Below are 49,396 nucleotides of genomic sequence, written 5' to 3'. Positions count from 1 at the left end.
ATCGGCCTGAACGGCCTCGTCCTCAAACGCCGGACGGGCTGAAATGCCCCGGCCGGCGCTGAAGACGTACCGCCTGTGCCGCGGAAGCGGCGGGGGCGGGTGGGGCAAAGGGTGAGCTGAGCACGGTCTTTCAGCACCGGCCCGCGCCCCCACTCAGCCCGTCCGGCGTTTGAGGACAAGGCCCGTTCAGGGCCGACAGCGGGGGTCTGGGGGCGCAGCCCCCAGGGATGGGAACGGGTAGGGGCGGCGGGGGCGAGATCACTCCCCTGACCACCCCTTTACCCGCACCTGGCACACTGTCCGGACCCAATCAAGGAGCACCCGCATGTCGATGGTCGGCAGCCTGCGTAAAGTGGCCCGCCTGGCTCGGCGTGCGCGGCGGCGGGTGGACCTCAGTCATCCCGCCCGTTCGCCGCTCGGCTCGGCCGTCGTCAACTGTGTGATCTACCGGGACGGTGTGCGCCAGGACACCGCCCCGACCGTCGAGGAGTCCGTCGCCCGCGTCCGCAAGCACAACCGCGGCTTCGTCTGGCTCGGTCTGCACGAACCCTCCCAGACGGAGTTCGCCCGCGTCGCCGAGCTGTTCGGCCTGCATCCGCTCGCCGTCGAGGACGCCGTCCAGGCCCATCAGCGCCCCAAGGTGGAGCGGTACGGCGACATCCTGTTCGCCGTGTTCAAGACGGTCTGCTACGTCGAGCACGAGGAACTCACCGCGACCAGCGAGGTCGTCACCACCGGCGAGATCATGGTCTTCGCCGGCCCCGACTTCGTCGTCACCGTCCGCCACGGCAGGCACGGCTCCCTCGGCCCCCTGCGCGAGGACCTGGAGGCCGACCCGGAGCAGCTCGGCCAGGGCCCGGCCGCCGTGCTGCACGCCGTCGCCGACCATGTCGTGGACGACTATCTGCAGGTCACGGACGCCGTCCAGGACGACATCGACCAGGTCGAGTCGGACGTCTTCTCCCCACAGAGCCCGCGCACCGCCGACGCCGGCCGTATCTACCAGCTCAAGCGCGAACTCCTCGAACTGAAGCGGGCGGTGGTCCCCCTCGCCCGCCCCCTCCAGACACTGGCCACCGAGCCGATGCCCTCCATCGAGCCGGCGATACAGGCCTACTTCCGGGACGTCGCCGACCACCTCATCCGCGCCACCGAGCAGATCCACGCCTTCGACGCCCTGCTCGACTCGATCCTCCAGGCCCACCTCGCCCAGGTCACCGTCGGCCAGAACGAGGACATGCGGAAGATCACGGCCTGGGCCGCGATCATCGCCGTACCGACGATGGTCTGCGGTGTCTACGGCATGAACTTCGAGCACATGCCCGAACTGCACTGGCGCTTCGGCTACCCGCTCGTCCTCGGCGTCATCGCCACCGCCTGCTTCTTCGTCCACCGCGGCTTCAAACGCAACGGCTGGCTGTGAACGCGGTCCGCCGCCCGTCCGTATCTCCTGTCGAGTAGTACGTCCGCCGTACCACCCGACCTGGAGAGGCGCAGTGTCCCAGCAGCAAACCCGGCGACCGTTCCCCCGCAGGGCCGTCGCGCTCGCCGCGCTTCTGACGGCCGTCGTCCTCCCTCTGACCACGGCCTGCACCTCGGACACGAGCAAGACGGATAAGGCGGGCAAGGCGGACAAGAAGGCGGCGGAGTCCATGACTCCCGCCCCCGTCGCCGCCGTGGTCGCGCCCGCCAAGGTCGAGGTGATCGCCCAGCTGACGGGCTGCACGGTGAAGATCCGCACCGACGCGGACGAACTGCGCGAGGGCGTCTGCCACACCACCCCGGGCGACTATCTGATCACCACGTTCCCCGAGGAGAAGTACAAGCTGACCTGGCTGGACAGCGCCGCCATGTACGGCGGCAAGTACCTGGTCGGCACCAAGTGGGTCATCAGCGCGGCCCCGAAGCTCCTGGAACCGCTGCGCCAGAAGGTGGGCGGCACGATCGAGGACCTGAGCGTGCAGGGCAGCCAGGGCAGCTCCGGTCAGGGCGGCGCCGCCAGCCAGGGGCCCACCCCCGAGAGCACCGCCGGTCAGGGCTGAGTCGCCGAAGCACTTGAAGCCCCGGTGGTCTCCGGGGCTCCCGTGGCCTTCTTGTTCCCGGCCGGCTCGTAGTCGCTGATCACGTACGACTCCTCGTCGTCGATCGCGTCCTTCAGCGGGTCCAGGGTGATGCGTTCGGGGTGTCCGTCGGGCGCGTACGCCGCCTCCGCCGTGTCCGCGCCCTCCTTGTGGGCCCGGGCCAGCCGGTCCAACAGGCCGCCGATAGTGGGCACTTCCTCGGGTGCCCGCTGTACGGCGGCCCGCCCGCTCTCGTCGAGCCCGACCGCCTTGGTCACCTTCCCGTCCCGGACCGTCACCCGGAACGTGCCGATGAGGCTGCGCTCCCCCTCGCTCGACGTCAACGTGTAGGCGTACGCGGCGGGTTCCTCCCAGGACTCGGCGAACGACGAGAACGAGGACGACGGGGACGACGGCGCCGGTGCGGACACCGAGGCCCCGGAGTTCCCGCCACAGCCGACGGCCGCGCACACCAGCCCCCCGACCAGCACGACGGACGACAGCCGGAATCGCGTCGATCGGACCGAAGCCATGGTGATCCCCCTGTACAAGTGAACGCGCCTACCGCCCAGCGACCTGCCCCTATGACTACGACGCGATTCCGCCGGAAACCGTTCATCCGAGAAGCGGAGGGTCTCAGGCCGCATGCCCCCGCGCGCCGCAACTCCCCCAACCGCACTATTGGTTGAGTTTTCATCACGGTGACACCTGCCAACGATCAGACTGTCGGGCGACGGGGCAACTTTGATCCGGGCACGCCAACCGGACCGTTGCCTTCCCCCCGCCACCCCCACGGTCATCAGGAGCACGCAGTGAAGATCACCTCGCGCGTCCGCAGAGCCTCGCTGGTCCTCGGCAGCGCCGTCGCGCTGGTCGTCGCCGTTCCCGGGAGCGCCTTCGCCGCCCCGCCGGCGGCCCTGCCCGCCAACGCGGACACCCTGGAGAACACCTGGCAGCCGGCCTACGACTACGACACCGACGGCTGCTACCCCACGCCGGCCATCGGTCCCACCGGAACGGTCAACGGCGGTCTCAACCCGTCCGGTTCGGTCAGCGGCGAGTGCCACGACACCTCGGACCTCGACAACACCAACGGCTACTCGCGCGAGAAGTGCAACAACGGCTGGTGCGCGATCATGTACGCCCTCTACTTCGAGAAGGACCAGGCGACGGTCGGCGGCCACCGGCACGACTGGGAGCACGTCGTGGTGTGGGTGCAGGACGGTCAGGCCAAGTACGTCTCCACGTCCGCGCACGGTGACTTCGTGGTCCAGGCCGCCAGCGCGGTCCGCTGGGACGGCAACCACCCCAAGATCGTCTACCACAAGGACGGGGTGAGCACCCACACCTTCCGGATCGCCGGTTCGAACGACGAGCCGCCGGAGAACGCCTACGGCACCTGGCAGTACCCGGACCTGGTCGGCTGGAACGGCTACCCGGCCGGTCTGCGCGACAAGTTGAGCGCGTACGACTTCGGCAGCGCCAACTTCGGCCTCAAGGACGCCAACTTCGCCGCCCACCTCACCAAGGCCCTGCCGTCGGGCATCTCGTTCGACCCGAACGCCTGACGGAGCCGACGAGGCCCGGCTGCCGCGGCTAGGCGGCCGGGCAGCCGCACGACGTGCGGACGACCAGGCGGGACGGGAAGCGCCGGGTGCGGTCCGTCCCGGCGCCGGGCGTGACCGTGTCCAGGTCCGCGTCGAGTGCCATGTCCACCGCCGTACGGGCCATCGCCTGGCGGTCGGAGGCGACCGTCGTCAGCGGCGGGTCGGTCATCGCCGCCTCCTTGACGTCGTCGAAGCCCGCCACCGCCAGCTCGCCCGGTACGTCCACGCCCAGTTCACGGGCCGCCCGCAGCAGGCCGATCGCCTGGTCGTCCGTCGAGCAGAACACGGCGGTCGGCCTGCCGGGGGCGGCGAGCAGGCGCAGCGCGATCTCGTAGGTGCCGTACCGGTTGTAGGGGGCGCGGAAGAGGAGCCCCTCGGTGGAACGGCCGGCGTCGGCCATCGCCTTGCGCCAGCCCTCGACATGGTCGGCGACGGGATCGCCGGCCCGGGGCGCCGACTCGGGCCCGCCGAGGCAGGCCACGGCGGTGTGACCGTGCTGGAGGAGATGCCGGGTGGCGAGCCGGGCACCCTCGATGTCGTCCGTGACCACGGCGAACTTCCGTACGGACGCGGACCGTTCGTGCATCAGCACGACCCGGGTGTCCATGGTGTCGATCTCGGCGGCGGCCCGGTCGCCGAGGCCGAGACTGACCAGGATCAGCGCCGACACCCGCATCCCCAAAAAGGCGTGCAGGTAATGGATTTCGCGCTCCTCCTGGTAATCGGAGTTGCCGACGAGGACCATTTTTCCCCGGTCGGCGGCGGCGCGTTCCAACGCGTGGGTGATTTCCCCGAAAAATGGCTGACGGGCGTCCGGAACGATCAGTCCCAGGAGGTCCGTACGACGGCTGGCCATGGCCTGGGCCACCCGGTCGGGCCGGTATCCGAGCTCTTTGACCGCTTCGAGAACGCGTCTGCGTTTCTCCGCGGATACGGGCCGTGGGCCATTGTTGACGACGTAACTGACAACCGCGCTGGAAGTTCCCGCGAGTCTGGCGACGTCGTCCCGTGTCACCTTTGTCACCGGGTGAGTGTACGGGCGCCAAATACCCTGCCGGAAAGGAACGTTGGCTTTCGGCCAGGGCGGTGCGCCGGGTTCGCGGACGGCCGCGGCCGGGCATCGTGAAGGGGAGGAGGACAGGGCGGGACGGCGGCGTCGCCGGCCCGTCGGGTCGCGTACCGGCCAGGGGTCGTCGACGGGCGCGGCGGAAGGCCGATCTTCGGCTTCTCCCCCGGCACCGTGGCCCCTACCATTCACCTGCCCCGCGGCGGTCGCACACGCACCGCCGGGAGAACGTATCCGGCCGTGCCGGACGCCGGGCGGGGCCGGAGCGGAGGGGGGAAGAGGCCATGCGGGCATCCCTGCGCACCCGTTTACGACAGCTGCCGGTACGACGCCTCCCCGAGGTGGTCCCCGGCATCGTGCTCGGCGGTGCCGGCCTCCTGGTCCTGGGAGTACTGGCCGGTCTTGCGGTGGACGTCTCGGCGCTGACGGGTTCCGGTGCCTATGTGTTCGGGGCGGCGCTGCTGCTCGCGGTCGGCCTGTACGGGAGCACGTACTCGATCGATCTCAAGGCGCTGCGTGCCGATCTGCGCGGTGTGGTCGCCGCGGTCACCCTGGGAGTGGTCCTCAAGGCCGGTCTGATCGCCGGCACGATGATGCTGGTGTTCGGGCGGCCGGAGTATCTGGTGCTGGGCATCGCCGTCGCGCAGATCGACCCGCTGTCGGTCGCCGCCCTGACCGGCAGGGGCCGGATGTCGCCGCGCGCCCAGTCGCTGCTGACGGCGTGGGCCTCGTTCGACGACCCGATGACGGTCCTGCTGACCCTGTATCTGGCGGGGTACGCCTATACGGCCGCCGGACACGAGGGCGCCCCCGAGATCAGCCGGGGCGCGGGCGGCGACTACGCGACCGGGCTCCTCTTCAACGCCGTACTCCTGGTCGCCGTGGTGCTGTTGTGGTGGGCCGGGCGGCGTGCGGTGTCTCGGTTGCCGGACGTGCCGGCGGTCCGGCGCACGAAGGCCGGCGGCGCCGTACTGCTCGTCGGGGCGATGCTGGTGCTCGCGGCGCTGAACCAGCTGATGCTCGGGGTGGCGCTGGCCGGGCTCGTCCTGCGGGCCGGGGTGCTCGACAGGGCGGTCGGCCGGGCGGTCGGCGGCGCCTTCCTCGCCGCGTTCCTGACGCTCGGGCTGCTGCTCTCGCACGGGGTGGAGCTGTGGCCGGGCTTCGTGCTCGGCGTGGCGGCGTTCGCGGCGCAGGCGGTGGTGGCGTTCGGCGTGATGCCGTTGTTCGTACGGGGGTTGGAGCGCGGCGACCGGATCGCGCTGGGCCTCGGGCAGCAGAACGGCATCACGGCCGTACTGATCGCCCTGACCCTGGAGCGCGACTTCCCGGGCACCGCCGCGATCGTCGGCCCGGCCGTGATCACCGTCAACCTGCTGCACGCCACCTCACAGGCGCTGCTGGCGCGTCGGCCCCGGCGGGAACTCTCCTCCGAAGGTGAGCGTCACTCTCCGTACGAGCAGGATGCCGAGGACGAACAGTCGGTCGCGTAGCCGGAGTTCGGCTGCCGGAAATGTGGGACAGGCAGCGGCCGTGGGGAATGCAAGACGTACGAGACCTAATGGCGTACGAAGTGCCGGTACCGGACGGGGGAGACGCTGATGAGGCAGGCGAGGAGATCAGGTGTGCGAGGGGTGCCACGCGGTGGCACCCGCCCGCTGAACCGGAGTGCCCGGGGCTGCGCTCCCCCGGGCCGCCGACGGCACGCGGTGACCGGGGCCACCCTCCTGCTGCTGGCCGCCGGTGCCGGGCCGGCCTTCGCCGTGTCCGCCGGGGACGCCAACTCACCTGAGCGGGACGCCCAGTTGGTGTACTGTCTCGCGCCGGTCCACCGCACCGACCTGCTCACGGCGGCCGTCCGGCTGGGGCTGCTGAAGGCCGACGCGCAGGTGACGCCGGAGCAGTGGGCCAAGGACCACGACGACGACTTCGGGCGGGCCTGCACCGCGCTGATGGCCGCCGAGTCGGACTCGCCGGGGACGGCCGCGCAGGCCAGGAAGGCGGACGAGGACAGCTGGCTCATGACCGCCCTCAAGCAGCTGCCCCTGCTTCTGCTGGGTGCGCTGCTCACCCTGGTCGGCCAGTCCTACGAGCGCGGCTCGGCCGAACGCCGTTCGCTGCGGCTGGAGTTGAGGACGACGGAGAACGCGTACCGGGATGCCGTACGGGAGTACCTCGCCACGTACGGAGTGTCCTACGACCGAGCGGACCACTCAGCGGTGCGGTCCGCGCGGGAGGCGTTGACCACCGCGCTCTCCCGGGTGCCAGGACCCGCCGCCCGGCTCGCGGCGGCGGAGCGGATCGCCGACGGGCTGCCGCTGGCCGAGCCGTTGCCGAGGAGCGGCACCTACCTGTTCGACGACGAGACCCGCACCCGTATCGCGAACGAGGAACACGCGTCCGTGGCGAGCTGTCTGCGCGCCCTGCCCGAACTCAACCGCGCCTTCCCATACTGGAGTTGGCGCACCCGGCGGCCCGGCTCGGCACAATCCGGGACGACAGGGGGCGCCGAATGATCGGGCCGCTCGACGAGACGGAGAACGCGAACCCCTTCGGTGTGTATGTGCCGGAGAGCCGGGACCGGCTGCCCGCGACGCACGTGCGGCCGAAGGCCGACCATCCGCTGGTGCCCTGGAAGGACGAGAGCCATGTCCACCAGTGGGTGGACGTCGACCACGCACGGGAGCAGCTGGACCTGTTCGAGGAGTGCCTCCAGGAGGAGTTGCCCGGGCTGCTCGACCCGGAGGCGCGCCGGGGGCATCTGGTCGTGGTGACCGGGCCGGTGGGCATGGGCAAGACCACGCTCATCCACCGGTGTGTGCACTGGGCGCAGGAGTACATCGAGGGCCTGGTGCGGCCGGTGGTGGCGATGGCCGGGGGGTACGAGAACCTCGGGGACAAGGTCAGCTGGGACCGGCGGGGCGACTTCGCGCAGACCCCGGAGATCAACACGGCGATCCGCGACCGGATCGTCGAGACGCTGGAGCGGGAGTTCCCCGGGGTGTCGCTCGACCCGACGTTCACCGGTGACGACGTCCCCAAGGCGTTCAGCGCCATCAGCAAGCTGCTCGCCGTGCAGAACGGTCTGCTGTTCGCGATCGTCCCGCACATCGACTGGCGGGACGCCGGGGGCGAGGTGCGGACGAACTTCCTCAAGACGTGGCTGAGCCACGCGGAGAGCCGGATCGTACTGTTCGTCGAGATCAGTCACCAGAATCCGCGAACGGCGGGTGAGGTGATCGCGGGCCTGCCGCCGAACACGGCTCTCACCCATCTCTCGCTCGGATCGCTCGCCACGGAGGACACCGTGAAGTTCACCGAGACCGCTCGCGGCGGCCATCCCGACCCGGAGGACACCGTGCCGTCGCTGGTCGCGATCCCGAGCCAGGGGCAGGGTGCGGAGCCGGCCCCCGATCCGTGGAGCCTCGCCGACGTACGGCATCTGCGCCGGGAGTGTTTCCGGGTCGCCGAGCGGCAGAGACTCGCGGGCGGCCGGGTGCGGGTGACCGCAGCCGACCTCGCCGCACCCACCCTCGATCCCGCGGACCTGGGCCGTACGCCGCCTGCGGGCCGCGCGCCCCGCAGACCCGCCTAGCCGCGGGACTCCCGCTTTCCGGGGGATTCCCGACGCACCCGTTCCACCCGTACACAGGAACCGAACAGATGTCCTCGCCAGACTCGCTGTACCGGCAGTACCCGCTCCACTCGCCGCACCCGCTCGCCGCTCCCAAGGCCGACACCGGACACACGAGGAGTGCCATCGTGACGCCGACCAGTGGACACACCTGGCACCGCAACCCCTTCCCACTGAGCCCTGTCGTGCGCCTGGGGCCCTCGTCCGACCTGGGGGACGCGCGGGTCCGGGCTGCCGACTCGGGCAACGCCCATATCGACACCCCGCTCATCGAGGACGTCGAGTCGCTCGTCGACGACTACTTCGCGCCGCCCGCCGCCGGTGGCCGGCGCGGCCGGGCGATCGCCCTGGTCGGCGAGTTCGGCCTGGGCAAGAGCCATGCCCTGCGCCGGAGTTACCAGACGATCCGGGCCCGGCACCCCGAGACGGCGACCTGGATCGTGGACGAACCGGCGCAGGACATGGGGCGGCTCTACCGCGACCGGCTGCGCGGGCCCGGCGACACCGAGCAGGGCAAACGGGCCTTCGAGGAGCTGGTGCGGGACTACTACGCCTATGTGACGGCCGGCTGGGTCGGCGGCGAGGACGACGACCCGCGCCGCGGCACCCTGCGGGAGATCGCGACCGGGCTGCGCGACCGCGTCCTCGACCCGGACAAGGTGGTGTCGGCGCTGCGCTACGACCCCGAGGTGATCCACGCCGATCTGCGCGGCACCCTGGGCGAGGTCACCGAACACCGCAGGTTCTCCAGCGCGCTCGCGCTGCTCCTGGAGCCGCCGTTCAACCGGATGGTGTGGAACTGGCTGAACGGCGCGGAGCCCGCCGAGCCGCTGCGCGAGCGTGGCATCACGGAGGCGATCGGCCCGTCGGAGGGGCGCCCGGACAACGCGGCCGGCATCGACCGGGTCTTCGACGCGCTGACCGTGCAGGGCTTTCTGCACGGCCGGGTCGGACGGCCGTACGTCCTGCTCCTGGACTCGCTGGAGAAGGTCCTGGACTGGCCGGACGACAGCAGGCGCGCGTTCATCGACGCCTTCGAACGCCTCATCAACATCTATACGAGCCACGGCGGTCTGCTGGTCTTCTGCTCCTCGCCCGACGGACTGCGGGCGCTGCGCCAGAGCGTGCACGAGCGGGTGGTGCAGTTGTGGCCGACGGGGCTCGACCAGGACCGTACCGGGGAGTTGGTGGCCCGGTATCTGGCCTCGGGTGAGGAGGGCGACGACGACTCGGGTGATGCGGTGGCCGAGGAAGCGGTGCCGTCCACGGGCCCCTTCGACGACGAAGCGCTGCGGCTGCTGCACGAGTTGACCGAGGGCGTGCCGCGCGAGGTGCTCAAGACGTGCCGGGAGGCCTGGCAGCTCAGCGAGGACCGCGACGGCGCGGTGAGCCGGGTACCCGGTGCGACGGTCCTGCGGGCGGTACGGGCGCTGCACGAACGCGTTTCGTACCAGCGGGTGTTGGGCGATGTGCACGACGCCCTCGACCTGGGCCAGTGGCGGATCGCCTCCCGTGATCCGGTGCCGGCCAGGCTCGCGCGCTCGGCCGGCGGCCGGGAGGAGGTCCTGTACTGGCTGTCGCCGGCGCCGAACGCCTACATCGCGGTGATCTACGCCCGCTCGCTGCTCCTCGCCGACGACGTCGAACGGATCGTCACCCAGGTGAACGGGTTGCGCAGCGCGGTGCGCCCGGGCCGGTTCGAGGCGCTGCTCGTGGTCAACGGACTGGTGTCGCACGCGATGCAGGACCGGCTCGGCCGGTCGATCGGCTCCCGCCCGCTGGTGTACCGGCAGGGCCGGTTCCCGCAGAGCGTGCACGAGGCGCTGCTGCAGCTGGAGCGGCGGCTCGTGGAGGAGGGGCGGGAGGAGGATCTCGCCGAGCTGGGCGAGCGGATGCGGCGGAATCTGGAGCAGCAGACCGCCCATCTCGACGAGATGCGGCGCAACTTGGCGGCGATGACGCTGGAGGCGGCGGCGCGGCCGGCCGCCGTACCGGCGGTGACGGGTGGGCGGGCGGCTCCTGAGCCGGAGCCGCCGGAGGAGTTGCCGGGGGCGGTGTGGCGGCGGTTCCGGGATGCGTTGGCGATGCTGGAGTCGGTGACGCGGCGGGCTGCGGCCGGATCGGCGGAGTTGCGTGTTCTGGGGTGTGCGACGTTGGTGCGGGCGTTGACGGAGGAGTTTCGGGGGGCGGTGGCGGCTTGGGCCCGGGGGGCCGCGCCGGGTGTGCCGACCGAGGTTCAGTTGAGGGAGCTTCGGCGGATCTGTCGGGAGTACGAGAACGCGGTGGAGGTGTTGCCGGTGCATTTGCTTGGCGGCGCCGAGCATCCGAATCCGCTTACTCCGGCTCGTACGGTGGAGGTGCTTGCGGAGGAGGTTTGGGGGACTTTGAGTGCGCCGGTTGTTTCTTAGGGCGGCAATGGGGGTGCCTCGACAGGTGGTCGGCCGACTGCGGCGCCATCGTGGCTTGTCGCGCAGTTCCCCGCGCCCCTAGGGGGTTGCAGGGACCGTCAGTTCGCCTGTGACCTCTGCCAGGGCTGCCAGCCTTCTCTCCGCGTTGCCTACCTGCCTCTGGTCCAGGGTGACGCCTAGGAGGAAGGCTCGGGGTGAGGTCCAGTGGACGTAGACCGCGCCCTCCTGGACGTCCAGGACCAGGCGGTCGACCGAGGGGCCGCCGCCTGGGGGTGGGGCGATCAGGTCCAGGGCGTCCTTGAGGCGGACGAGGTGGCCGCGGAGGCTTCGGGAGAGGTCGCGGTAGGCCGTGCGGCGGGTGCGGACGCTGACGTCCATGAAGCGGGGGCCCAGTTCCTGGCTGTCGAAGACGTCGCCGACGCAGACCAGCGTCCAGTCCCGATAGTAGCCGGCGTACTGGAGGTCCGTGGTGTTCACGTGGGTGCGCCACAGGTCACGCAGTCGCTGCTCGTACACGGTGTCCGGGGCGGCGGCCGTCCCGAAGTCGACCTGGGGGCCCGCGGGTGCTTCGCCGGTCTGGAGATGGGCCTTCGCCTGTGCGTCACCGCCGAGCAACTCGTCGGGCAGGCCGTGCACTTCGGTCCGTATGCGGGCCGTGAGCCGGTTCATCGCCTCGTCCATCTCGGGCACGCCGCCGGGTACGTCCGTCACCGCGGCCAGGAACTCGTCGGGGCGGGCCCGGCCGCCCCACAGGCCGGCGCGTTCACCCGCGAGGACCGTGCGCATCAACTGGCCCGTCTTCAGCGGGCGCAGGACGGCGCCGAGGTCCTGGGCGCACAGCAGGAGTCTGCTGCCGGGCAGCGACTCGTTGTGCGCGTCGTCGCCGTTCTCGGTGATCAGGCTGGAGAGCGGGGCGCGGTCGGTGCGCAGGACGGCGAAGTCGAGGATGCCGTTGCTGTAGTGGGCCAGGGAGCGGATCGCGGACGTCCGTGCGACGGTCTCCTCGCACAGCGCGGTTATCAGGCCGTGGCGCTTGGGAGTCCAGTGGGACTCCTTCAGCGTGGTGCTCGCGTGCGGTGCGGGGGCTGCCACGGGTGCTCGCCTTTCGCTATACGTCATCAGTCATACGTCTTCGGGCAATTGCAGTTGATTACAGTCAATTACCGTTATACGTCGGGCAGTTCCAGGTCGATGTCGTAGCCCGAGGGCGGGACCGGCCTGGTGGGGTCGGTGCCGGTGAGGTGTTCCAGGTGGGCGCGGACCCGGCGGCCGCCGAGGCGGTGGGCGATGCCCAGGTCGCCGAGGCGGGCCAGGGCCGTGCTCGCGAGTTCGACGGCCTCCTCGGCGCGGCCCGCCGAGGCGAACGTGGCGGCCAGGGAGTTCTCCGCGACGGCGACCCAGGGGTGCGCGCGGCCCAGCTTGTGGGTGAGGAGGTTGAGCGCGCCCCGGCCGACCTCCTCGGCCAGCCGTACGTCGCCGGTGGCCCGCAGATAGACGCCGTGGCGCACCTCGCCGAGGCCGGTGTAGGGGTGCCCGGCGCCGAACCACCGGCCGAGCGTCTCCACGCACTGCCGGGCCTGGTGTTCGGCCTCGTCGGCCTTGCCGAGGGCGTGCAGGTCGGCGGCGTAGCTGAACCGGCAGCGCACGGTGTCGAAGCGGTCGGGGCCGAACCGGTCGACGTACAGGCCGAGGGCGCGCAGGTCGCGTTCGTGGGCGAGTTCGTAGCTGTAGAGGGGGTCCTTGAGGGCGGGGAAGCCGTCGGCGAGCCGGCGTTCGCTGATCGCGAGGCCGACCTCGGTACGGAGCCGGACGAGGTCCCAGGTGTCGCCGTGCCGGCGCAGCTTCTGGCGCAGCAGGTCGCGGGCCTCGCCGTCGCGTCCGGCGGCGCGGTACAGGTAGGCGAGGAGTTCGGCGGCTTCCCAGGCGACGGGGTCGTCCTTGCCGCCGACTGCCTGCCGGTAGCGGAAGCGGTCCTGGATCGCGGCCAGGGCGGGGGCGATCCGGCCGGTGAGCGCCTCGGTGAGGGCGAGGTTGTGCTCGGCCTGGATGGTCGCCGGGTGCTGCGGGCCGAGCAGCAGGGTGAGGCCGTCCAGGACGGGCCGCAGTTGCAGCAGGGCGTCGTCGAAGCGGCCGAGGGCGCGCAGGGTGGCGGCGTAGGAGTCGGCGGAGAGCAGGGTGCGCGGGTGGGTGATGCCGAGGAGCCTGCGGTGGCCGCGCAGCGCGTCCTGGGCGATCTGCCGGGAGAGGTCGTAGTCGCCGCGCAGCCGGTGGGCGCGGGCGACGAAGTTGAGCAACCGCAGGTATTCCGGGGACTGTTCGTCGCCCGCGTCGCTGTCGTCGGCTCGCCACTGCTCACGGGCGCGCCCGGCGATGTCGAGGAGGCGGTCGAGGTCGGCGGCCTCGGCGCGCTGGCCGAGGGCGTTGAGGTGGCGCAGCAGCGAGCGGCGCACCCGGGGCCTGGGGTCCTCCCACAGGCGCAGCGAGAACACCTCGCGGGCCCAGTCGGCGGGCAGGTCGGGGCCCTGCGGGGCGTGTTCGGACAGGACGCTGCGCAACACGGACTCGATGTGCGCGCGTTCGTCGGGGTCCATGCCGGCGCGGATCAGGTCGCGCAGTCCGTGGTGCTGGACGAGGGGCTGGCGGGTGCGGTCGAAGTCGACGTCGAGCAGGCCGACTTGGGCCAGCGCCCACAGGGCGACGCTGACCATGTGCTCGTCGGGCAGCAGGATCTCGGTGCCGGCGGGGGCGGGCGTCGCCGACTCGTCGTCGTGGGCCAGTTCGGACAGGATGCGGCGCGAGCGCAGCAGTTCCAGGCCCATGCCGCGTCCGGTGAGCAGGGAGGCGGCGCCCAGCAGCCAGCCCACGGCGTCGCGTTCGGGGCTCTCGGCACTCCAGGCGAGCGCGCCGGGCGTGGTCCGTACGACACGCCGGGCGACCTGCACCATCACCTCGACGGGGCTCACCGCGTCGCGGGTGCGCAGCAGGTCGGTCTTGCCGGCGCGGTACTCGGCGAGCAGGTCGCCGACGGCGGCGCGGACGGCGGCGTCCTGGTTCATGTGGTCGTCGCGGCGGTGCGCGGCGGTCCGTTCGGCCAGGCAGTGGCCGGCGATGTGCAGGGCCTGCGGTACGGAGTCGACGACGCTGCCGATCTGCCGGGCCTGCCGTTCGGTGATCTCCGGGACCTTCTCGGCGAGCAGCGCGCGGCTCTCCTCGGCGTCCATCGGGGTGACGGCGAGGGCCCGCAGATGCGGCGGCCGGACGTCGGCTGGGTCGCCGACGGGCGGTGCGGTCCGGCTGGTGACGAGGACGTGCCCGCGCTCGTGCGGCACGGGCAGCAGGCCGTGCAGTTCGACGGGGTCGGTGACACCGTCGTACACGATGAGCCAGCTGTCGGCCTCGGCGTCGGTGCGGGAGAGCCGGGACAGCAGCCGGGAGATGCCGTCCTCGTCGGTGCCGACGCGGTCCTCGGGCGCGCCGAGGCGTCCGGCGAGCCGGCCGAGGCCGCGTTCGACGCGGGTGCGTTCCCAGGCGCGCACCCACCACACGACGTCGTACGAGGCTCCGTAGCGGTGGCACAGTTCGTGCACGGTGTCGCTCTTGCCCCAGCCGCTGGGGCCGTGCAGCACCAGGCAGGCGCCGTCGCGGGCGGCGCCGCGCAGCTCCTCGTGGAGCGTGCCGAGGAGTCCCGGACGGTCCACGAAGGCGGCGTTGCGCGGCCCCACGTTGGTGGTCTCCGGCAGCCGCGGGAACCCGGCCCCGCCGCCGCTGTTGTCGCCGGGTTCGGGCGCGCCGAGGCCGAGGCCGGTGTAGAGCGCCCGCAGGGCCCCTTCCTCGGTGGTGTCGCGCAGGTCGATCCGCTCGTGGTGGGCGGCCTGGGTGTGCGGGAACGGCTCGTCGACGAGCAGGATCCGGACGTCGGTGTGGGAGAGGGCGCCGATCTGTTCGAGGAGCGTGTCGTCGGCGTCGTCGGGCGACAGGAACAGCAACGCCGAGCCGGGGTCCGGGCGTTCACCGGCGTACGTGTCGGCGCGGCGCAGTTCGGTACGCACTCCCTTGACGGCGAGCCGGTCGCGCAGCCAGGCGGCCCACAGGGCGTGCCGGGTCGAGTGGACGACGGTGACGTCGGTGAGGCGGGCGGTGCGGCGGGCGCGCAGCCAGTCGGCGAGCTGCTCGTAGTAGGGGCGCAGTCCGCTGATCGTGCCGGCGTCCTCGGCGTCGACGGCGAGGCTGCGGCTGTCCTGGTAGAGCGGGTTGTACGGGATCTCCAGGAACGGGATGTCGGTCGCGCCGAGCGCGGCGGCGACCGGGGCGAACTTCCGGCGTACCCGCTGGCGTGCGTCGCGCAGCCGGTCGTGGACACCGACGTCGCTCTTGAGGCCGAGGGTGAGCAGCCGTACGGGCCGGTCGCCCCGGCGGGTCATCAGGTCCTCGGCGAGTGCGGCGGCCCCGTCGATGGACCAGGCGGTCATCGCGAAGCAGACGACGAGCGTGTCGGCGTACGCGGCGAAGCGCGCCGGTTCCGTCGTCTCGGAGGTGTCCGGTACCGGGGCCTCGACGAGGAGATGGTCGTACTCGGCGGCGACGGGGGCCTCGGCGAGGTCGGCGAGCCCGGGTCCGCCGGGGGCGCTCGCGGTGTGCACCCGGCCGGGTTCGGGGTCGGGCAGGGGTGCGCGCTCGCCGGGTTCGCCGTGGCGGCCGTCGACGAGGAGGACGCTGCGGTTGGTGTCGGCGAGGATGTCGGCGACGTTGCGCAGGGTCGTACTCAGGCCGAGGTTCTCGGAGGTGGCGAGGAAGACCGCGAACGGCCCCGGCCGGTCAGGGGTGTTGGCGTCTGGCATGACTTCTCCGCTCGGCGCGGCGGTGAACAAGGGAAATAAAGGGGATGAGCGGAGCAAAGCGAACAAAGGGCGCATTCAGGGAGCGCCAGTATAGGACTCCGCACACCTGACTGACGGCGTCCGCCCCCCTCCCGCGTGCCACGACGCGCGCCCCGCGTCTCATACGCTCTCGCTGTGCCCGGTGACGAAGGGGTTGCCCTCGGCACAGCTGTCGTACACCCGGCGCAGCAGGGCGCCGAGCACCGAGTCGGGCAGGGCCTCGATGTCCTCGGGCGGCAGGGCGGCGAGGTCGAGAACGACCGACTCGACCTCGGGCTCCGGGCTTTCGCCCGCTCCCGCTCCTGTACCCGCCCCGGTGGGGGCGGTGCCGTCGGCGACTGCCATGCAGGTCACTCCATGGGGTGTCGGAGGATCTCGGGACGGTCTTCCAGCGTAGCGCCGCCAACTGCCCCTACGGCAGGCGCCGGAGACCATGAGCGTCCCTCAACTTCCGTCCAGTCGACCTTGGTTGGCTCATTCATGATGTTGACGCTGAAGTTTCCCCGCGCGAATACTGACCGAAATACTGGTCGAACGCCGAACAGAGTGCGCCGGGGGAAGCGGATGAGCCGACCGCCACCGCACCGCGCCGAACCGCCCTGGCCGAGGGCTGCCGACGTGGCGGCGCGCCGGGCGGCGGGCTGGGTGCCGTCTCCGCTGCACTCCTTCGTCCTCAAGGTGCACAGCCGCTGCGACCTGGCCTGCGACTACTGCTACATGTACCGCTCGCACGACCAGAGTTGGCGCTCCCAGCCACGCACGATGACCCCGGCGACCCTGACCCGCACGGCCGAACGCATCGCGGAGCACCTGTCCGCGCACGGGACGACCGAGGCGGGCGTGGTCCTGCACGGCGGCGAACCGCTCCTGATGGGCGACGAGGCACTGACCCGGACGGTACGCACCCTGCGCACGACGGCAGGCGACGGAGTACGCCTGCACATGACCCTGCAGACCAACGGCCTCCGCCTGACCGAGCAACGCCTGGACCTGCTGGGCGAGTTGGGCGTACGGATCGGCGTGAGCACGGACGGCACCCGCGCGGCCCACGACCGCCACCGCCGGAGCGCCGACGGCCGGGGCAGCCACGCCCGGGTGGAGGCAGCCCTGCGCCGCCTTTCGACCGAGCGCCACCGCCCCTTGTTCGGCGCCCTGTTGTGCACGATCGACCTGCGCAACGACCCGATACGCACGTACGAGGCCTTGCTGGCGCACCACCCCCCGGCGGTCGACTTCCTTCTCCCGCTGGGCAATTGGCGAACCCCGCCGCCTGGCCTGGACCCGACCGGCCGACGCACTCCGTACGCGGACTGGCTGTGGGCGGTCTTCGAACGCTGGTACGGCGCACGGACCAAGGAGACCTCGGTCCGCCTCCTGGACAACCTCCTGGCCCTGCTCGTCGGCGCGACCCCGCAGACGGAGGCACTGGGCCTGTCCCCGGTCCGCTACGCCGTGGTGGACACGGACGGCTCCCTCACCCAGGACGACACCCTGCGCACCGCATACGACGGCGCCGCCCGCACCGGCCTGGACATCCACCACCACTCCTTCGACACCCTGCTCCTCCACCCCGGCATAGCGGCCCGCCAATGGGGCGCGGCCGCCCTGCCCACCACCTGCCGAGCCTGCCCCCTCCACCGGGTCTGCGGCGGCGGCCACTACGCCACCCGCTACGCCCCAGCCACAGGCTTCGCCAACCCGAGCGTGTACTGCGCGGACCTGACGGAGCTGATCGGGCGCGTGCGGGGGCGCCTTGACGCGGACTTGGGGGCACGAGGGCGAAGGGTGCCAGAAGGGGCCGGGCACAGGGGCCCCAGTTCATCGGACGCCAGGGCAGACGCGCCCCAAAGGGGCGCGGGGAACTGCGCGACAAGCCACGACGAACCCGCACCCGCCAACGCACAGAACCCCCCGAGCTCAATGGCGCCCCGATGACCCCACCCCCGCACCGGATCCCGGCCGCCCTGTTCGACGCGATCGCCACAGGCGCCGGCGGCGCACAAGCCCTGCACCTACTGACCCGCACCGAACACAGCAGACGCCTCGCCTGCGCGTACGCCGTGACCGTGGCGGCACGGAAAACCGGCGGCGAGATCGCCGAAACGACCGAACACGCCTGGACCCTGTTCACAGACGCCACCCGCACCGCCCCCGACGCGGCGACGGCAGTCCTGACCCACCCCTCGGCAGGCCCCGCCCTGTTCGGCCTGCTGGCCCACCTGCGCAACCCGGACGGCCAACTCCCGCCCCCCGTCCACTGGTTCACCGCCCTCGCCGTATCGGCGGCGGCCCGCGCGGGCCTACCGACCACCCGGACCGAACTACCGCTCACCGGCCCCTGGCTGGCCCTGCCGTCCCTGGGCCGGGCCCACTTCCCCGACGCACACCCCGGCGACCGCGCAGAGGTGCACATCGACGGGGCAGACCACTGCCGCGTCACGGGCCCGGGCGGCACGGTGACGGTACCCGGACTCCCGCACACCGAAGCCCCATTGCCCAACTCCCCTGGCACCACCGCCTGTTGGCACGGCCCCCACCTCCTCACCACCCTCGACGGCGGCGCCCCGCTCCTCCTCGACACCCTCGACCCACCCTGCTTCCCCCACTCGGCACCCCACCCGGAAGGTCTCGGCGCCACCGAGGCACGCCGCTGGGCCGCGCACGCCCAGGACGCGTGCCGGCTACTCCGGGCGGACCATCCCGGGGTGTACGCCGAACTGGCCGCCGGACCACACCTGTTGGTGCCGTTGACCCGCCCCGGCCACGGCAACAGAAGCGGCAGCAGTGCCGAGACCTTCGGCTGCATGGCCCTGTCCCCGCCGACCTCGGCGACGGGCCTCGCGGTGACGCTCACGCACGAGTTGCAGCACAACAAGCTGGCGGCGCTGCTCCACCTCTTCGACCTGTTCGAACCGGGCGGCCCCGAGCGGTTCTACGCCCCCTGGCGCCCCGACCCGCGCCCCCTGCCCGGCCTGTTCCACGGTGCGTACGCGCATCTGGGCGTCGCCCTCTTCTGGGAGCGCCGCCGGGAGACAGAACCCGACCCGGCGCTGCGCGCCACCGCGCACGCCCAGTTCGCCCGCTGGCGCCTGGCCGCCCACGAGGCGACCACCGTCACCCTGTCCTCCGGCCGCCTCACACCCCTCGGCCACCGCTTCGCCGAGCACATGCTGACCACCCTGGACACCCTGTGCGCCCTGCCGGTCCCCGCCCCGGCCCTGCACCACGCCGAATCAGCGGCCCACGCCCACCGCACGGCCTGGCGGAACAGGAACGGAAACGCGGCCCGAAGGCTGTCGGCGTGAGGCCGGTGTCTCGTACGACAACTGCCGCGCGCCCTGTCACCCATCGCTCACCAGCACGTCCAGCACAAGCGTGCTCACCACCTCCCCCCGAACCCGTACCTCTCCCCTGAACCTGATCCCGTGTTCCCGGAACTCCCCGATCCCGCCGAGCACCGCCCACTCCCCCGCCCCCGCCATCCGGTCGGCCCGCACGGACATCGCCCGTGGCGCCCAGCGCTGTGCGTACCCCCCGGTCATGCCGTCGACGACATGGTCCACGAGCGCGGTCAGCCCCGCCGCGGCCACGGTCAGCGGAAGCACCGGCCGACCGTCGAAATGGCCCGCGCACAGCTCAGGGGTGATCAACATCCCGGCGGACACACGGCAGTTGTCGTACGAGACACCGGCCAGGGCGGGCGACGGAGGCCCGGACGTACGGGAACCCACAACCGAGGCCGGAGTCGGGGCCCGGGCCGGAATCGGCTGGGTCGGGACCATCCGCTCGAAGACCGCGGCGGGCAGTACGTCGTACTCGACCCGCGCGGACACATAGGTGTCGTCGCTGAACTCGCCGGTCAGCCGGGCGTCGGCAAAGGCGCGACGGCAGCCGTGGAAGCCCGCGCCGGCCTCGGCGACCAGGGTCATCGCGTCCTCCGGCCAAGCGGAGAGGGGTGCGTACTCCGCGTACAGGGAACGCGCGAGGTAGTACGACGACACCTCCTCCCCCGACGCCTCCGATGCCCGCAACGACTCCGCCGCGCACATCCCCAGCACGGCCAGCCGACGCCCCGCATCGGCGGCGGAGATCGACAACTCCTGCTGCCCGGTGGGGCGTTGGCAGGGAACGAGGGCCTCGGCGTACCCGGGAGCCAGAACGCGCAGATCGTCGAGCGCGTAGTACGGCGCCGAGACACACACCCGCGTGGAGTCGAACAGATCCAGCACTTCGCCCGCACCTCTCTTTCCGCATTCCGGAAGGAGATTGATCCACATCCCCTGAGCCGACGGGAAAACCGGTGAGCCGAACGGGTGACACAGGCACACGCGTTACACGTCGGAAACCTTGACGATCTCTGTGCCGGGTGCCACGATTCCGGCGCCGCGATGTTTACGTAAACATCGCCCCCCTCGGTCCTCTGACCGGCATGCGAAAGGGCTAGTTGATGCGCAATATCCTCGGCGGCATCCGCCCCTCCTCCCCCCGACTGCGCGCCGCACTCGTAGCACTCGCCATCGCCGCGACCAGCGGCACGGCGGTCGCCGCGGCCCCCGCCTCCGCCTCCGCCCCCTCCGCCTCCGCCTCCGACGGCCTGGCCAGAGACACGACCCAGTTCAAGGGCGTCAACTGGGCGGACCCGCGCGACAACTTCGCCGACGACCTGCTCCAGCTGTCGGGTCTGTCGACCTCCGACACCTACGCCCAGACGTACGCCAAGTCGAGCCGGATCATCTCGGCGTTCCGCGCGAACCTCGGCGCCAACACGGTGCGGCTGCCGATCAACCCGTACACGGTCAACGGCGCCTACTGGAAGTCGTACCGAGGGGTCATCGACGCGGCGTCGGACAAGGGTTTCAAGGTGATCGTCTCCTACTGGGAGGGCACCGGCGCCCAGAAGGACGGCTTCATCGACGACACGGCCACCTACTGGCCCATGTGGGACAGGGTCGTCAAGGCGTACAAGAACGACAGGCACGTCTACTTCGAGCCGATGAACGAGCCGCACGGCTACACCGAGACCGAGTGGGCGGACATCGCGGCGAAGTGGCTCGCGACGTACAAGTCCGTTCCGCGCAACCAGGTGTTCGTCAGCGGCGCCGGCTACAACGACCACGTCACGTCCGTCTGCGCCGACCCGCGCCTGAAGGGCACCTACCTCTCGCTGCACCACTACGGCTTCTGGAAGGAGTACGCGACCTACGACCAGTGGGTGGCCGACCTGAAGGAGCGCATCGGCAGCTGCGCGAACCGGACGGTGGCCGACGAGTTCGGGGCCTTCATGACGACGGGCCTCGACTACAACAAGAAGACCCCCGACAACAACTTCATCAACTTCATGCAGGCCGTCACCGACACCTTCCGCGAGCTGAAGATGGGCTCCGTCTACTGGCCCGGCCTGCGCACGGACGACATGTACTCGATCCAGACCCTGACGGGCACCACCGACCGCCCCTGGCTGGCCACCACCAACCAGTCCGGCGCCGACCGTCTCGCCTGGGGCTGGGGCCGGGGCAAGCCCGTCCAGGACTGAATACCTCGTTGATCCGCACCGGCCGGGACCATAGGTTCGGGAAATGACGAGCCCGACGAACCTCCGGATCGGTGTGATGTACGACCGCGACTGGGCCCCGGAAGGGCTGCCCGGATTCGCGCGGCGGGCCGAGGCCCTCGGTGTGGACGACCTGTGGGTGGTCGAGGACCTCGGCTGGAACGGCGGTGTGTCGGCGGCCGCCGTGGCGCTCGGCGCGACGGAGCGGCTGCGGGTGGGCATCGGGATCGCCCCCGCTCCGCTGCGCAGCCCGGCACTCCTCGCCATGGAACTGGCCACGCTGGCCCGGGTGTTCCCGGGCCGGCTCGTCGCCGGGATCGGCCACGGGATACGGGAGTGGATGACCTCGGTCGGCGTCGCACCCCGTTCGCCGCTGGCCCTGCTGGAGGAGACGATCACCTCCGTACGCGCCCTGCTGCGCGGGGAGCGCGTGGAACTGACGGGTCGTGAAGTGCGCCTGGACGGCGTCCACTTGGTGCACCCGCCCACCGAACCGCCCCCGGTGGTCGCCGGGGTGGTGCGACCCCGTTCGCTGGAGCTGTCCGGCCGGGTCGCGGACGGCACCCTGATCGCCGAGGGCCACGGACCGAGCGACCTGGAGAACACCCGGGCACTGACCGCGAAGGGCGGCGCGGGCCCCGAACACACCCTGACGGTACTGGCGTTCTGCTACGTCGGCGACGACCCCGACGACGTGGCACGCACCCTGCACCCGCACACCGAGGGCCACGGCGACTGGCTGGGCCGCCCGCAGGAGGACGTGTTCACCGTCTCCGGCACCGCCTCGGAGGCCGCCGAGGACATCGGCGCACTGTCGACGGCCGGCGCTGACACGGTCGTACTCCGGATCGTCGGCGCGGAACCGCTGAGCCAACTGGAGTCCGTACTGCGGGCGTTGGGCCGCTGAGCAACTGCCGGTGCCGGGTCAGTGGGCGGCGAACTGGACGCGGGTCGGCTGCACGACATCGGGCCGTACCGCGATCCCGTCGAGCGTCAGCTGCTCCCCGTAGATGTCACTGATCCTGATCGCGCCACCGCATCCGCTGCCCTGCTCGGAGAGGAAGTAGTTGTACTCGGTACGCGCCAGCCGGACCCAACTGCCGCCGCTGGTACGGACTTCGAGGCGCGCCAGCGGATTGCGGTGGCCGATGACCTGGATACCGCACCAGTACTGGCTGGACCCCGTCTTGTAGCGGACGGAGAGGGTGTCGGCGTTCGCGGGGCTCAGCAGGCTCCAGGTGATCGGGATCCGGCCGGCCACGGGATCGGCGATCTTGGCGAAGGCCTGGGCGCTGAGGTCGACGTGGCCGGGTGCGCAGTCCCCCGGGCACTCGTTGGTGATCCGGACGGTGACGGACGCGCCGCTCGCCGCACGGACGAGGATGTACGCCCCGCACGCCATGGACGTCTCGTAGTCGGTGGTGTTCATCGCGGCGGTCATGACGTCGGCGCTCGGCCCGTACGAGCAGGCGTGGCCGTCGCCGTTCCCGGCACCGTAGAAGGTGGCGACGCCCGTGTAGTCGACGCCGGGCTTGATCCGCCCCGCCAGGGGGGCCGCACCGGAGGCCGGCTTGGGAGCGGCGGCGGCACGGGTGGCGGCGGCCGACGGCTTCGGGGCCGCGGCGGCGGTCCGAGTGGCCGCCGGGGTGGCCTTCGTCGTGGCTTTCGGGGACGCGGACCGCGTGGCGGAGGGCGTCGGGGACGGTGTCGGCTTCGGCGAAGCGGTGGGCGGCGCGATCACCCGGGCGCCGGCGGCGGACGAGGCCGCCCCGTATCCGTCGTCGGCCTCACGGCCGGGCCGCAGAGCCATGACCAGGGATATGACGAGCGCGACAGCCGCCACGGAGGCACAGACGAGAACGCCCCGCCGCCGATGGAGGGGAGGGCGCGGAGAACGACGCGAAGAACGGGACGCCACGGCAGAGGTCCTTACCTGGTCCGGAGATCATGTGCTCGATGCGAGGCTCCAGTTGAGGCAGCTTCCGGCCCATAGTCTCCACCGCGCCCGAAAAGGTTGCCGGGGTTTCGGAAATCACTCGAGCGCGCCGTCCTCCTCGACGCGCTCGAACGACTGGAAGGACCTGCTCAGTTCCGCAGCGGCCCCCGGCTCACCAGTTGCTTCAGCACGTCGGCCGACGGCACCCCTCTCGCCTGCTCCAGAGCAGCGCCGACAGCTTCCAGATCGGTGCGCACCTGGGCGTCCTCGGCTCCGGCCCGCTCGGCGAGTTCGGCAAGCAGGGCGCGTCCCAGGTCGACGTCCTCGTCAGCGACGACGGACTTCTCGTCCTCGAACAGCTTCCCCGCGTGTTCGATCAGCGTGGCGGCCCGGGCTGCCAGACCCTCGTCGGTGAACACCAGGGAGGCGACGGGCAGTTCCACCCGTTCGACAAGGGTGATCCACTCACGGCCCGCCTCGGTGCTCGCGAGCACGTCGTCACGGACCCGGCGCAGCGCGTCCACCTCGATCCGGCTGGTGAGCAGCTTCAGGCCGATCAGGTCGAAGGCGCAGATGCTCTGCTGGGCGAGGGCCAGCAGGCCCGCTTTGGTGTCGAGCTTGATGAGGGTGGGGTCCGGCGGGTGGAAGGAGTCCTCCACGCTGCCGACCCGCGGGCCCGTCTCGATGGTGAAGCCGTATGTCTTGCCCAGCGCGGGATCCGCGATGTGGCGGCTGTAGACGTAGTCGCCCTGGGTGCCGGTGGTGGCGTACAGCGCCCGGCCCGTCTGCGGCGTGTACGCGCTCCCGCGTACCGCGGCGATCGCGTCGACGAGCCGTTGCGCGACCGTGGTGAAACGGAGCAGGTCCTGGGGGGTGATGTACTCCTCGTAGCCCGGAATTCCGATGGGCTCGCAGGTTCCGGTGGGCAGGCCCGTGAACCGCTGTGCCGGATCGCTGGTCTGGTTGTGGGCGTGGCCCCACGGATACAGGACGAGCTCCGAGAACGAGTGCACGTCCGCGAACGTGTGGATGGTCTCCGTGTCCAGCAGGTGCTTGACGTTACGGGTCTCCGGCTCGGAGAACCTGTCGGCCCCGACGTAGATGTCCGTGCAGGGGCTGCACGAGGTCTGGCCCTCCGTCACTCCCCAGAGGATGTCCGCGTTGCGGTTGAGGTCGACCCCGTCGCACGGCGTCCCCGGGTTGTCACGGAGGTTCTTGCGCCACATGTTGTCGACGGTCAGCACCTTGGTGCGGCCGTCGGGGTTGGAGCAGGGAACGAACCAGAGGTCGAGGCTCTCCAGGACGAGCTTGACGTCCTCGGCCTTCCAGGTACGGCCGCCGTACACGATGTCGGTACCCGTCAGATAACTCACGACGAGGTCGACGGAGAATTCCACCAGGGCGTCCGGGTTCATCAGCTCGCGCGCGTGGGTGCCGCCCACGAACAGGACACCACGCCGGTTTCCGCCCTCGCCGGCCCGCAGCCGCAGGGCGAACACCGGGCGGCCCTGGACGGAGCGCTCGGGCAGTCGGGTCCTCGTGCACAGTTGCGGGAACCACGTGGCGAGCAGCGAGGTCACCGAGTCGAGTTGGGGGACCGTTCGATACATCACACACCTCCGGACCGCTCGATGCCCTGGACACGCTCATCCAGCCAGGCCCTCACCGAGTCGTCGTCTTCCACGAGTTCGGCGGCGAGAGGCCGCACGGGCACCTCGGCATGCAGACGGACTTCGTAGCCGCTCTCCAGCAGACGACTGCACTCGTCCGCGGTGACGACCACCCGGACGTCGCCCTCCGGATCGGGGATCCGGTCCAGATCGAGGTCGGCGACGCCGAGGAGATCACGGTTCGTCGGACTGGGGTGGACCGTGGCGTCGAAGCGCACGGTGGGGTTCTGCTGTGGGCGTTCGGACGGTTCGTTCATGTCCGTCTCCTCGGTGCGTGTCCGTCTGTCACCAGGACTGCTGAGATCCCATAGAAATCAATCAAATCCGACAAAACACCACCCCTTTCGATACTGGGACGGGGTCGGTCCGCTGTCAAATCCGGTGCCACAGCGGGCAGTCGACGCCTCCGGAACGGCTGGAGCGGCGCCGTGTTGCGGGCCCCTGCACCCGGTGCGACGGTGGACAGGAGGGCACTTCCGGGACAACGGCCCGGCAGAGAGAGCCCCGTGGGCGACGGGTCCCCCGTCGACGAGCGGCCGAACCGCGCCCCCCACCACCCCCACCCCTGCCCCACGATCCGTGGAGCCTGGCGCTGCCGTGTGCATCGGCGCGCGTCCACCGACCCGGGGAAGCACACAGAGAGCGGGAAATCCCATGGCGAACGGACCCTTGGACAGGCACGCCTTCGGCGAGCAGCCGGACCGTAACAACGGCACCCCATCAGGCCGGGGCTCGGAGTACACCGGCCGGTATGTGGTCCTGCTCGACCCGAGCAACCAGGAGAGCGGGCTCAACGCACTGCGTTCCGCCGCCGACATCGCGCCCGTGGAGCGCGTCCGGGGAACCGAGACCGCCAACGTCGCCGCACTCCTCGAGAACCCCGGCGTCTCGGTGCAGTTCGAGGAACTCGGCGCCGCCGTCGTCGAGGTGCGGGCCGATCAGCGCCTCTCGCTGGTGACCACGGCCGAGGCCGATCCCTCGATCCTGGCGGCCGAGCCCGAGCGCATGGTCTATGCCTCGGTGATCACCGCCCCGCACAGGGCACCGACCGAGTTCTACCCGGCCTACCGCAGCGACGAGGAAGTGGTCGCAAGGCAGACCAACGCCGAGATGGCCGCCGCGCAGGGGCCGGCCTCCGACGAGGAGAAGTCGACCTGGGGCCTCCAGGCCATCCGGGCCAGCCTGTCCACTCTGACGGGACGCGATGTGAAGATCGCCGTCCTCGACACCGGTGTGGACACCGACCACCCGGACCTGGTCGGGCGCATCGAGGAGACGGCCTCCTTCGTGCCCGGCGAGAGCGTCGAGGACGGCCACGGCCACGGCACGCACTGCATCGGCACCGCCGCCGGCCCCGCCAGCCCCCAGCAGGGACCCCGCTACGGGGTGGCGACCGAGGCCCGGATCCTTGCCGGGAAGGTGCTCAGCAACGCGGGCAGCGGCTCCGACGGCCAGATCCTGGCGGGCATGGCCTGGGCCGTCGCCCGCGGCGCACGGGTGATCTCCATGTCACTCGGCGCTCCGGTCCGGCCTGGTGAACTCTTCCCCCAGACGTACGAGAAGCTGGCCCAGCGCGCGCTCGAGCGCGGGACACTGATCGTCGCCGCCGCGGGCAACGAAAGCCGACGGCCCCAGCGTACGGACCCCGTCGGCCGACCCGCCAACTGCCCGTCCATCCTCGCGGTGGCCTCGGTGGACAAGGCACTCACGACGTCGTTCTTCTCCTGCGGCGCGATCAACGGCGCGGGCGGCGAGATCAACATCGCCGCACCGGGCAGGGATGTGCACTCGGCCGCCCCTGGTGGCGGGTACCAGTCGATGTCGGGTACCAGCATGGCCACACCGCACGTCGCGGGTGTCGTCGCCCTGCTCGCCGAGGCCAATCCCGGTGCCACCGCGGCCGACCTCAGGGCCGCCCTCCTCTCCGGCGCGTTCCCGCTGGCGCAGCCCGTCGAGGACGTCGGCGCGGGTCTGCTCCAGGCCCCGTGAACGGGTCCACGCGGTCCGAACCGGTCGGAGTCATCCTCGCGGTTGACCCCGACCGGTTCGCGGACGTCGTCGAGGCCGCGCGAGGGGCCGGGTTGACCGTCACGGGCGAGCAGCCGATCCTCGGCACACTGTCCGGGACCATCGCCGAGGACCGGATCGCGGCTCTGAGGGCGGTCGACGGCGTCGAATCCGTGGACCGCGACCGCGCCATCGGCCTCCCCCCGCCCGACTCCCCCATCCAGTGAGTCCGAGACCGATCGGCCACACGAACACCCCCCGGTTCAGGGCGTGTTCGTGTGGCCGATCGGTCAGTGTCTGTCAGTGTCGTCCCGCGAGCCCCGCCGGGCCGGAGGCGGACACCTCGAGCCCGCCGGAGACGGCGGCCGGGAGTGCCGTGACGGCTCTGGTCGGCGGGTTGAGGTTGACGACACCGGACCGGACCTTGACCGTGCCGACCAACCGGCTCTGGGTGTCGCCGATCAGCAGGCAGGACCGGAACGCCTGCTGACGGACGTAGATCTGCGGGCCGTTCACGTCGGTCCAGAGTGTGCCGTCGGCGGCTTCTCCGTAGATGTACGACCAGGTGTTGTCCGTGTCGAGGACGTACGCCTCTCCACCGGGCGGGATGTTCCACCAGCCGCGCGTTCCCCAACGGCCGTATTCGGCGCAGGTGTCGGGGCTGAAGAAGAGGATGGCGGTGGAGACGGTGAGGTGGTATCGGTTGCGGATGCGAAGTTCCATGATCAACGTTCTCCTTCCTGGAACCTGATGCGGAGCGGTGTCCGGTCGACGGACCCGTCCCCCGGAGGGAGTTGGTGGTCCGACATCCCGTCGGTCCCCTCGGTCCCACCGGCGGCGGACGTGACCGGGGCGCCGCCGAAGGCGGACGTCGGGTCCGTCTGCCGTTCCCCGTCGGACTCCTGCGGCGCCTGGAACCGCTGCCGCAACGGGCGCGGATCTAGGTGCTCGTCGCCCGGCGGAAGGACCTCGTCCGTCGTGGGCTCGGAGCCGGTGCCCGTCGGGGAACCGGCGCCCTGAGCCGCGTGGAACGCCGCCCACAGATCGGTGTCGGTTCGCTGCGGCGATGTCTCGATGGCGAAGTCGCCGGTGGGGTCGGGCTGCTTTCGCAAGGCGTTGTCGCTCATCTCTTCCTCCTCGTGTCCATCGGCTCGACAGGTGGTGGGGAAGTGCGTGCGGGGTGTGGGGACACCCCGGCCTCAGACGCGGAGCAGTGCCTGGGCCGGTCGATCGCCGCGTGCGGTCACGCTCGCCTCCGAGACGCCGCCGTCCGGTGTGCGGCACTGGACGGTGTAGACGCCGTCGGCGCGGACGGCGAGCGTGAAACTCCCGTCGGCGGCGGACAGCACGGCGATGTCGGGGTACGGCTCAGGTCCGCCGGTGAGGTACACGCTGGCGTCCGGAACGGGGTTGCCGGTCACGTCCCGCACCACTCCGGTGATCAGGCGTACCGGCTCGTCACCGCGCCGGCCGTCGGTCATGCGGTCCAGTTCGACAGGTTGTCGTAGACAGGCCTGGTGATCCTGGTACCGGAGTTGGCGGTCGCCCCGCCGTAGGCGTGCACGGCGATGCCGTAGCGACCGCCGTCGACGATGCGGTACACCGCGCTGCCGCTCTGTCCGCCCGCCGTGTCGATGTCGTAGTACACCTTCAACGGGTTCACCGAGCTGATGCCACGGCCGTCGTACCACTGCGTCCCAGGGGGTTTGTCCCCCGGGTACCCGGAGATGTTGGCGACGGACTTGAGCAGATCCGCGTCGGGCCAGGCCCCGAAGCCGAACCATCCGGTGGTGGAGCCCAGTTCCGTGGGGATGATGATGGCGCCGTAGTCGTAGTTCTCGTCCCCGGACCCGGTCCAGCCCGTCACCGAGCGGAAGTTGGTACTGGTGACAGAGCCGTACGGCAGTGTCGTCCCGTTGCGCCCTGGCATGACCTGGATGCTCTTGACCCACCCGTCGCGTCCGTCCACACCGCTGCCCTTGATGTACACCACGTGACCGGCCGTCGCGAGCGTGTGCGGACCGATGAACCACGCGGTGCCGATCCACCGGGAGTTGTCCGCGGCGGTGATGAGCAGCGACGCGTGCGCCCGCCACGGATAGATCGCCGTGTTCGTGATCTGGACCCGGTCGTCCGGTGGGTGAACGGTCTCGACCACCGGGTGCGCGGGGCCGAACGACGCCTCACCGATGTCGGGCAGGACGACGGTCGGCGCCGTCCACACCTCGGCGGAGAGCGCGTCGTACTCCGGGCGCCGGTAACCCTCCACGTCCTCCAGACCGTCGACCGAACCCGGCGGGGCGGGTGTTCCCGCCACGCCCTCCGACGGGCTGCGGAAGACCGGCTGCTCCGCGGCGAGAGCGGAGAGTTCTTCGGGCTGGTTCGACACAGCGGTGTGCTGATCACCTGTCATGTCCGTGGTTCCTCCCTTGGGGATGCCGACGCGCCACGGTCCGCCGGCGGCTGCCGGTGGACGGCCGGAAGGATCGGGAAAGGTACGGCAGGGCTCTGCCCGACGGTGCCGTACCGCGGCACCATCTCGGCCCACACCCGCACAAACTCCCCTAATAGCCACGATAGGCCTATTCAGGTGATCCGGCATCGGCGTCCACGAGGGGGGTCGGCGCTCAGGACCCGGTACCGGGGATCGGCCGCACGGTGAGGATCTGCTCCGCCTGGCCGACCGGGCCATGGATGTCGGGCAGGACGCTGCTGGTGAGGCCCTGGCCGGTGGGTCCGAAGGTGACGGTGGTGTCCAGGCCGGTCCAGGGGCCTTCGGGCATGCGGTGGAGGTGGATGGTCAGATCGACGTTGGGGAACATCCAGGCGGTGGGCGGCTGTCGTACGGCGATCCCGTTGGCGGTGTCGACGAGGGAGACGTAGGACGCGAGCGGGCTGCTGGGCTCGCCGTCGACCAGGGCGAGGCGGGTGGAGACCCAGGCCGTCGTCCGGCCCGGCCGGGGCGGTGCGAGCGTACGGAAGTCCAGCGAGGCGATGTACCCGCCGGGCCACAGCTCCGTCATCGGCCACGGAGTGAGCGCCTCGGGAGGGGTGAGCCGGTCGTCGGGGCCGCCGGCGACGGTGGAGGTGTCGAGGACGGCGAGGAGCCAGGCGCGGGCCCGGACCACCGGGCGGCCCGCTATGAGCACCACCGCTTCGATCAGCTCGATGGTGCGGCCGGGCCGGACGGTCTCCACCCGGATCTCGCACTCGTCGAGGGCGAGCCGGCCCAGGATGTCGTAGCTGATCCGGGCCATGACGAGACCGGAGTCCGGCCGCGCGGCCAGATGACGGTCGATGGCGTGGACGACCAGGCCGCCGAGCGGGCTGAAGTGCTGCTCGTCCGGGGCCCAGGCCCCGCCCGCGTGGACCGTCGGCTTGTAGCGGTGCTCGTCGATGCGCTCGTAGTAGCTGCCGGGGGCCGGGGTGCCGGTGTTCAACGTGCGTTTCTCCTCGGACTGTTCGCGAGCCTGGCCGTCGGTGCGCTCGCGGGGGTCTGTCATCTCTTCATCATCACCCCGGGCCAACGCACGACAACGACCGGGCCCGGCCGCGGGGAGAGTCGCGGCCGGGCCCGGTGGAGAGGGGCGGAGAGGCTCAGTACAGGCCGGTGTAGCCGCTCCAGCCGGTGGCGATCCGCGCCTTCGTGCCGAAGGTGGCGGCCGCCGTCCCGTTCCAGCGCCACAGGGCGCCCTTGCTGTCCCGGCCGAGAAGGTCAGGACGGCCGTCGCCGGTCAGATCGCCGGGTACGGCCAGGGCATTGACGCTGATCCCGCCCGCGATCCGGACCCGGGCACCGAAGGCACCCTTGCCGTTGCCGAGCCAGCGCCACAGCACGCCCGCACGGTCCAGACCGACCATGTCACCGATGGCGTCGCCGTTCAGGTCACCGGCGCCGACGAGACGGGTGTAGCCACCCTGGCCCGCGACCAGCTTGACCCGCGCGGCCAGACCGCCCTTGCCGTCGGCGGCGTACCGCCACAGCACACCCGCCTTGTCACGGGCGACCAGATCGGCGCGACCGTCCCCGGTGATGTCCCCAGGGGAGGTCAGCACGTCGTACCCGCCGAACCCGGTGCCGATCACACGGCGCGGCGGGGTCTTCGGTGTGAACGCCCTGCCGCAGGTGCCGTCGTACCGGCTCAGCCGCCCTCCCGAATCCCGGACGAGAAGGTCGTTGCACGAGTCGCCGCTCAGATCACCGAACGGCACGAAGGCCGACGAGGTGGGCCAGCCGCCGGCCAGGGCCTTGTGCGCGCTGTCGATGGTGCCGCGCCCGGTGCCGGGCTGAATGGCAAGTCGGCCCGCGCTGTCGAAGGTGAGCAGGTCACCGATGCCGTCCCGGCCGAAGTCATGGCGCTCCAGCGACCGTACCGACAGCGACTTGTCGTAGATCGTCGTCCACGTGTCCGTGGCCGTATCCGTGTCCGCCGACGTCTCACTCGGGGTACTGGCCGTCAGGGTCACCCTGTACGTGCCGGTGCGGACCAGCGCCCCGTTCTCGGCGCGCCCGTCCCAGGTCGCGGTCAGCTTCCCGTGCACCGGGCCGCCGGTGACGGTCCGTACGACAGCCCCGGCGGAGGTGGCGACCGTCAGCTTCCAGCCCACGGCCGGCCTGTTCAGATGCCAGACGCCCTGGAAGTGGGTGCCCTCGCGCAGATCGACCGAGGTGGGGACGGTCGCGTCGGTCGCCGTGAGCGGGGAGGCGGCCAACTGCGGCCACTTCACCGTCACGTCACCCGACGCCGTCGAGTAGGCGACCGGACCGCCGAACCGGTCCACGTCCCAGTACCGGCCGCGCAGATCGGCGGGCGCGTACGCCGGGGACGGCAGCGGCCCGAGTTCCTCCGTACCGACCCGATCGGCCGGAACCGCGCCCCGCAGGTAGGTGATCAGCAGCTTGCCGGCCTCGTCGTCCTGGGAGACCAGATAGCCGTCGCCCAGCCGCGCGTAGCCCTGCGGTACCTCCTGCAGCGCGTATCTCTCCTGGTCGTAGACGCCCGCGCGGCCGTCCGGCCCGCAGGACCAGTAGACGTACCGGCCCACCACCTGCAGATCGGTCGGCAGGCAGGCGGCGAGCGGAATGCTCTCCAGCTTCCGCATCGACGGCAGCGAGAACCGGTTGAACCAGGTCGCGCCGTTCGCGTCGGTCGCGGTCGTCCACAGGGTGTTCCCCCACAGGGCGACGGCCGGCCAGGAGCCGGTGGCCAGCACCTTGCTCCCGTCCCGCACCTCCTGTGTACCCCGGGTCGTCCGGACCACCGTGTACGAGCCGGACGCGGCCAGGAACGCAGACACCCTGTACTGCGGGCGGGCGACGTCGCCCTCCCCCGTGCCGACGAGCCGCAGGCACTCCTCGTAGCAGTCGACGTGGTAGGTGTACGCGGGGTCGGGCACGTCGTACCCGAGGTCGCCCAGATTCTGCGGCGGTGCGGCGGTCAGTGTGCCGTCGGCCGCAAGGGAGAGCGCGGACGCGGTGAGATCGGTGCCGGAGTCCGGGTCGGGCGCGTTCGCCTTCTCGGTGCCGAGGAGCACCCGCCCCTGGTCGACCGCGACGCCACCGGCCTCGTACACCGAGACCGGCGGCAGCGGCGACACCGGCTCGACGACCGGGAGCCCGTCCGTGCCCAGGGTGACCTGCTGGACGGCCCAGTGGTCCGCGTCCGTACCGCCCTCGATGAAGAGGCTGCCGTCGTCACCGTCGGCGAAGGAACCGTTCGAGGCGGTCAGCAGCGTACGCGCCGCGCCGCCGGTCACCGGCACGGCGCGGATCGGACCCTTGGTGGTCTCGGGGTACAGCACCCAGTCGCCGATCACGCGAGCCTCGCGGAGGGCGGCTCGCGGAAGGTCGACGAGCTGCCCGGGGTCCTGCGGACGATCGCGGTCGATGACGTACAGGTGCGCGGTCTGGACGTCCTTGTCGAGCGCGTAGAAGAGCACCTTGTCGCCGGCCAGGTGCGGGTATTCCAGGTACAGGAACTTGTCGCTCGGCACGTACGTCAACGTGGCGGTGTCGAAGTCGAGCAGCGCGGTGCGCCCGCCGGCGCCGCTGTCGGGCTTGTACCAGAACGCGGCCCCGCGCGCGTCCAGCCCCTGGTCGAGGACGTACCCGCGGAAGTCGTCCGCGACGCCGGTCACCGGCCGCTCGACCGGCTGCCCACCGCCCGCCGGCATCTCCAGCAGGACGAGCGTCCACTTCCCGTCGACCGGACGGGCGACCAACAGACGGTTCTCGGCGAAGACAGACGTGGCCCGGTAACCGGCCGGCACGAAGAACCGCGTCGCCGCGCCGGTGGCGTAGTTCCGGATCAGATACACGTTCGTCGTCCCCTCGGCCCTCTCCAGCCCGAGGCCGCCGTTGTAGGCGTACGCATACGCGTGGCGCGGATATTCCCTGGTCGAGCCGTCGCGCCCGACCCACGTCGCCGGGGTTGCGGACACATGCGCATCCCGTACGGACAGATAGCCGGTGTCGTCCGCCGCGGCCAGCCCCGCCTGCCGGGGCGCCACCCGGTGCGCACCGGTCAGCGTGGCGGTCGGCATGTCCCCGCTGCCCGCGGCGACGGCCGCCGGCGACGCGAACTGCAACAGCCCGGCCACCACGGCCAGGACCACCGCCCCCGAGACGACCCCACCCCTCGCCCGTCTCCCCCTCGACACCGTACGCAGAGTCGTGCGTCTCACGCGTCCCACCCCCATCGGTCCTCCCGGTCAAAGCACCGGCACCGCGCCGCGACGACCGTCAGGAACGGCCCCACCAACCCATGCCGCCCCGTCAGACGCACGCCGAGGGGAAGACGTTGTACGGGAGGCACCCATGGACTCGAACTCACTCCCGGCGGATCGCACTTCCGACACGCAGAGGCTCCTCGTCCACCTTCGCCAGGGCGTTCAAGCGCGAGTACGGCACAACACCCGGGCGGTAGCGCAGGAGCCGACAGGTCGGCCGGCCGAAGAGCCGGCCCTCATCCGGGCAGACGCGGAGGCGTGGTCGAGCTGCGTACCACCAGCCGGGAACCGACGCGGATGAGCCGGCCGACGCCCTCCGGACCGGGGTCGCTGTCAGAACGGCCGTTGTCGGAGCGGCTGTCGATGCGGCGCAGGATCTGCTCCGCGGCCAGTTCGCCGAGGTCGCGGGCGCCGTTGTCGACGACGGTGATCGGCGGGTGCCAGTACGGGAACCAGGGCGCCTCCTCGTGGCACACGAGGGAGAGCTGCTCCGGCACCCGGACCCCGAGCTGCACCAGGGAGCCGAGCGCCCCGAACGTCGCTTCGTGGTTGGCGCTGTACAACGCCGTGGGCGGGTCGTCCGCGCCCATCACCCGCAAGGCCGCCTCCGCGCCGAACGGCACCGTGTACGGGCCACGCGCGCACAGGACGGGATCGGGTTCGAGTCCGGCGGCACCCAGGGCGGCGGCGAACCCCGCGTAACGGTCGCGTCCCGAGTCGACGCCCGCCGGGCCTCCGATGAAGGCGATGCGCCGGTGTCCGAGGTCGAGCAGGTGCTGGACGGCCAGTTCGGCGCCTTCCCGGTCGCCGGCCATCACGGAGTCACCGGGAGCGCCGTCGGGTGTACGCATCAGGTTGACGACCGGGATACCGGCCTCGCTCACCTGCCGGACCGTCGCGGTGTTGTCGCCGGTGCCCACGATGATCAGGCCGTCGACGCGGTGGTCCAACAGCATGTCCAGGTAACGGCGTTCGCGCACCGGGTCGGAGTCGGTGACGCACAGCAGCACCTGGTAGCCGCACTCGTCCAGCCGCTGCTGGAGCACCCCGGTAATGGTGTGGAAGGAGGCGTTGACCAGGTTGGTGATCACCAGCCCTATGAGGTTGCTGCGTCGCGTGCGCAGTCCGCTGGCGATCCGGTTCGGGCGGTAGCCGAGGCGTTCCGCCGCGGACTGCACCGCGCGCTTCGTCTGCGCACTGACCCGGCTCGACCCGCTCAGCACCCGCGAGGCCGTGCTCTTGGAGACCCCCGCCGCCTCGGCAACCTGGTCCAAGGTGACTGCCACCGCGGCCCACCCCCGATCATGAAATCGATCCCATACAAACCGACTCACCGGTCGAGCCGTGATCGCCATGATGGCAGATCGGGTGAAGTCGATGGCGTAAACAATGCGTTTCACGAGCAATTTCCAGCCAGAACGGCATTGACCTCCCCCTCGATCCGCTGCCACCGTGCTGTGCAATCGATCCCACGGAGTACGCAGTGACCACTTCGACCACCTCGCCCCCTCCGGGTGCCGTCCTCTGGCGCGGCTACTGGCCCGCCGCTCCCACCCCCTTCGCCGCCGACGGCTCGCTCGACGAGAACGCCTGGCGCGAACTGCTGCGGCTGTACGCCGAGAACGGCGTCCACGGGGTCCTGGTGAACGGCACGACCGGCGAGTGGTTCGCCCAGACCCCCGAGGAGCGCCGCCGGGTCGCCGAGATCGCGGTCACCGAACTCTCCGGACAACTACCGGTGGTGATCGGCTGCGGCGCGTACACCGCGGCCGAGTCCGCCCGGTACGGCGCACACGCCCGCTCGATCGGCGCGGACGGCATCCTCACCACCCCGCCGCCCTACGTCCATCCGAGCCAGGACGAGATCCACGCCTTCTACGCCACTCTCGCCGGGGCGGTCGACCTGCCGCTCATGGTCTACAACTGGCCGCGCGGCACCGCCGTCGACATCACGGTGGACACCCTGTCCAGGCTGGCCGAACTGGACACCGTGGTGGCCGTCAAGGACAGCTCGGGCGACGAGCTGAAGGTCGCGGACACCTGCGCCGCCCTGGCCGGGAGGGTCCAGGTCTTCGGCCGCTTCATCCACCGCCGGGGCATGGCCGTCATGGCCGAGTTCGGGGGCGCGGGAAACATCGACGGCGGCGGCCTCGGCGCCCCCTTCGCCGTCCCCTTCTACGAGGCCTACTGGGCAGGCGACTTGAGTCTCGCCCGGGAATGGTCCGCACGCTACGAACGGCTTGTGAACCTGCTCGTCAACGACGACTACAGCTCACGGTTCGCCTCACCCACCTCGCAGCTCAAAGCCGCCATGCGGCTGCTCGGGCAGCCCGGAGGGCACGTACGCCCCCCGCTGCTCCCCCTGGAGGACCCGTCCGCGCTGCTCGGCCTGTCCGAGGCGCTCGACGAGGCCGGGCTGCACCCCTGTTCCACCAGTACCGGAAAAAGGTGAACCGACCGTGCGCAGACTTCTCATCGCGGCTTCCTCCGCCGTCCTGCTTCTGACCGTGGCGGCCTGCGGCAGCGAGGACTCGTCCTCGTCGTCCGCTGCCGCGGCCCCGACCGGCTGCACACCCAAGGTGGGCAAGGCGGACCTGGTCAAGGAGGGCACGCTGACGATCTCGACCAACGCGACCCTGCCGCCCATGCAGTACCTGGACGCCTCCAACAAGATCGTCGGCATGCGGGTGGACCTCGGCAACGAGATAGCCAAACTCCTCTGTCTCACCCCGGAGTTCGTCAACATCCCCTTCGACGCGCAGATCCCCGGGGTGCAGTCCGGACGCTGGGACATGATCGACACCGGCATGTTCTACACACCGGAGCGCGCCAAGACCATCAAGCTCGTCCCGTACGAGATCCAGGGCGTCTCCGTCTCCGTCGCCAAGGGCAACCCGAAGAAGATCACCTCCGAGGACGGCCTGTCCGGCAAGACCATCGCCGTGGAGGCCCCGGGCTACGAGTTCGACACCCTCACCGCGCTCAACAAGGAACTCAAGGCGGCAGGCAAGAAGGAGATCACCGTCCGCACCTTCACGACCACCGCCGACGCCTACCAGGCACTGTCCGCGGGCCAGGTCGAGGGCGTGGCCATCGTCGAGTCGGTCACCAGCTACTACCAGAAGGACGGCCGCTTCGAGACGGCGGTCAAGGGCATGAACCCCGCCCCGCTCGCCCTCGGCTTCGGCAAGCAGAAGCCCGCCGACGCGGTCGCGGAAGCGCTGGGCACCCTGCGCGACAACGGCTACCTGGCCACGCTGTTCAAGAAGTACGGCGTCACGGCCTACACCGGCGACCTCAAGGTGACCACCGGCGAGATCAGCGCCAAGTAACCGCCCCCACCCACGACGGAAAGGGCGAGAGCCATGTGGTCCTGGGATGCCTTCTTCTCCTTCCTCAGCAATCCCCAGCTCATTCAGGGAGCCTGGACGACGATCTGGCTGACCACGGTCAGCATGGTGCTCGCCCTTCCGCTCGCCGTGCTCGTGGCGCTCGGCAGAGCGTCCCGCATCGCACCGGTCCGGGCGGTCACGGGCTTCTACGTGTGGCTGATGCGAGGCACACCTCTCCTGGTCCAACTGGTCATCATCTACACCGGGTTGCCGCAGGTGGGCCTGCGCCTCGGCGTGATCAGCGCGGCCCTGACCGGTCTGGTCCTCAACGAGGCGGCGTACCTCTCGGAGATCGTCCGCGCCGGGGTCCTCTCGGTCCCGCGCGGTCAGTCCGAGGCGGCCCGCGCGCTGGGCATGCCGCCCTGGAAGGTGTTCCGGGTGGTGGTCATGCCGCAGGCGCTGCGGGTGATGGTCCCGCCGCTCGGCAACAGCTTCAACGGCCTGCTCAAGACGACCACGCTCGTCTCGGTGATCTCCGTCGAAGAGCTGCTCCGCCGCACCCAGTTCGCCGTCCAGACCAACTTCCGTGTCCTGGAGGGCCTCACCGCGGCGGCTCTGTACTACCTGGCGATGACCACCCTGTGGGGGCTGGTCCAGCGGTGGCTGGAGGTCCGGGTGGGCCGCGGCCACGAGAACAGGCCGACCAGTGGCCGCCGGATGAAGAGCGCGGTCCTCGAATTGGAGACCCGATGAACATCGAGACGGTCGTCGAAGCGCGCCAGGTCCGCAAGTCGTACGGCGGAGTCGAGGTCCTCAAGGGCATCGACCTGACCGTCCGGCAGGGCGAGGTCGTCCTCGTCCTGGGCCCGTCGGGCGGCGGGAAGAGCACCTTTCTGCGCACCCTGAACCACCTGGAGACCCCCGACTCGGGCACCGTCAGCATCTGCGGCGAACGCATCGGCTACGGCGAGCGGGGCGGACGTCACATCGCCCTGCGGGAGCGCCGGATCGCCGTCCAACGGCGGCGTACCGGCATGGTGTTCCAGCAGTTCAACCTGTTCCCGAACATGACCGCACTGGACAACGTGGCATCCGGTCCGGTGCATGTGAACGGGGTCTCCAAGACCGAAGCCCGCGCCGCGGCAGGCGAGTTGCTGGCCATGGTGGGCCTCGCCGACAAGACCGGCTCCTACCCCTCGCAGCTCTCCGGCGGCCAGCAGCAGCGGGTGGCCATCGCACGCGCCCTGGCGATGCGCCCCGAACTGCTGCTCTTCGACGAACCGACCTCGGCGCTCGACCCGGAGATGGTCGGGGAGGTCCTCGACGTCATGGTCCGGCTCCGCGAGGAGGGCATGACCATGATCGTCGTCAGCCATGAGATGGGCTTCGCCCGCGCGGCGGCCGACCGGGTGGTGTTCATCGCCGACGGCCTGGTGGTGGAGGACAAGTCCCCGGACCTGTTCTTCTCCGCGCCGGAGCACGAACGCACCCGCCAGTTCCTGGAGCGAATCCTGTGACCCTCGTATGTCCTCCACCCCCCATGACCCCTGTGAGCACCACCATGAGCACACGCCCGCTGCCGGAGACCGCCACCGTCACCATCGACGGCAGCCCCAGCGAGGCCTGGGCCGGCCAGTCCGTGACCGCCGCCCTGGTCACGGCCGGCGTCTGGTCCCTGAGCCGCAACCCGGTCAACGGCCGGCCGCGCGGCCCGTTCTGCGGGATGGGGGTCTGCATGGAGTGCGAGGTGACCATCAACGGCCGTCCGGGTTCCCGCAGTTGCACCGCGCACGTCACCGACGGCATGGACATCCGGACGGCGACCGATGGCTGACGTCATCGAGGAGTCGGAGACGGACGTGGCGGTCGTCGGCGGCGGCCCGGCCGGACTGCACGCGGCGCTGGTCCTCGCCCGGGGCGGGGCGCGCGTGGTCCTGCTCGACGAGTCCGACACCCTCGGCGGCCAGTACTACAAGCGCCGGGCCGAGCAACTCACCGCCGCCTTCGGCGACTTCCGCCCTCGTGGCACCGAACTGATCAGCCGGGTAAGTGCCGCCGGCGTCGTCTGCCGTACCGGCACCCTGGTCTGGGGCGCCGAGGACGCCGGCCGCACCCTGTTCACCTCCGACGTGCACACCGGCGCCCTGGGCCAGGTACGCGCCCGTGCCACGCTCGTCGCCACCGGCGCGTACGAACGCACCCTGCCCTTCCCGGGATGGACGCTGCCGGGTGTGGTCACCCCCGGGTTCGCCCTGCATCTGGCCACCATGGACCGGGTCCCCGTGGGCCGACGGGTGGTGCTCGCCGGGACCGGCCCCTTCCTGCTCCCGGTCGCCTGCGCCCTGCTGGAGGTGGGCGCCGGAATCGAGGCGGTGATCGAGCTGAACCACCCGTACCGGCCCGGGGTTTCGGCGATCGGCGGCGCGCTGCGGCAACCCGCCCGGCTCGCCGAGGCCGCCCGTTATCTGCTGACCCTCGCCCGCCACGGCGTCCGCGTCGAGCAGGGCTCCCGGGTACTGGCGGCGTACGGCGACACCCAGGTCACCGCCGTGGACATCGCCGGCGCGGACGGCGACGTCCGCCGGGTGGAGACCGACGCGCTGTGCGTGGGCTTCGGCTTCCGCCCCAGCACCGAACTCCCCCGGCTCCTCGGCTGCCGTACCGAGCCGGACCCGACGGGCACGGAGCGGCTCCCGGTCGTGGACGCGGACGGCGCGACCTCGGTGGACGGGCTGTACGTCGCCGGGGACTGCGCCGGTATCGCGGGCGTGCACGCGGCAGGTGTACGAGGGCAGCTCGCCGCCCATGCGATCCTGCGCCGCCTGGCACCCGAGCGCGCGCCCGTGCGGGTGACCGGCCTGCGCCGCCGGGCCCGGGCCCGGGACCGTTTCGCGGCACTGGCCGACCGCCTCTATCCCCTGCCGGCCACGGCCGACATCGCCGACGCCACCGAGGTCTGCCGCTGCGAGGGCGTCACCGCCGGAGAGATCCGAGAGGCCGCCGCCACCGGCTGGAACGACCTGCACGGCACCAAGGCCGCCACCCGCGCCGGCATGGGCCCATGCCAGGGACGCGAATGCGGCCACATCGTCGCGGCGCTGGCCGCGCGGGGCGCCGGGCCGGACCGGGAACCGGAGTGCTTCGCGGCCCGGATGCCGCTGCGACCGCTACCGATGTCCACGACGGTCGAGGCAGTCGAAGGGCGGGAGGTGGCGGACCGGTGACCGACACACAGCCGGACGTCATCGTCATCGGCGCCGGCATTCTCGGGGCCAGTGCCGCCTTCCATCTCGCCGAACGCGGTTACCGCGTCGTGGTGTTGGAACGCGGCGCTCCCAACCGCGAAGGCTCCGGCACCACCGCGGGCAACCTCCACATCCAGGCCATCCACACCCGTCGCCCCGGCCAGGAGGTCCCGGTCGACAGCGCCCGTCTGCTGCCGCTGCAACGCAGGGCGTCGGACCACTGGGCGCAGATCGAGGAACGGCTCGGCGCGGACGTGGAGTTGCGGCGCGGCGGCGGCTTCATGGTCGCCGAAACCGCCGTACAGGAAGAGGAGTTGAGAGAGAAGCACGAGTGGGAGCAGAAGGCGGGCATCCCCACCGAGGTACTGACCGGCGACGAGGCCCGCAAGCAGCTGCCACTTCTCTCCGACCGTGTACGCGCCGCCAGTTGGTGTCCGCTCGACGGATACGCCAACCCGCTCCTGATCACCCCCGCCTATCTGACGGCCGCCCGGCGCCTCGGCGCCCGACTGCACGCCTTCACCCCGGTGACCGGCGTACAGCGGGTCGGCGACGACTACAAGGTGCTCTCGGGTGACCGGAGTTGGACCGCACCCGTCGTCGTCAACGTGGCCGGACCGTGGATCACCGAGATCTCCGCACTCGCGGGGGTGGGGATCCGGATGTCCCCGGTCGCGATCCAGATGCACGTGACCGTGCGGGTGCCGCCGGTGATGCACCACCTGGTCCAGCACATCGGCGAGGGCATGTCGGTCAAGCAGGTCAGCGCCGGCAACCTGCTGATCGGCGGCGGCTGGCCCGCGGCGAGGCTCGACATGGCGGGCCGCAGCACCGTCAGCCTGCCCAGCATGGCCGGCAACCTCGCCCAGGCCGGACGGATCCTGCCGTTCCTCGGCGACCTGCGGCTGCTGCGCATGTGGGCCGGACCACTGGCCGCGACCCCGGACGAGATGCCGGTGATCGGCGAGGTCCCGGGCCGCCCCGGGTTCTTCGTCGCGGGCGGCACCTACGCGTTCACCCTCGCCCCGGTGTGGGGCGACACGCTGACCCGCCAGATCTCCGGGGAGCCCCCGGCCGACCCGGTGGACGACCTCGGCCCCGGCCGCCTGCTGCACCACGCCACCATTCCCGCACCCCGAAAGGCCACCGCACCATGACCACCACTCTGAGGATGTTCGTCAACGGCCAGGCGATGTCCGGAGGCACGCTCAACCACGCGCTGAGCGAGGCCCGCCTCCTCGGCCCCGCCCGCACGGCGGCCTCGTACCGCTTCTTCTCCGTACGCGACGAGTTCCCCGGCCTGCACCCGGTCACGGAGGGCGGCGCGGCGATCAACGGCGAGGTGTACGAGGTGAGTTACGAGGTGCTGCGTGAGCAGCTGCTCCCCGAGGAGCCGCCGGAGCTCGAACTGGGCGTCATCACCCTGGAGGACGGATCGGGTTCCTTCTCGATGCGCATGCGCGCCTCCGCGCTGACGGCCCCCGGAGTCGTCGACATCACCGCCCACGGCGGCTGGCACGCCTACCTCGCTTCTCTCTGACACTTCGTCCTCGCTGGAGGTCTGCCATGTCCCACCCCTCATCGATCGAACCCGTCGACCTCGTCGTGCGAGGCGGCACCGTGGTCAACGCCGACTGGCAGGGCGCCGCGGACGTCCTGGTGGGCGGCGGCAAGGTCCTGGGGGTGGTGGAGCCGGGTGCGTACCGCTCCGCGCAGCCGCCAGGCACCACCGAGATCGACGCCACCGGACGCCTCGTACTGCCCGGAGGCGTCGACCCGCACTGCCATGTCGGCTTCACCTCCGGGGACTTCACGTCCCTCGACGACTACCGGCAGGCGACCACGGCGGCCGTCTTCGGCGGTACGACCACGATCGTGGACTTCGCCATCCCGCGCCCCGGCGAGAACCCGGCCGACGTCGCCGCCACCCAACGCGCCAAGGCGGCACAGGGGTTGTGCGACAGCGCGCTGCACGCGTGTGTGGTCGAGTGGGACGACACCGTGCCGGAGCAGCTGCGCTCACTGACCGCCGACGGCATCGTCACGGTCAAGATGTTCACCACCTACCGCGGCGAGACCATGGCCGACGAGAAGACCATCCTCAACGTGATGACCACGCTGCGGGATCTCGGCGGCATGGTGGTCATCCACTGCGAGGCCGACCACATCATCTCCGACACGCAGGAACGCGGTGAGGCGGCCGACGCGATCAGCGCCTGCCACCACGCCGACACCAGGCCGGAGTTGGCCGAGAACGCCTCGGTCGCCGAGATCCTCGCCATCGCGGAGTCGGTCTCGGCCCCGGTGTACTTCGTCCACCAGTCGACACCCGAGGCGGTCGACCTGGTGGCACGCGCCCGCAGCCGGGGCGTGCGCGCCTTCACCGAGACCGTCGCCCATCACCTCGTCCTGGACGACACGGCGTACGACGGCCCGCACCCCGAACGCTTCGTGTGCTGCCCGCCGTTGCGGGGCGCCGACACGGTCGCCGGACTGCGCTCCCGCGTGCTGATGGGCCAGGTGGCGACGATCGGCAGCGACCACTGCTGCTACGACACGGCCCAGAAGGAGTCGGTGAGCCACGACGTACGGGCGATGCCCAACGGGCTGCCGGGCGTGGAGACCCGGATGCCGGTGATCTTCAGCGAGCTGGTGGTCAGGGGCGGTCTGCCCGCGGGCCGCTTCGTCGAGTTGATGTGCGCCAACCCGGCCCGGCTCAACGGCCTCTACCCCCGCAAGGGAGTCATCGCACCCGGCTCGGACGCGGACCTGGCGATCTGGGACCCCACCGCCACCCGGACCGTCCGCAGCACCGGCCTGCACATGGCCACGGACTACACCCCGTACGAAGGCATGCGGGTCACCGGCTGGCCCGAGACCGTCGTGGTGGCCGGCCGCCCCGTCGTCGAGGCGGGCCGCCTGACGAACCCCGAACCCCGGGGCCGCCACCTGCGCTCGGGCCCACTGAGCCGCTCCTTGGTCTGCTGATCCCGCGGAGATCGAGCTCGCACGTCACGCTGCAAGCGGAGTTGACGGAGAAAGGCGTGCGGGAAGACAGGCGCATCCCGGTTGGACGGGAGCTGACACAATTCGGCCGACAGCAGCGGACGAAGGACGGACCTCATGGGAACGACGCAGGACCGACAGGCGGAGCACGACGACATCCAGGTCCCCCCAGGACGGACCAGATGGTGGGTGGTCGCCCTCATCCTGGGTCTGCCGGCGCTTCTCCTGGTCGGCTTCATCGTCATGGTCGTCATCTGGGTGCTGACCGACGACTCGTCCGAGGCCGAGCAGCGGCCTTCCCGCTCTCTTCAGGTGAGCGTGGGAGCCGACCGGGCCGGAAGCGCTCCTGCCTGGTCCCGTACATCGACGACCTGACACCGGGGTCGACCAACCGTTTCCGCAGGTCCAGAGCCTGCTGAGGGCACCGAGTTGGGGGCGGGTCGACGCTTCTCGATCCTCCGTCACTGCTCCTCGGTGCGCGCGGTCGCCGAGACCGCCGTCCGGGACCCGAGGCTCGGTCGATGTCGACCTCGCCAGGTCCGCGGCAGACGGTCCGAGCGATCCCTCAGCGCCCTTTCCCCGACGCCTGCCGACAAGCCGAGCAGTTCAGCCCGAGGGCCGATCCCGCCGTGTCGGGGCCGGGCCGCTGCTCTCCCGCACGATCAGCTCCGGCTCGGCCCACAGCGGCAGGGCCGGGGCGGTATCGGGCTCGAGGAGCCGGTGGAGCAGGCCGAAGCAGCCCCGGCCGAGGCCTTCGAAGTCGAGGCGGACGGTGGTCAGGGCGGGGTGTGCGTAGGCGGAATGGGGGGCGTCGTCGAAGCCCACCACGCTCAGGTCACCCGGCACGTCACGTCCCGCTTCCCTGGCCGCACGGAGTACGCCGAGTGCCAGGTCGTCGTTGCCGCAGAGCACGGCCGTGACCGACGGGTCGGCCAGCAGCGAGCGGGCGACGAGGTAGCCGGAGCGAGGACTCCAGCCGGCGTCGAGCGGTTCCGGGAGGGGTTTGCCGGCCGCCCGCAGAGCGTCGCGCCAGCCCTCGGTGCGCTGGCCGACGCGGGTGGTGGAGGACGGGATCGCCAGGTAGTGCACCGTCTCGTGGCCGAGGCCGAGGAGATACCGGGTGGCCTGAGCGGCGGCCGCCCGGTCGTCCAGCCAGAGCTGGGGCCGGTCGCCGGGGCGGCCGTCCTCGGGCCGTTCCACCACCGCCGCGGCCGGGAACCCGGCGGGCAGTGCCTGCCATGCCCGTACGCCCGGTGCGTCGAAGGCGATCACCAGCACCGCCTCCCCCGGCCTGCTGACCCGGGCCGCGACATCCGCGGGCTTCTGGGCCGAGCCGGTGTCGAGCACGCTGATCTGGACCGTGAAGTCGGCCGCCCTCGCCGCCTCCTCGATGCCCTTCAGGGTCGCCGAGGCACCGTACAAGGAGGTGTCGGAGGTCAGCACGGTCACCGAGCGCACCGCACCGCCGGCCAGTGCCCGGGCCATCCGGTTCGGCGTGTAGCCCAGCTCGGCGATGACGTCCAGGACCCGGGCACGGGTCGACGCCTTGACCTTGGGGTGGCCGTTGACGACCCGGGAGACGGTCTGGTGGGAAACGCCCGCCTCCTTGGCGACGTCCCGGATGCTGACGGTCCTCGGAGCCTCGGGCCCGCCGCCGGAGCGGGGTTCGGGTGTCGCTTCCTGCATGGTGGGGGCGGCTCCTCGTCGGTGCTGGCGCTTGCTCCCGGAGTACATCGCAACGGGACACCAAGAGAAAGTTCCACACGGAGTATTGCGAGGAGCAAATGTTACCGTTCACACTTCTCCTGCGTCACCGACGTGTTAACTCCCAACGCCAGGAGCGGGTATGGGTATCCCCCGGACCGCCTGTCGCCGTGTCCTCCGGAGCCAGAAAATGTGAACGTTAACATTTCCGGCGTACATACGCCGTGACCGGGCGTGAGGACGGCGGCACCCGCCACACACACGGCTGCCCTTGAGAAAGAGTCGACTTCATGCCATCAGGAAGAACCGCCGTGACCCACTGGACAAGACGGATCGCCGCCCAGGCGCTGGTCCTCGGCCTGGCTGTCGCCGGGCTTGTGGCCATGGGCGGTGGCCGGACACCGTCGGCGGACCTCGGCCGGACCGAGCCGGTCGCGGTGACCACCAACCAGGTCGCGGTCCCGCCGGCACCGATGGGCTGGGCCTCCTGGAACAGCTTCGCCAGCAGCATCGACCACAACACCATCAAGGCCCAGGCCGACGCGCTCGTCTCGTCCGGCATGGCCGCCGCCGGCTACGACTACGTCAACATCGACGACGGCTGGTGGCAGGGCGCCCGTGACGGCAACGGCAGGATCGTCACCGACGAGAGCCTGTTCCCCGGCGGCATGAAGGCCATGGCCGACTACATCCACGGCAAGGGCCTGAAGGCGGGCATCTACACCGACGCGGGCAAGCAGGGCTGCGGCTACTACTACCCCACGACCAGGCCCGCGGCGCCCGACACCGGCAGTGAGGGCCACTACCAGCAGGACATGCAGACGTTCCAGGAGTGGGGCTACGACTTCGTCAAGATCGACTGGTGCGGCGGCAACGCCGAAGGCCTCGACCAGGAGACCACGTACAGGGCGATCAGCGCCGCCAACGACGCCGCGACCGCGATCACCGGCCGCAAGCTGGTCCTGTCGTTCTGCGAGTGGGGCACCGGCAACTCCTGGAACTGGGGCGCGGGGCTGGCCCCGATGTGGCGCACCAGCACCGACATCATCTTCTGGGGCAACAGCCCGTCCACGGCCAACATGCTGGCCAACTTCGACAAGGCGCTGCACCCGTCGTCCCAGCACACCGGGTACTACAACGACCCCGACATGCTGATGGTCGGCATGAACGGCTTCTCCGCCGCCCAGAACCGCACGCACATGGGCCTGTGGGCGATCTCCGGCGCCCCGCTGCTGGCCGGCAACAACCTCACCACCATGAGCTCCACCACCGCGTCGATCCTCAAGAACTCCGAGGTCATCGCCATCGACCAGGACGCCCGCGGCCTCCAGGGCGTCAAGGTCGCCGAGGACACCAAGGGCCTGCAGGTCTACAGCAAGGTTCTTTCGGGCACCGGCAAGCGCGCTGTGCTGCTGCTCAACCGCACCTCCTCCGCCGCCTCCATCACGGCCCGCTGGGCCGACCTGGGCCTGACCACGGCCTCCGCCTCCGTGCGCAACGTATGGACGGCGACGAACGCGGGCAGTTCCGCGACGAGTTACGCCACCAGCGTCCCGGCCGGCGAAGCGGTGCTGCTCACCGTCTCCGGCACCGAGGCCTCCGGCACCACCTACGAGGCGGAGTCCTCGTCCAACACCCTGGCCGGTACGGCCGCCACCGCCACCTGCGCGAACTGCTCGGGCGGTTCGCTGGTCGGCTATGTCGGCAACGGCTCCGCCAACACCCTGACGTTCAACAGCGTCAGCGTCTCGACGTCCGGCGTGAAGCTCGCGACGATCGCCTACGTCAACGGCGACAGCACCGCCCGTACGGCGACGCTGCAGGTCAACGGCCAGCAGCCCACGGTGGTCTCGTTCCCGCCGACCGGCTCCTGGACCACTCCCGGCACCGTCTCCGTGCTGGTCGGCATGGCCAAGGGCGCCAACACCATGAAGTTCTCCAACAGCGGCGGCTGGTCGCCCAACCTCGACGCCGTCCTCCTCCAGGGCATAGCGGGTACCAACGGCAACGAGATCATCGGGACCGGTTCCAACCGCTGCCTCGACCTCGCCAAGAACTCGATCACCAACGGCACCCAGCTCACTCTCTGGGACTGCGTCGGCGGACACAACCAGACCTTCACGGCCACCTCGCGCGGCGAGCTGGAGGTCTACGGCAACAAGTGCCTCGACGCCGACAACAACGGCACCACCAACGGTACGAAGGTCATCATCTGGGACTGCACCGGCGGTACCAACCAGAAGTGGACCGTCAACTCCAACGGCACCATCACCAACAACCAGTCCGGGCTCTGCCTCGACGCCGTCAGCAACGGCACCGCCAACGGGACCAGGATCGACCTGTGGACGTGCAACGGCGGGACCAACCAGAAGTGGACGCTCAACTGACGGACCGACACCGCCGTTCGTTCCCGGCCGGTGGGCGGACCGGATCCCCGGTCCGCCCACCGGTTCCTTTGTCGGGCGACAACGGCGGCTCGACGGTGGCGCTCGCCCTGCCCCTGCGCAATCGGAGGCGGAGTGACATACCGTCCTCACAACTGATAGGCCATCTGGATGTTCCAGTCCGGATCGAGCGCCCGCAGCGGTGTCCCTCCGAAATCGCGCAGGCGAGGGTCGGGCAGCTGGAAAACTCCCCAGTTCCGCGTTCCGTTGGAATTCGACAAACCTCCGCGGCCTGATGAGGGAGCCGCGGTCGAACCCGCCGAGGAACTGGAAGGCGGTTCCGGCGATGGCTTGCCGGTAGTGCCATCGCGCCAGGAAAGTCGCGGCGGCGGGGCTGGTCCGTCCACACCGACATCACTCCCCCGACGGGCGGCCCGACACCCGGCCGGCTCGGTCTGCACCCTGGGGCGTAGCGCCTCATGTCCGTGGTCGCACCGACCCTCCAAGGCATGATCGGTACGGTGGTACCGGGACGATCAGAGGGGCGACGTGACCGTGGGCGAGCAGACGGAGATCACGACGGCGAAACAGGCCGCGGACCACGAGCTGATCCTGGCGTTCGGCCGACTGCAAGGCGCGGCCAACCGGCTGGAGTACATCCTCGGCCGGGCGCTGGAGGTGGAGTGCGGCATCAGCCACCTGATGTTCGAGGTGCTGCTGATCCTCGGCCGGGCGGGCGAGCCGGGACTCTCCATGCGGGCCATCGCCCAGGAGCAGGTCCTGACCACGGGCGGCGCCACCCGGCTGGTGGACCGGATGGAGGCGGCCGAACTGGTCGAGCGGGCAGCGGATCCAGGCGACCGGCGCGCGCGACTGGTCCGGCTGACCACATTGGGCGAGGAGACCGTCGTACGCGCGTCCCGGGCCCATCTGGAGAACATCAAGCGGTACCTCGTGGACCCCCTGCCCGCAGCGGACCGGAAGAGGTTCTCGGAGGATCTCCGTATCCTCAGCCACACGGCCCGGGACCTGCTCCCCCGCCTGCCCTGACCTGCGGAGCGGCGGCAACGTCGGTGTAGTGACGTTGTCAGCCACGCCCATGTGCCCCACCTCACACGAACGATGAAATATCTGACGCGTCAGTTACTGTTCTGTCAGGTGAATCGCTCGCAACCGGCGGGCGCGCATCCCTGCCGAGGTCCTCGATGAAGCTCGTCTACGTCTTCGACGCCTATTGCGGCTGGTCGCACGGGTTCTCCGGAACACTGAGCGAGGTCGCCTCCCGTCACCCCGAACTGCCGGTCGAGGTCGTCTCCGGCGGCCTGTTCACCGGGTCGCGCCGGGTACCCGTCCGCGAGTTCGGCCATGTCGAGAACGCGAACGCCAAGATCGCCGAGCTGACCGGCGCCGAGTTCGGCGAGGCGTATGAGCGGCTGATCGCCGACGGCTCCTTCGTGATGGACTCGGAGGCCGCCGCGCGCGGTGTCGCCGCTCTGCGCCAGGCCGCACCGGCCCGCGCGGTGGAGCTGGCGATCGCCCTGCAACGGGCCTTCTACGTCGACGGCCTGAGCCTGTCCGAGGCGGCCACCTACCGGAAGGTCGCCGAGGAGGCCGGACTGGATGCCGACGCTGTGGTCACCGCCTTCGAGGGATCCGGGGTTCGGGTGACGGCGGGCGCCGACTTCCACCGGTCCGCCTCGCTGGGCGTCACCGGCTTCCCCACGCTGCTGGCCGTCGACGGCGACTCCGTCACTGCCGTGGCCCACGGCCACGGCACCGCCGACGAGATCGACCAGCGGCTCGCGGCGCTCCCCACCCACTGAACCTCCCGCTCCCCACCCGCTCCCCGCAAGGAGTCATCGATGAGCACCCTCTCCTTCAAGATCCTCGACCTGGACTTCCCCGCCGGTGTCAAGAACAAGACCGCCACCCTCGTCACCGGCGAGCACGAGGCCCTCCTGGTCGACGCCGCCTTCACCCGCGCCGACGGACACCGCCTCGCCGCCGAGATCCTCGACTCGGGCAAGACGCTCACGACCGTCTTCGTCAGCCACGCCGACCCCGACTTCTACTTCGGCGCCGAAGTCATCGCCGACGCCTTCCCCGACGCGACGTTCGTCGCCACCCCGCTCGTCATCGAGCACATCCAGCACTCCTACGAGGGCAAGCTCAAGGCCTGGGCC

44 protein-coding genes are annotated in these 49,396 nt (G+C 70.9%); 27 read left to right on the top strand and 17 right to left on the bottom strand.

Annotated elements, in window-relative coordinates; genetic code table 11:
- Positions 1–325 precede the first annotated feature (325 nt).
- The gene (locus tag ACWCRB_RS27355; RefSeq protein ID WP_450998569.1) at positions 326–1,423 is read left to right on the top strand and encodes a magnesium and cobalt transport protein CorA; all 1,098 of its coding nucleotides are present in this window, start codon (positions 326–328) and stop codon (positions 1,421–1,423) included.
- Positions 1,424–1,496: 73 nt separating this feature from the next.
- Entirely contained in the window at positions 1,497–2,042 is a 546-nt protein-coding gene (locus ACWCRB_RS27350) for a hypothetical protein (protein ID WP_450998568.1), read from the top strand.
- Here the strand turns inward: ACWCRB_RS27350 and ACWCRB_RS27345 are convergent.
- Positions 2,033–2,593, bottom strand: a complete 561-nt coding sequence (locus tag ACWCRB_RS27345; RefSeq protein WP_450998567.1) for a DUF6174 domain-containing protein — start codon at positions 2,591–2,593, stop codon at positions 2,033–2,035. The two genes, ACWCRB_RS27350 and ACWCRB_RS27345, sit on opposite strands and share 10 nt — an antisense overlap.
- Positions 2,594–2,872: 279 nt before the next feature.
- Here ACWCRB_RS27345 and ACWCRB_RS27340 point away from each other — a divergent pair, with 279 nt between their 5' ends.
- Positions 2,873–3,628 carry an NPP1 family protein gene (locus tag ACWCRB_RS27340; protein WP_450998566.1) on the top strand — a complete coding sequence of 252 codons (756 nt, stop codon included), beginning with the start codon at positions 2,873–2,875 and terminating at the stop codon, positions 3,626–3,628.
- Between the two features lie 28 nt (positions 3,629–3,656).
- Here the strand turns inward: ACWCRB_RS27340 and ACWCRB_RS27335 are convergent, their stop codons facing one another.
- Positions 3,657–4,691: a LacI family DNA-binding transcriptional regulator gene (locus tag ACWCRB_RS27335; RefSeq protein ID WP_450998565.1), complete on the bottom strand. Its 1,035-nt coding sequence runs from the start codon at positions 4,689–4,691 to the stop codon at positions 3,657–3,659.
- 326 nt (positions 4,692–5,017) lie between these two features.
- On the opposite strand from ACWCRB_RS27335, the gene ACWCRB_RS27330 reads away from it, so the two are divergent.
- The 4 genes from ACWCRB_RS27330 to ACWCRB_RS27315 all read left to right on the top strand — a co-directional run bounded on the left by ACWCRB_RS27330 (position 5,018) and on the right by ACWCRB_RS27315 (position 10,772).
- Positions 5,018–6,223 (top strand): hypothetical protein, encoded by a 1,206-nt coding sequence (locus ACWCRB_RS27330; protein WP_450998564.1) that lies wholly within the window; start codon positions 5,018–5,020, stop codon positions 6,221–6,223.
- 132 nt (positions 6,224–6,355) lie between these two features.
- Positions 6,356–7,246, top strand: coding sequence for a hypothetical protein (locus ACWCRB_RS27325; RefSeq protein WP_450998563.1), 891 nt, complete (start codon positions 6,356–6,358; stop codon positions 7,244–7,246).
- Entirely contained in the window at positions 7,243–8,325 is a 1,083-nt protein-coding gene (locus tag ACWCRB_RS27320) for a hypothetical protein (protein WP_450998562.1), read from the top strand. Before ACWCRB_RS27325 ends, ACWCRB_RS27320 begins: the two co-directional genes overlap by 4 nt.
- 68 nt (positions 8,326–8,393) lie before the next feature.
- Positions 8,394–10,772 (top strand): hypothetical protein, encoded by a 2,379-nt coding sequence (locus ACWCRB_RS27315; RefSeq protein WP_450998561.1) that lies wholly within the window; start codon positions 8,394–8,396, stop codon positions 10,770–10,772.
- Positions 10,773–10,850: 78 nt separating this feature from the next.
- Here ACWCRB_RS27315 and ACWCRB_RS27310 read toward each other — a convergent pair whose 3' ends face one another.
- The 3 genes from ACWCRB_RS27310 to fxsA all read right to left on the bottom strand — a co-directional run bounded on the left by ACWCRB_RS27310 (position 10,851) and on the right by fxsA (position 15,994).
- Positions 10,851–11,864: a hypothetical protein gene (locus ACWCRB_RS27310; RefSeq protein WP_450998560.1), complete on the bottom strand. Its 1,014-nt coding sequence runs from the start codon at positions 11,862–11,864 to the stop codon at positions 10,851–10,853.
- 74 nt (positions 11,865–11,938) lie between these two features.
- Positions 11,939–15,610 (bottom strand): FxSxx-COOH system tetratricopeptide repeat protein, encoded by a 3,672-nt coding sequence (gene fxsT / locus ACWCRB_RS27305; RefSeq protein WP_450998559.1) that lies wholly within the window; start codon positions 15,608–15,610, stop codon positions 11,939–11,941.
- A gap of 159 nt (positions 15,611–15,769) precedes the next feature.
- Complete coding sequence (gene fxsA, locus ACWCRB_RS27300; RefSeq protein WP_235479352.1) at positions 15,770–15,994, bottom strand: FxSxx-COOH cyclophane-containing RiPP peptide; 225 nt, start codon at positions 15,992–15,994, stop codon at positions 15,770–15,772.
- 219 nt (positions 15,995–16,213) lie between these two features.
- Between fxsA and ACWCRB_RS27295 the strand changes: the two genes are divergently transcribed.
- Complete coding sequence (locus tag ACWCRB_RS27295; protein ID WP_450998558.1) at positions 16,214–17,584, top strand: FxsB family cyclophane-forming radical SAM/SPASM peptide maturase; 1,371 nt, start codon at positions 16,214–16,216, stop codon at positions 17,582–17,584.
- Positions 17,581–18,954, top strand: a complete 1,374-nt coding sequence (locus ACWCRB_RS27290) for an HEXXH motif domain-containing protein (RefSeq protein WP_450998557.1) — start codon at positions 17,581–17,583, stop codon at positions 18,952–18,954. Before ACWCRB_RS27295 ends, ACWCRB_RS27290 begins: the two co-directional genes overlap by 4 nt.
- A gap of 36 nt (positions 18,955–18,990) precedes the next feature.
- On the opposite strand, the gene ACWCRB_RS27285 is transcribed toward ACWCRB_RS27290, so the two are convergent.
- Entirely contained in the window at positions 18,991–19,878 is an 888-nt protein-coding gene (locus ACWCRB_RS27285; protein WP_450998556.1) for a hypothetical protein, read from the bottom strand.
- Positions 19,879–20,096: 218 nt separating this feature from the next.
- Here ACWCRB_RS27285 and ACWCRB_RS27280 point away from each other — a divergent pair, with 218 nt between their 5' ends.
- Together ACWCRB_RS27280 and ACWCRB_RS27275 are read left to right on the top strand one after the other, a co-directional pair.
- The gene (locus ACWCRB_RS27280) at positions 20,097–21,182 is read left to right on the top strand and encodes a glycoside hydrolase family 5 protein (RefSeq protein WP_450998555.1); all 1,086 of its coding nucleotides are present in this window, start codon (positions 20,097–20,099) and stop codon (positions 21,180–21,182) included.
- A 43-nt stretch (positions 21,183–21,225) separates the two neighbouring features.
- Positions 21,226–22,107 carry an LLM class flavin-dependent oxidoreductase gene (locus ACWCRB_RS27275; RefSeq protein WP_450998554.1) on the top strand — a complete coding sequence of 294 codons (882 nt, stop codon included), beginning with the start codon at positions 21,226–21,228 and terminating at the stop codon, positions 22,105–22,107.
- 18 nt (positions 22,108–22,125) lie between these two features.
- On the opposite strand, the gene ACWCRB_RS27270 is transcribed toward ACWCRB_RS27275, so the two are convergent.
- The 3 genes from ACWCRB_RS27270 to ACWCRB_RS27260 form a co-directional block, all read right to left on the bottom strand.
- Positions 22,126–23,118, bottom strand: a complete 993-nt coding sequence (locus ACWCRB_RS27270) for an expansin EXLX1 family cellulose-binding protein (RefSeq protein ID WP_450998553.1) — start codon at positions 23,116–23,118, stop codon at positions 22,126–22,128.
- 167 nt (positions 23,119–23,285) lie between these two features.
- Positions 23,286–24,746: a M14 family zinc carboxypeptidase gene (locus tag ACWCRB_RS27265; RefSeq protein ID WP_450998552.1), complete on the bottom strand. Its 1,461-nt coding sequence runs from the start codon at positions 24,744–24,746 to the stop codon at positions 23,286–23,288.
- Positions 24,746–25,063 (bottom strand): hypothetical protein, encoded by a 318-nt coding sequence (locus ACWCRB_RS27260; RefSeq protein WP_450998551.1) that lies wholly within the window; start codon positions 25,061–25,063, stop codon positions 24,746–24,748. The genes ACWCRB_RS27265 and ACWCRB_RS27260 overlap by 1 nt, the downstream gene beginning before the upstream one ends.
- A gap of 397 nt (positions 25,064–25,460) precedes the next feature.
- Here ACWCRB_RS27260 and ACWCRB_RS27255 point away from each other — a divergent pair, with 397 nt between their 5' ends.
- Positions 25,461–26,795: a S8 family peptidase gene (locus ACWCRB_RS27255; RefSeq protein ID WP_450998550.1), complete on the top strand. Its 1,335-nt coding sequence runs from the start codon at positions 25,461–25,463 to the stop codon at positions 26,793–26,795.
- Positions 26,792–27,040: a hypothetical protein gene (locus ACWCRB_RS27250; RefSeq protein ID WP_450998549.1), complete on the top strand. Its 249-nt coding sequence runs from the start codon at positions 26,792–26,794 to the stop codon at positions 27,038–27,040. Before ACWCRB_RS27255 ends, ACWCRB_RS27250 begins: the two co-directional genes overlap by 4 nt.
- A 73-nt stretch (positions 27,041–27,113) precedes the next feature.
- Here the strand turns inward: ACWCRB_RS27250 and ACWCRB_RS27245 are convergent, their stop codons facing one another.
- The 7 genes from ACWCRB_RS27245 to ACWCRB_RS27215 all read right to left on the bottom strand — a co-directional run bounded on the left by ACWCRB_RS27245 (position 27,114) and on the right by ACWCRB_RS27215 (position 34,828).
- Positions 27,114–27,536 carry a DUF1036 domain-containing protein gene (locus ACWCRB_RS27245; RefSeq protein ID WP_369034809.1) on the bottom strand — a complete coding sequence of 141 codons (423 nt, stop codon included), beginning with the start codon at positions 27,534–27,536 and terminating at the stop codon, positions 27,114–27,116.
- 2 nt (positions 27,537–27,538) lie between these two features.
- Positions 27,539–27,940, bottom strand: a complete 402-nt coding sequence (locus ACWCRB_RS27240; protein WP_450998548.1) for a hypothetical protein — start codon at positions 27,938–27,940, stop codon at positions 27,539–27,541.
- Between the two features lie 72 nt (positions 27,941–28,012).
- Complete coding sequence (locus tag ACWCRB_RS27235) at positions 28,013–28,294, bottom strand: carboxypeptidase-like regulatory domain-containing protein (RefSeq protein ID WP_369034807.1); 282 nt, start codon at positions 28,292–28,294, stop codon at positions 28,013–28,015.
- Positions 28,291–29,226: a trypsin-like serine peptidase gene (locus ACWCRB_RS27230; RefSeq protein WP_450998547.1), complete on the bottom strand. Its 936-nt coding sequence runs from the start codon at positions 29,224–29,226 to the stop codon at positions 28,291–28,293. The genes ACWCRB_RS27235 and ACWCRB_RS27230 overlap by 4 nt, the downstream gene beginning before the upstream one ends.
- A 214-nt stretch (positions 29,227–29,440) precedes the next feature.
- Complete coding sequence (locus ACWCRB_RS27225) at positions 29,441–30,253, bottom strand: thioesterase family protein (RefSeq protein WP_450998570.1); 813 nt, start codon at positions 30,251–30,253, stop codon at positions 29,441–29,443.
- 157 nt (positions 30,254–30,410) lie between these two features.
- Positions 30,411–33,497, bottom strand: coding sequence for a FlgD immunoglobulin-like domain containing protein (locus ACWCRB_RS27220; RefSeq protein ID WP_450998546.1), 3,087 nt, complete (start codon positions 33,495–33,497; stop codon positions 30,411–30,413).
- A 281-nt stretch (positions 33,498–33,778) separates the two neighbouring features.
- On the bottom strand, positions 33,779–34,828 hold the full coding sequence (locus ACWCRB_RS27215) for a LacI family DNA-binding transcriptional regulator (RefSeq protein ID WP_450998545.1): 1,050 nt from the start codon (positions 34,826–34,828) through the stop codon (positions 33,779–33,781).
- A gap of 197 nt (positions 34,829–35,025) precedes the next feature.
- Between ACWCRB_RS27215 and ACWCRB_RS27210 the strand changes: the two genes are divergently transcribed.
- The 10 genes from ACWCRB_RS27210 to ACWCRB_RS27165 all read left to right on the top strand — a co-directional run bounded on the left by ACWCRB_RS27210 (position 35,026) and on the right by ACWCRB_RS27165 (position 43,500).
- Positions 35,026–35,994: a dihydrodipicolinate synthase family protein gene (locus ACWCRB_RS27210; RefSeq protein ID WP_450998544.1), complete on the top strand. Its 969-nt coding sequence runs from the start codon at positions 35,026–35,028 to the stop codon at positions 35,992–35,994.
- A 7-nt stretch (positions 35,995–36,001) separates the two neighbouring features.
- Positions 36,002–36,874, top strand: a complete 873-nt coding sequence (locus ACWCRB_RS27205; protein ID WP_450998543.1) for an ABC transporter substrate-binding protein — start codon at positions 36,002–36,004, stop codon at positions 36,872–36,874.
- A 33-nt stretch (positions 36,875–36,907) separates the two neighbouring features.
- Positions 36,908–37,627: an amino acid ABC transporter permease gene (locus ACWCRB_RS27200; RefSeq protein WP_450998542.1), complete on the top strand. Its 720-nt coding sequence runs from the start codon at positions 36,908–36,910 to the stop codon at positions 37,625–37,627.
- Positions 37,624–38,391, top strand: a complete 768-nt coding sequence (locus ACWCRB_RS27195; RefSeq protein WP_450998541.1) for an amino acid ABC transporter ATP-binding protein — start codon at positions 37,624–37,626, stop codon at positions 38,389–38,391. The genes ACWCRB_RS27200 and ACWCRB_RS27195 overlap by 4 nt, the downstream gene beginning before the upstream one ends.
- A gap of 44 nt (positions 38,392–38,435) precedes the next feature.
- Positions 38,436–38,708, top strand: coding sequence for a (2Fe-2S)-binding protein (locus ACWCRB_RS27190; RefSeq protein WP_450998540.1), 273 nt, complete (start codon positions 38,436–38,438; stop codon positions 38,706–38,708).
- The gene (locus ACWCRB_RS27185) at positions 38,701–40,098 is read left to right on the top strand and encodes an FAD-dependent oxidoreductase (RefSeq protein ID WP_450998539.1); all 1,398 of its coding nucleotides are present in this window, start codon (positions 38,701–38,703) and stop codon (positions 40,096–40,098) included. Before ACWCRB_RS27190 ends, ACWCRB_RS27185 begins: the two co-directional genes overlap by 8 nt.
- On the top strand, positions 40,095–41,276 hold the full coding sequence (locus ACWCRB_RS27180) for an NAD(P)/FAD-dependent oxidoreductase (RefSeq protein ID WP_450998538.1): 1,182 nt from the start codon (positions 40,095–40,097) through the stop codon (positions 41,274–41,276). The genes ACWCRB_RS27185 and ACWCRB_RS27180 overlap by 4 nt, the downstream gene beginning before the upstream one ends.
- Entirely contained in the window at positions 41,273–41,659 is a 387-nt protein-coding gene (locus ACWCRB_RS27175; protein ID WP_450998537.1) for an allophanate hydrolase-related protein, read from the top strand. The genes ACWCRB_RS27180 and ACWCRB_RS27175 overlap by 4 nt, the downstream gene beginning before the upstream one ends.
- A gap of 26 nt (positions 41,660–41,685) precedes the next feature.
- Positions 41,686–43,107 carry a dihydropyrimidinase gene (gene hydA, locus ACWCRB_RS27170; protein WP_450998536.1) on the top strand — a complete coding sequence of 474 codons (1,422 nt, stop codon included), beginning with the start codon at positions 41,686–41,688 and terminating at the stop codon, positions 43,105–43,107.
- 135 nt (positions 43,108–43,242) lie between these two features.
- Positions 43,243–43,500 (top strand): hypothetical protein, encoded by a 258-nt coding sequence (locus ACWCRB_RS27165; protein ID WP_450998535.1) that lies wholly within the window; start codon positions 43,243–43,245, stop codon positions 43,498–43,500.
- Between the two features lie 231 nt (positions 43,501–43,731).
- Here ACWCRB_RS27165 and ACWCRB_RS27160 read toward each other — a convergent pair whose 3' ends face one another.
- A complete protein-coding gene (locus ACWCRB_RS27160) occupies positions 43,732–44,811 on the bottom strand; it encodes a LacI family DNA-binding transcriptional regulator (protein WP_450998534.1) in 1,080 nt (359 codons plus the stop codon).
- 308 nt (positions 44,812–45,119) lie between these two features.
- Between ACWCRB_RS27160 and ACWCRB_RS27155 the strand changes: the two genes are divergently transcribed.
- From ACWCRB_RS27155 to ACWCRB_RS27140, 4 genes are all read left to right on the top strand, one after another.
- Positions 45,120–47,216 (top strand): RICIN domain-containing protein, encoded by a 2,097-nt coding sequence (locus tag ACWCRB_RS27155; RefSeq protein WP_450998533.1) that lies wholly within the window; start codon positions 45,120–45,122, stop codon positions 47,214–47,216.
- A 552-nt stretch (positions 47,217–47,768) separates the two neighbouring features.
- Entirely contained in the window at positions 47,769–48,263 is a 495-nt protein-coding gene (locus ACWCRB_RS27150) for a MarR family winged helix-turn-helix transcriptional regulator (protein ID WP_450998532.1), read from the top strand.
- A 155-nt stretch (positions 48,264–48,418) separates the two neighbouring features.
- Positions 48,419–49,036: a DsbA family protein gene (locus ACWCRB_RS27145; protein WP_369034790.1), complete on the top strand. Its 618-nt coding sequence runs from the start codon at positions 48,419–48,421 to the stop codon at positions 49,034–49,036.
- A 39-nt stretch (positions 49,037–49,075) separates the two neighbouring features.
- A partial coding sequence (locus tag ACWCRB_RS27140; RefSeq protein ID WP_450998531.1) for an MBL fold metallo-hydrolase occupies positions 49,076–49,396 on the top strand: 321 nt, incomplete at its 3' end.

Source organism: Streptomyces sp. NPDC002156, from assembly GCF_053593675.1.
This window is presented reverse-complemented; position numbering and strand designations above follow the sequence as displayed.

What these genes read in the sequence shown, in the direction of transcription:
- ACWCRB_RS27355 (WP_450998569.1), top strand. Translation starts at nt 326, where the DNA reads ATGTCGATGGTCGGCAGCCTGCGTAAAGTGGCCCGCCTGGCTCGGCGT.
- ACWCRB_RS27345 (WP_450998567.1), bottom strand. Translation starts at nt 2,593, where the DNA reads ATGGCTTCGGTCCGATCGACGCGATTCCGGCTGTCGTCCGTCGTGCTG.
- ACWCRB_RS27330 (WP_450998564.1), top strand. Translation starts at nt 5,018, where the DNA reads ATGCGGGCATCCCTGCGCACCCGTTTACGACAGCTGCCGGTACGACGC.
- ACWCRB_RS27320 (WP_450998562.1), top strand. Translation starts at nt 7,243, where the DNA reads ATGATCGGGCCGCTCGACGAGACGGAGAACGCGAACCCCTTCGGTGTG.
- ACWCRB_RS27315 (WP_450998561.1), top strand. Translation starts at nt 8,394, where the DNA reads ATGTCCTCGCCAGACTCGCTGTACCGGCAGTACCCGCTCCACTCGCCG.
- fxsT (WP_450998559.1), bottom strand. Translation starts at nt 15,610, where the DNA reads ATGCCAGACGCCAACACCCCTGACCGGCCGGGGCCGTTCGCGGTCTTC.
- fxsA (WP_235479352.1), bottom strand. Translation starts at nt 15,994, where the DNA reads ATGGCAGTCGCCGACGGCACCGCCCCCACCGGGGCGGGTACAGGAGCG.
- ACWCRB_RS27295 (WP_450998558.1), top strand. Translation starts at nt 16,214, where the DNA reads ATGAGCCGACCGCCACCGCACCGCGCCGAACCGCCCTGGCCGAGGGCT.
- ACWCRB_RS27290 (WP_450998557.1), top strand. Translation starts at nt 17,581, where the DNA reads ATGACCCCACCCCCGCACCGGATCCCGGCCGCCCTGTTCGACGCGATC.
- ACWCRB_RS27280 (WP_450998555.1), top strand. Translation starts at nt 20,097, where the DNA reads ATGCGCAATATCCTCGGCGGCATCCGCCCCTCCTCCCCCCGACTGCGC.
- ACWCRB_RS27275 (WP_450998554.1), top strand. Translation starts at nt 21,226, where the DNA reads ATGACGAGCCCGACGAACCTCCGGATCGGTGTGATGTACGACCGCGAC.
- ACWCRB_RS27265 (WP_450998552.1), bottom strand. Translation starts at nt 24,746, where the DNA reads ATGTATCGAACGGTCCCCCAACTCGACTCGGTGACCTCGCTGCTCGCC.
- ACWCRB_RS27260 (WP_450998551.1), bottom strand. Translation starts at nt 25,063, where the DNA reads ATGAACGAACCGTCCGAACGCCCACAGCAGAACCCCACCGTGCGCTTC.
- ACWCRB_RS27255 (WP_450998550.1), top strand. Translation starts at nt 25,461, where the DNA reads ATGGCGAACGGACCCTTGGACAGGCACGCCTTCGGCGAGCAGCCGGAC.
- ACWCRB_RS27245 (WP_369034809.1), bottom strand. Translation starts at nt 27,536, where the DNA reads ATGGAACTTCGCATCCGCAACCGATACCACCTCACCGTCTCCACCGCC.
- ACWCRB_RS27240 (WP_450998548.1), bottom strand. Translation starts at nt 27,940, where the DNA reads ATGAGCGACAACGCCTTGCGAAAGCAGCCCGACCCCACCGGCGACTTC.
- ACWCRB_RS27235 (WP_369034807.1), bottom strand. Translation starts at nt 28,294, where the DNA reads ATGACCGACGGCCGGCGCGGTGACGAGCCGGTACGCCTGATCACCGGA.
- ACWCRB_RS27230 (WP_450998547.1), bottom strand. Translation starts at nt 29,226, where the DNA reads ATGACAGGTGATCAGCACACCGCTGTGTCGAACCAGCCCGAAGAACTC.
- ACWCRB_RS27200 (WP_450998542.1), top strand. Translation starts at nt 36,908, where the DNA reads ATGTGGTCCTGGGATGCCTTCTTCTCCTTCCTCAGCAATCCCCAGCTC.
- ACWCRB_RS27195 (WP_450998541.1), top strand. Translation starts at nt 37,624, where the DNA reads ATGAACATCGAGACGGTCGTCGAAGCGCGCCAGGTCCGCAAGTCGTAC.
- ACWCRB_RS27190 (WP_450998540.1), top strand. Translation starts at nt 38,436, where the DNA reads ATGAGCACACGCCCGCTGCCGGAGACCGCCACCGTCACCATCGACGGC.
- ACWCRB_RS27185 (WP_450998539.1), top strand. Translation starts at nt 38,701, where the DNA reads ATGGCTGACGTCATCGAGGAGTCGGAGACGGACGTGGCGGTCGTCGGC.
- ACWCRB_RS27175 (WP_450998537.1), top strand. Translation starts at nt 41,273, where the DNA reads ATGACCACCACTCTGAGGATGTTCGTCAACGGCCAGGCGATGTCCGGA.
- hydA (WP_450998536.1), top strand. Translation starts at nt 41,686, where the DNA reads ATGTCCCACCCCTCATCGATCGAACCCGTCGACCTCGTCGTGCGAGGC.
- ACWCRB_RS27165 (WP_450998535.1), top strand. Translation starts at nt 43,243, where the DNA reads ATGGGAACGACGCAGGACCGACAGGCGGAGCACGACGACATCCAGGTC.
- ACWCRB_RS27160 (WP_450998534.1), bottom strand. Translation starts at nt 44,811, where the DNA reads ATGCAGGAAGCGACACCCGAACCCCGCTCCGGCGGCGGGCCCGAGGCT.
- ACWCRB_RS27155 (WP_450998533.1), top strand. Translation starts at nt 45,120, where the DNA reads ATGCCATCAGGAAGAACCGCCGTGACCCACTGGACAAGACGGATCGCC.
- ACWCRB_RS27145 (WP_369034790.1), top strand. Translation starts at nt 48,419, where the DNA reads ATGAAGCTCGTCTACGTCTTCGACGCCTATTGCGGCTGGTCGCACGGG.